At 71.1% G+C, this 54,742-nt stretch carries 57 protein-coding genes, 2 pseudogenes and 1 riboswitch (2 of these 60 running past the window's edge); of the genes and pseudogenes, 27 read left to right on the forward strand and 32 right to left on the reverse strand.

Translation table 11 applies throughout. The features are described 5' to 3' along the window. Positions 1–79 carry the 5' portion of an HAD domain-containing protein gene (locus tag ACZ3II_RS39480; RefSeq protein ID WP_465525216.1) on the reverse strand. 428 nt of this gene lie to the left of the window's left edge, so the window shows 79 of its 507 coding nt (coding positions 1–79); its start codon is at positions 77–79; its stop codon lies off the left edge, out of view. A gap of 78 nt (positions 80–157) precedes the next feature. Here ACZ3II_RS39480 and ACZ3II_RS39485 point away from each other — a divergent pair, with 78 nt between their 5' ends. Further along, positions 158–685, forward strand: a complete 528-nt coding sequence (locus ACZ3II_RS39485; protein WP_465525218.1) for a hypothetical protein — start codon at positions 158–160, stop codon at positions 683–685. A 34-nt stretch (positions 686–719) separates the two neighbouring features. Here the strand turns inward: ACZ3II_RS39485 and ACZ3II_RS39490 are convergent, their stop codons facing one another. Further along, the gene (locus tag ACZ3II_RS39490; RefSeq protein ID WP_465525219.1) at positions 720–1,799 is read right to left on the reverse strand and encodes an FAD-dependent monooxygenase; all 1,080 of its coding nucleotides are present in this window, start codon (positions 1,797–1,799) and stop codon (positions 720–722) included. 75 nt (positions 1,800–1,874) lie between these two features. Between ACZ3II_RS39490 and ACZ3II_RS39495 the strand changes: the two genes are divergently transcribed. Continuing rightward, on the forward strand, positions 1,875–2,513 hold the full coding sequence (locus tag ACZ3II_RS39495; RefSeq protein WP_465525221.1) for a TetR/AcrR family transcriptional regulator: 639 nt from the start codon (positions 1,875–1,877) through the stop codon (positions 2,511–2,513). Here ACZ3II_RS39495 and ACZ3II_RS39500 read toward each other — a convergent pair. Continuing rightward, the gene (locus ACZ3II_RS39500; protein ID WP_465525223.1) at positions 2,488–3,153 is read right to left on the reverse strand and encodes a DUF6882 domain-containing protein; all 666 of its coding nucleotides are present in this window, start codon (positions 3,151–3,153) and stop codon (positions 2,488–2,490) included. The genes ACZ3II_RS39495 and ACZ3II_RS39500 overlap by 26 nt on opposite strands. Before the next feature lie 452 nt (positions 3,154–3,605). Beyond that, a complete protein-coding gene (locus tag ACZ3II_RS39505; protein ID WP_465525225.1) occupies positions 3,606–3,923 on the reverse strand; it encodes a hypothetical protein in 318 nt (105 codons plus the stop codon). A 2-nt stretch (positions 3,924–3,925) separates the two neighbouring features. On the opposite strand from ACZ3II_RS39505, the gene ACZ3II_RS39510 reads away from it, so the two are divergent. Continuing rightward, positions 3,926–4,393: a hypothetical protein gene (locus ACZ3II_RS39510; protein WP_465525227.1), complete on the forward strand. Its 468-nt coding sequence runs from the start codon at positions 3,926–3,928 to the stop codon at positions 4,391–4,393. Between the two features lie 14 nt (positions 4,394–4,407). Here the strand turns inward: ACZ3II_RS39510 and ACZ3II_RS39515 are convergent, their stop codons facing one another. Then, on the reverse strand, positions 4,408–5,139 hold the full coding sequence (locus ACZ3II_RS39515; RefSeq protein ID WP_465525229.1) for a DUF4253 domain-containing protein: 732 nt from the start codon (positions 5,137–5,139) through the stop codon (positions 4,408–4,410). A gap of 160 nt (positions 5,140–5,299) precedes the next feature. Here ACZ3II_RS39515 and ACZ3II_RS39520 point away from each other — a divergent pair, with 160 nt between their 5' ends. Further along, complete coding sequence (locus ACZ3II_RS39520) at positions 5,300–7,147, forward strand: DUF6528 family protein (protein WP_465525231.1); 1,848 nt, start codon at positions 5,300–5,302, stop codon at positions 7,145–7,147. A gap of 208 nt (positions 7,148–7,355) precedes the next feature. Here ACZ3II_RS39520 and ACZ3II_RS39525 read toward each other — a convergent pair whose 3' ends face one another. Next, positions 7,356–8,210, reverse strand: coding sequence for a LysR family transcriptional regulator (locus ACZ3II_RS39525; protein WP_465525233.1), 855 nt, complete (start codon positions 8,208–8,210; stop codon positions 7,356–7,358). A gap of 70 nt (positions 8,211–8,280) precedes the next feature. Between ACZ3II_RS39525 and ACZ3II_RS39530 the strand changes: the two genes are divergently transcribed. The 3 genes from ACZ3II_RS39530 (at position 8,281) to ACZ3II_RS39540 (ending at position 10,391) form a co-directional block, all read left to right on the forward strand. Then, on the forward strand, positions 8,281–9,138 hold the full coding sequence (locus tag ACZ3II_RS39530) for an EamA family transporter (protein ID WP_465525235.1): 858 nt from the start codon (positions 8,281–8,283) through the stop codon (positions 9,136–9,138). 66 nt (positions 9,139–9,204) lie between these two features. Beyond that, positions 9,205–9,372, forward strand: a complete 168-nt coding sequence (locus ACZ3II_RS39535; protein ID WP_465525237.1) for a hypothetical protein — start codon at positions 9,205–9,207, stop codon at positions 9,370–9,372. A 71-nt stretch (positions 9,373–9,443) separates the two neighbouring features. Continuing rightward, the gene (locus tag ACZ3II_RS39540; RefSeq protein WP_465525239.1) at positions 9,444–10,391 is read left to right on the forward strand and encodes a DUF5995 family protein; all 948 of its coding nucleotides are present in this window, start codon (positions 9,444–9,446) and stop codon (positions 10,389–10,391) included. Between the two features lie 50 nt (positions 10,392–10,441). On the opposite strand, the gene ACZ3II_RS39545 is transcribed toward ACZ3II_RS39540, so the two are convergent. Continuing rightward, entirely contained in the window at positions 10,442–11,449 is a 1,008-nt protein-coding gene (locus ACZ3II_RS39545) for a DUF8094 domain-containing protein (RefSeq protein WP_465525241.1), read from the reverse strand. Positions 11,450–11,707: 258 nt separating this feature from the next. Between ACZ3II_RS39545 and ACZ3II_RS39550 the strand changes: the two genes are divergently transcribed. Continuing rightward, positions 11,708–12,541: a nitroreductase/quinone reductase family protein gene (locus tag ACZ3II_RS39550; protein ID WP_465525243.1), complete on the forward strand. Its 834-nt coding sequence runs from the start codon at positions 11,708–11,710 to the stop codon at positions 12,539–12,541. Positions 12,542–12,591: 50 nt separating this feature from the next. On the opposite strand, the gene ACZ3II_RS39555 is transcribed toward ACZ3II_RS39550, so the two are convergent. After that, positions 12,592–13,326, reverse strand: coding sequence for a hypothetical protein (locus ACZ3II_RS39555; RefSeq protein WP_465525245.1), 735 nt, complete (start codon positions 13,324–13,326; stop codon positions 12,592–12,594). Between the two features lie 133 nt (positions 13,327–13,459). Here ACZ3II_RS39555 and ACZ3II_RS39560 point away from each other — a divergent pair, with 133 nt between their 5' ends. Continuing rightward, positions 13,460–14,536 carry a sensor histidine kinase gene (locus ACZ3II_RS39560; RefSeq protein ID WP_465525247.1) on the forward strand — a complete coding sequence of 359 codons (1,077 nt, stop codon included), beginning with the start codon at positions 13,460–13,462 and terminating at the stop codon, positions 14,534–14,536. Next, positions 14,533–15,213, forward strand: a complete 681-nt coding sequence (locus tag ACZ3II_RS39565; RefSeq protein WP_465525249.1) for a response regulator — start codon at positions 14,533–14,535, stop codon at positions 15,211–15,213. The genes ACZ3II_RS39560 and ACZ3II_RS39565 overlap by 4 nt, the downstream gene beginning before the upstream one ends. Positions 15,214–16,152: 939 nt before the next feature. Here the strand turns inward: ACZ3II_RS39565 and ACZ3II_RS39570 are convergent. From ACZ3II_RS39570 to ACZ3II_RS39585, 4 genes are all read right to left on the reverse strand, one after another. Then, the gene (locus ACZ3II_RS39570) at positions 16,153–16,614 is read right to left on the reverse strand and encodes a GNAT family N-acetyltransferase (RefSeq protein WP_465525251.1); all 462 of its coding nucleotides are present in this window, start codon (positions 16,612–16,614) and stop codon (positions 16,153–16,155) included. Between the two features lie 349 nt (positions 16,615–16,963). Continuing rightward, positions 16,964–17,656, reverse strand: coding sequence for a histidine phosphatase family protein (locus ACZ3II_RS39575; RefSeq protein WP_465525253.1), 693 nt, complete (start codon positions 17,654–17,656; stop codon positions 16,964–16,966). Continuing rightward, positions 17,653–18,402 (reverse strand): CbtA family protein, encoded by a 750-nt coding sequence (locus ACZ3II_RS39580; protein WP_465525255.1) that lies wholly within the window; start codon positions 18,400–18,402, stop codon positions 17,653–17,655. Before ACZ3II_RS39580 ends, ACZ3II_RS39575 begins: the two co-directional genes overlap by 4 nt. Continuing rightward, on the reverse strand, positions 18,393–18,590 hold the full coding sequence (locus ACZ3II_RS39585) for a CbtB domain-containing protein (RefSeq protein ID WP_465525257.1): 198 nt from the start codon (positions 18,588–18,590) through the stop codon (positions 18,393–18,395). Before ACZ3II_RS39585 ends, ACZ3II_RS39580 begins: the two co-directional genes overlap by 10 nt. Positions 18,591–18,637: 47 nt before the next feature. After that, positions 18,638–18,735: riboswitch (adenosylcobalamin (AdoCbl) riboswitch) on the reverse strand. A 144-nt stretch (positions 18,736–18,879) separates the two neighbouring features. Here ACZ3II_RS39585 and mycP point away from each other — a divergent pair. Further along, complete coding sequence (mycP, locus tag ACZ3II_RS39590) at positions 18,880–20,019, forward strand: type VII secretion-associated serine protease mycosin (RefSeq protein WP_465525259.1); 1,140 nt, start codon at positions 18,880–18,882, stop codon at positions 20,017–20,019. After that, entirely contained in the window at positions 20,016–20,504 is a 489-nt protein-coding gene (locus ACZ3II_RS39595; RefSeq protein ID WP_465525261.1) for a suppressor of fused domain protein, read from the forward strand. The genes mycP and ACZ3II_RS39595 overlap by 4 nt, the downstream gene beginning before the upstream one ends. 272 nt (positions 20,505–20,776) lie before the next feature. On the opposite strand, the gene ACZ3II_RS39600 is transcribed toward ACZ3II_RS39595, so the two are convergent. Next, a complete protein-coding gene (locus ACZ3II_RS39600) occupies positions 20,777–21,697 on the reverse strand; it encodes a helix-turn-helix transcriptional regulator (protein WP_465525263.1) in 921 nt (306 codons plus the stop codon). 86 nt (positions 21,698–21,783) lie between these two features. On the opposite strand from ACZ3II_RS39600, the gene ACZ3II_RS39605 reads away from it, so the two are divergent. The 4 genes from ACZ3II_RS39605 (at position 21,784) to ACZ3II_RS39620 (ending at position 23,890) form a co-directional block, all read left to right on the forward strand. After that, the gene (locus ACZ3II_RS39605) at positions 21,784–22,188 is read left to right on the forward strand and encodes a RidA family protein (RefSeq protein WP_465525265.1); all 405 of its coding nucleotides are present in this window, start codon (positions 21,784–21,786) and stop codon (positions 22,186–22,188) included. A gap of 178 nt (positions 22,189–22,366) precedes the next feature. Then, on the forward strand, positions 22,367–22,762 hold the full coding sequence (locus ACZ3II_RS39610) for a hypothetical protein (RefSeq protein WP_465525267.1): 396 nt from the start codon (positions 22,367–22,369) through the stop codon (positions 22,760–22,762). A gap of 16 nt (positions 22,763–22,778) precedes the next feature. Beyond that, a complete protein-coding gene (locus tag ACZ3II_RS39615; RefSeq protein WP_465525269.1) occupies positions 22,779–23,264 on the forward strand; it encodes a hypothetical protein in 486 nt (161 codons plus the stop codon). Positions 23,265–23,401: 137 nt separating this feature from the next. Further along, positions 23,402–23,890: a GNAT family N-acetyltransferase gene (locus ACZ3II_RS39620; protein ID WP_465525271.1), complete on the forward strand. Its 489-nt coding sequence runs from the start codon at positions 23,402–23,404 to the stop codon at positions 23,888–23,890. A 203-nt stretch (positions 23,891–24,093) separates the two neighbouring features. Here ACZ3II_RS39620 and ACZ3II_RS39625 read toward each other — a convergent pair whose 3' ends face one another. From ACZ3II_RS39625 to ACZ3II_RS39640, 4 genes are all read right to left on the reverse strand, one after another. Continuing rightward, on the reverse strand, positions 24,094–24,645 hold the full coding sequence (locus ACZ3II_RS39625; protein ID WP_465525273.1) for an SUKH-4 family immunity protein: 552 nt from the start codon (positions 24,643–24,645) through the stop codon (positions 24,094–24,096). Between the two features lie 206 nt (positions 24,646–24,851). After that, complete coding sequence (locus ACZ3II_RS39630) at positions 24,852–25,970, reverse strand: NAD(P)/FAD-dependent oxidoreductase (protein WP_465525275.1); 1,119 nt, start codon at positions 25,968–25,970, stop codon at positions 24,852–24,854. Between the two features lie 76 nt (positions 25,971–26,046). Continuing rightward, on the reverse strand, positions 26,047–26,970 hold the full coding sequence (gene sigJ, locus ACZ3II_RS39635; RefSeq protein WP_465525277.1) for an RNA polymerase sigma factor SigJ: 924 nt from the start codon (positions 26,968–26,970) through the stop codon (positions 26,047–26,049). A 68-nt stretch (positions 26,971–27,038) separates the two neighbouring features. Further along, on the reverse strand, positions 27,039–27,974 hold the full coding sequence (locus ACZ3II_RS39640; protein ID WP_465525279.1) for a LysR family transcriptional regulator: 936 nt from the start codon (positions 27,972–27,974) through the stop codon (positions 27,039–27,041). A gap of 131 nt (positions 27,975–28,105) precedes the next feature. On the opposite strand from ACZ3II_RS39640, the gene ACZ3II_RS39645 reads away from it, so the two are divergent. Then, the gene (locus tag ACZ3II_RS39645) at positions 28,106–29,302 is read left to right on the forward strand and encodes an MFS transporter (protein WP_465525281.1); all 1,197 of its coding nucleotides are present in this window, start codon (positions 28,106–28,108) and stop codon (positions 29,300–29,302) included. Here ACZ3II_RS39645 and ACZ3II_RS39650 read toward each other — a convergent pair. From ACZ3II_RS39650 to ACZ3II_RS39675, 6 genes are all read right to left on the reverse strand, one after another. Continuing rightward, a complete protein-coding gene (locus ACZ3II_RS39650) occupies positions 29,299–29,562 on the reverse strand; it encodes a DUF1048 domain-containing protein (protein ID WP_465525283.1) in 264 nt (87 codons plus the stop codon). The two genes, ACZ3II_RS39645 and ACZ3II_RS39650, sit on opposite strands and share 4 nt — an antisense overlap. A gap of 2 nt (positions 29,563–29,564) precedes the next feature. Beyond that, on the reverse strand, positions 29,565–29,921 hold the full coding sequence (locus ACZ3II_RS39655; RefSeq protein WP_465525285.1) for a DUF1048 domain-containing protein: 357 nt from the start codon (positions 29,919–29,921) through the stop codon (positions 29,565–29,567). Next, positions 29,918–30,244, reverse strand: coding sequence for a PadR family transcriptional regulator (locus tag ACZ3II_RS39660; RefSeq protein ID WP_465525287.1), 327 nt, complete (start codon positions 30,242–30,244; stop codon positions 29,918–29,920). The genes ACZ3II_RS39655 and ACZ3II_RS39660 overlap by 4 nt, the downstream gene beginning before the upstream one ends. A 315-nt stretch (positions 30,245–30,559) precedes the next feature. Continuing rightward, complete coding sequence (locus tag ACZ3II_RS39665; RefSeq protein WP_465525289.1) at positions 30,560–31,255, reverse strand: SMI1/KNR4 family protein; 696 nt, start codon at positions 31,253–31,255, stop codon at positions 30,560–30,562. Positions 31,256–31,289: 34 nt separating this feature from the next. Continuing rightward, entirely contained in the window at positions 31,290–31,898 is a 609-nt protein-coding gene (locus ACZ3II_RS39670; RefSeq protein WP_465525291.1) for a hypothetical protein, read from the reverse strand. An 80-nt stretch (positions 31,899–31,978) separates the two neighbouring features. Next, positions 31,979–34,303, reverse strand: coding sequence for a hypothetical protein (locus ACZ3II_RS39675; protein WP_465525293.1), 2,325 nt, complete (start codon positions 34,301–34,303; stop codon positions 31,979–31,981). A gap of 388 nt (positions 34,304–34,691) precedes the next feature. Between ACZ3II_RS39675 and ACZ3II_RS39680 the strand changes: the two genes are divergently transcribed. The 3 genes and pseudogenes from ACZ3II_RS39680 to ACZ3II_RS39690 form a co-directional block, all read left to right on the forward strand. Further along, the gene (locus ACZ3II_RS39680; protein WP_465525295.1) at positions 34,692–34,880 is read left to right on the forward strand and encodes a hypothetical protein; all 189 of its coding nucleotides are present in this window, start codon (positions 34,692–34,694) and stop codon (positions 34,878–34,880) included. Between the two features lie 357 nt (positions 34,881–35,237). Further along, a complete protein-coding gene (locus tag ACZ3II_RS39685) occupies positions 35,238–36,356 on the forward strand; it encodes a site-specific integrase (protein ID WP_465525297.1) in 1,119 nt (372 codons plus the stop codon). A gap of 213 nt (positions 36,357–36,569) precedes the next feature. Further along, positions 36,570–37,737: pseudogene (locus ACZ3II_RS39690) on the forward strand (DUF4158 domain-containing protein); the annotation flags it as partial. A gap of 47 nt (positions 37,738–37,784) precedes the next feature. On the opposite strand, the gene ACZ3II_RS39695 reads toward ACZ3II_RS39690, so the two are convergent. The 6 genes from ACZ3II_RS39695 to ACZ3II_RS39720 form a co-directional block, all read right to left on the reverse strand. After that, entirely contained in the window at positions 37,785–38,468 is a 684-nt protein-coding gene (locus ACZ3II_RS39695) for a Rossmann-fold NAD(P)-binding domain-containing protein (RefSeq protein ID WP_465525299.1), read from the reverse strand. Between the two features lie 202 nt (positions 38,469–38,670). Continuing rightward, positions 38,671–39,861, reverse strand: a complete 1,191-nt coding sequence (locus ACZ3II_RS39700; protein ID WP_465525301.1) for an MBL fold metallo-hydrolase — start codon at positions 39,859–39,861, stop codon at positions 38,671–38,673. A 130-nt stretch (positions 39,862–39,991) separates the two neighbouring features. After that, a complete protein-coding gene (locus tag ACZ3II_RS39705) occupies positions 39,992–40,495 on the reverse strand; it encodes a cyclophilin-like fold protein (RefSeq protein WP_465525303.1) in 504 nt (167 codons plus the stop codon). Between the two features lie 29 nt (positions 40,496–40,524). Next, complete coding sequence (locus ACZ3II_RS39710; RefSeq protein ID WP_465525305.1) at positions 40,525–40,911, reverse strand: DUF2255 family protein; 387 nt, start codon at positions 40,909–40,911, stop codon at positions 40,525–40,527. After that, a complete protein-coding gene (locus ACZ3II_RS39715) occupies positions 40,908–41,801 on the reverse strand; it encodes a helix-turn-helix domain-containing protein (protein ID WP_465525307.1) in 894 nt (297 codons plus the stop codon). The genes ACZ3II_RS39710 and ACZ3II_RS39715 overlap by 4 nt, the downstream gene beginning before the upstream one ends. A gap of 73 nt (positions 41,802–41,874) precedes the next feature. Next, the gene (locus ACZ3II_RS39720) at positions 41,875–42,771 is read right to left on the reverse strand and encodes an alpha/beta hydrolase (RefSeq protein WP_465525309.1); all 897 of its coding nucleotides are present in this window, start codon (positions 42,769–42,771) and stop codon (positions 41,875–41,877) included. Between the two features lie 266 nt (positions 42,772–43,037). On the opposite strand from ACZ3II_RS39720, the gene ACZ3II_RS39725 reads away from it, so the two are divergent. The 6 genes and pseudogenes from ACZ3II_RS39725 (at position 43,038) to ACZ3II_RS39750 (ending at position 50,321) form a co-directional block, all read left to right on the forward strand. After that, positions 43,038–44,231 (forward strand): MFS transporter, encoded by a 1,194-nt coding sequence (locus ACZ3II_RS39725; protein ID WP_465525384.1) that lies wholly within the window; start codon positions 43,038–43,040, stop codon positions 44,229–44,231. A gap of 131 nt (positions 44,232–44,362) precedes the next feature. Beyond that, positions 44,363–44,635, forward strand: a pseudogene (locus ACZ3II_RS39730) (hypothetical protein); the annotation flags it as partial. Between the two features lie 1,240 nt (positions 44,636–45,875). Next, positions 45,876–46,445 carry a hypothetical protein gene (locus tag ACZ3II_RS39735; protein WP_465525388.1) on the forward strand — a complete coding sequence of 190 codons (570 nt, stop codon included), beginning with the start codon at positions 45,876–45,878 and terminating at the stop codon, positions 46,443–46,445. 56 nt (positions 46,446–46,501) lie between these two features. Beyond that, on the forward strand, positions 46,502–47,248 hold the full coding sequence (locus tag ACZ3II_RS39740; protein ID WP_465525311.1) for a TnsA-like heteromeric transposase endonuclease subunit: 747 nt from the start codon (positions 46,502–46,504) through the stop codon (positions 47,246–47,248). Then, positions 47,245–49,317, forward strand: a complete 2,073-nt coding sequence (locus ACZ3II_RS39745; RefSeq protein ID WP_465525313.1) for a Mu transposase C-terminal domain-containing protein — start codon at positions 47,245–47,247, stop codon at positions 49,315–49,317. Before ACZ3II_RS39740 ends, ACZ3II_RS39745 begins: the two co-directional genes overlap by 4 nt. Next, positions 49,314–50,321, forward strand: a complete 1,008-nt coding sequence (locus tag ACZ3II_RS39750) for a TniB family NTP-binding protein (RefSeq protein ID WP_465525315.1) — start codon at positions 49,314–49,316, stop codon at positions 50,319–50,321. The genes ACZ3II_RS39745 and ACZ3II_RS39750 overlap by 4 nt, the downstream gene beginning before the upstream one ends. Positions 50,322–50,706: 385 nt before the next feature. On the opposite strand, the gene ACZ3II_RS39755 is transcribed toward ACZ3II_RS39750, so the two are convergent. After that, positions 50,707–51,786 carry a hypothetical protein gene (locus ACZ3II_RS39755; RefSeq protein WP_465525317.1) on the reverse strand — a complete coding sequence of 360 codons (1,080 nt, stop codon included), beginning with the start codon at positions 51,784–51,786 and terminating at the stop codon, positions 50,707–50,709. A 180-nt stretch (positions 51,787–51,966) separates the two neighbouring features. Further along, a complete protein-coding gene (locus ACZ3II_RS39760; RefSeq protein WP_465525319.1) occupies positions 51,967–53,187 on the reverse strand; it encodes a hypothetical protein in 1,221 nt (406 codons plus the stop codon). Positions 53,188–53,623: 436 nt separating this feature from the next. Here ACZ3II_RS39760 and ACZ3II_RS39765 point away from each other — a divergent pair, with 436 nt between their 5' ends. Continuing rightward, positions 53,624–53,899 carry an endonuclease domain-containing protein gene (locus ACZ3II_RS39765; RefSeq protein ID WP_465525321.1) on the forward strand — a complete coding sequence of 92 codons (276 nt, stop codon included), beginning with the start codon at positions 53,624–53,626 and terminating at the stop codon, positions 53,897–53,899. Here the strand turns inward: ACZ3II_RS39765 and ACZ3II_RS39770 are convergent. Next, on the reverse strand, positions 53,896–54,742 hold the 3' portion of the coding sequence (locus tag ACZ3II_RS39770; protein WP_465525323.1) for a LacI family DNA-binding transcriptional regulator. The gene runs 143 nt beyond the window's last position; only the last 847 of its 990 coding nucleotides appear in the window; the start codon falls outside the window, past its right edge; its stop codon occupies positions 53,896–53,898. The two genes, ACZ3II_RS39765 and ACZ3II_RS39770, sit on opposite strands and share 4 nt — an antisense overlap.

Raw genomic sequence — 54,742 nt, forward strand, 5'->3', positions numbered from 1 at the left:
CGGGCGGCGCGTCCGCCCGCTCCCGGAACGGGATCAGCGGCCCGTCGACATCCAGGAAGATCAACGGCTCTCCGATCACATCCGGCACCTTATCCCGTCTTCGCGACGGGTCACCGTCGCGTCATTACCGGTATTAACATCCGTCCATGGAGTCGCGGTGAACAGCGTGGACGCCAGACCGTCCTGGCAGCTCGGGCACCGGATCCCGCAGCGGCCCGAGGGGGTGGCCGAGCCGGCGCAGACGGTCGAGCAGTGGTTCGCGTTGCATCCGGTGCCGGTGGACCGGCCGGCCCACGGCGAGATCACGGCCCCGGTCGTGTGCGGAACCTGTGGCGAGTCCGTCGCGTGCGTCGTGAGCAGTGTCGCCGCCCGTGATCTCGCCCGGGCTGCGGCCCGTCGGTCGCAGACATCGCTCCAGATCCTCCGGATGGTCGTGGTCGTGGGTGGCGTGGCTGCTTTCGTCACCGTGGTCGGGCAGGGCCGAACCCTCGGCGCCGGCTGGCTGGCGGCCCTGATCGCGATCGGTCTGGCCTGCGGCTGGGGCGCCTTCTCCGTCACCGACGCCATCGCCGCCGGCCGGCCCGCGACCGTCGGCGACGGTGTGCGCCTCGCCGGGCCCTCGCCGGTGCACGAGATCCGTCAGCCCGGCGGCGACCGTGACTACAGCGTCCAGGGCGGCGAATAGCCGCCTCGTGTCACCGGGTGCGGTGGATCGGGTCTCAGGCGGCGCGGCTCAGCGTGCGGGCGACCAGGTTGCGGGTGGTGAGACCGGCCGGGGAGGCGGGGACCAGCAGGGCGGCGGCCCGGCCGGCGCGGCGCTGTCTCGGCATGACGAGCCGGCGGTGGACGGTCTCGTAGTGCCGGAGGGCCGCGGGCAGGTCGTGTGGCCTCCCGGCGAGCGCGGTGGCGAGGGTGTGGGCGCCGGTCATCGCCAGGCTGGTGCCGCCGCCGAGGAGGGAGACGCAGGAGGCCGCGTCACCGAGCAGCGTGACCCGGCCGGAACTCCAGCGTGGCAGGTCGACGCGGCTGACCGTGTCGGCCCACAGGCCGGTGGTGGAACGAAGGCGGTCGAGCAGCCCGGGGACCCGCCAGCCGTCGGCCGCATAGGTGGCCAGGATCCGCTCGCGATAGCCGTCGCGGGCGATCTCGCCGTGCCGGAAGATGAACGCGACCTGCGCCGCGCCGCGCGACGGATGGACCGCCACGAGACGGCCGGGCGCGTTGAACAGCAGCACCTCGCCCGGAACGTCGGCGGGCGCCCCGAGGGGCATCGTGGCGACGTGCAGCCCGAGGTGACGCTGGAACCGCGACGACGGCCCGAACGCCAGCCGCCGGACCGCCGAGTGCAGCCCGTCGGCCCCGACGACCAGGTCGAACCGGCGTGGGGCGGCCCGCTCGAAGGTGACGTCCGCCCCCGCCGGGTCCTGCCGCACCGCCGTGATGGTGTCGTCGAACAGGAACTCGGCGTCGTCGCGGACGGCGCCGGTCAGGATCGCCGCCAGATCGCTGCGGGGAATCTCCACCGAGGCGGCGGGGCCGGGCGCGGGGAGGCGGGCGATCGGGCGGCCGCCCGGGTCGATCACGCGCAGGGCGGTGGCGTGGGTGGCCGCCGCGCGGATCTCGGGCAGGACGCCCATCCGCTCGGCGACGGGCAGGGCGGATCCGGCGACGTCGACCGGGTTGCCGCCGGAGCGTGGAGCGCCGGAGCGCTCGACGACGGTGACATCCCAGCCCTGGCGGATCAGGAAGAACGCGAGTGTCGGGCCGGCGATTCCGGCCCCGGAGACGAGTGCCTTCATGCCGGCGACCGTACTCGCACTCAATGCAGAATTGCAACGAGTGCAGATTTGCCATGCGTGCCATACACTTGCCGCGTGTCACTCCGAGACCGCAAACGAGCCCGCACCCGGCAGGCCCTCATCGAGGCCGCCGCCGAGCTGTTCGAGAGGCAGGGCTATGACGAGACGACGGTCGCGCAGATCGCCGCGACCGCGGAGATCGGCACCCGCACCTTCTTCAGCTACTTCGCCAGCAAGGAGGACGTGCTCTTCCCCGAGGCCGGGCTGCGGGTGCAATACGCGGTCGACGCCATTCACGGGCGGGCGGACTCCGAGGGGCCGGCCGAGGTGCTGCTGCGTGCGCTGCGCCGCGCCGGTGACGACAGCGACGATCTCAGCGGCCGGCTCGCGGCGCTACGGCTGCGGCTGATCCGCACGATCCCGGCCGTCCGGAGCCGCTCCTTCCAGATCCAGCTCGACGCGCAACGCGAGATCGCCCGCCACCTGGCCGAGGCCTTCCCGGAGCAGCTCGACGAGCTTCGCGCGGCCGCGCTGACCGGCGGTTTCATCGGAGCGGTCACCGGGGCCCTGCAGGTGCTGCTCAATGACACGGACGCGGAGGACCCGGCCGCCGTTCAGCGCGCCGTGGAGGTGGCCGTCGACGCCGTCCTCAAGCCCTGGGCCGAGATCGCCGGCTCCGGTCAGCCGATCAACGTGGCTGGACCTGACCGGTGAGGTCGCTGATGCGCCCCAGCTGGTCGAAGGTGACACGCACCTGCGAGCCGTCCGGGTGCCGCCCGAGCACATCGGCCGGCCCGTCCTCGACCCGCCAGCCCTGCTGCCGCAGGAACGACACGACCACGGTCCGATGATCGACGGTGAAGGCCTGCAGCACCTGGCCGAGCACGGTGAAGACCTTCTCCGGCGGGACCGCGCCCTGCACCCGCGACGGCAGATTCTCCAGGTGGAAGAAGATCGCACCCCCGTTGTAGGTGCCACGGTAATACGGTCGCCCGGTCAGCCCCGACGCGACCAGCGCCAGCCGGTGCCCGTCGACCCGGTCCAGCCGCAGCGACGGCTCGGAGAGTTCGCGCACGCCCTCGAGGCGGCCGTGTTCGCGCAGCCAGCCGGCCAGTTGCAGCAGCGACGGGTCGAGGTTGCTGCCGGTGTTCGCCCACGCCCACAGCCAGGTGCCGTCCCCGTGACTCTCCGTGCCCAGCAGCTGGATCGGGTAACGGAGGTCATTGCCGAACGTCACGATGCCCGCGTTCAGGTCGAGCTGCCAGCCACGATCGCCGAGCAGGTCGGCGAGCGCCAGCTGGCGGGCCATGCCGGTGGCGACATGGTGGGCGAACAGGTCATCGAACGAGGACACGGACCGGCCTTTCGATCAAGGGAGCCGGTGCAGTGTTACACGGCCCTCCGCCGGTCGGCACGGTCGGATCCCGGACAACCTGTTACAACACCCGGAGAAACCAGGTCACGGCTTCCTGCCGAACACAGCGTAACCATGGCGCCGGTCGACGCCTCGGTTCGGCTCGCATGAGCGTCTCGGCGCACGGTGATGTGCTGGCCTCGCTCGGCCCGGGCGGTGACGGCCGGGCGGCGTTCGCCACGCTGTCCGGCGGGTCGGGCACACTGCGGTCGGTGCTGCGATCACCGGACGGCCCGGCCCTGGTCCGGCGGCTGTTCCAGCTCGCGCACGCGCCCGGCAACGGCAACCGGGAACGGATCCTCCGGCTGATCGGGGAGGCCGCCGTGACCTGCTGGTACGAGTGGCCACCCGACCGGCTGCCCGTGGAGCGCGAGCTGCTGGCCGGGCTGCCGTCACTCACCGGCTTCGTGGCCGATCCGGATCCGCTGGTCCGGCGCGTGACGCCGTACCTCATGTGTTTGATCGCCGACCGCGACGCCGGACGAGCCACCGTGGTCCGCGCCCACGCCGTCGCCGTCACCACCCGGCGGCCGGATCCGGCGGATCACGGCCCGGATCGGTCCGGGCGAGGGAGCGCGGTGCCGGCCGAGCTGATCCGCGAGCAGGCCGGGCGGGAGACCGACGATCTCGCCCTGGCCGGGCAGATCCGGGCACTCGGCGCGGCGGACGGGGAGACGGCCTCCGCCTGGTTCGCCTCCTGGCTGGATCACCCGTGCCCGGAGGTGCGGATGGCGGCCGCCGGCGCCGTGGGCCACCGGTCACCCGCGGATGGCTGGCTCAGCGGATCGCGGGGCATCCGGAGGAGGGGGAGCGGCTGGCGCTGGAGGTTCTCGGCGGCGATGCGGCGTCGCGGTGGGTCGGGCTGTCGGTGGCGACCGAGGTGCTCGACCGGTGGCGGCTGCCCATGCCGCGCCTGTGGGCGGCGATCGCCGAAGCGCTGGGCGACGAGTCGCACGACGTCCGGTTCCGGGCCGCGGAGCTGTTCGTGCCGGCGGGGCGGCCGGCCGCTGATCACGCCGGGGCGCTGGCCGCCGCGACGGGGCGGGACGACGACACCACGGCCTTCTCGGCGGCGGCCGCGCTGGCGATGACCGGGGACGAACGGGCGTTGCCGGTTCTGGAACGGCGGATGAGCCTCCGGCGGTTCTGGGCGGGAATCGTTGTCAGCGGGCGCCGCTAGCATCCCGGGCCTGGTCAGTCCCACCACATGCGCCACACCGGGGCGTTCAGGAGGCCGCCGGCCAGGTCGGTGAGGGTCTCCGCGCGGTACAGGTCGTACTCGCCGTCGTTGTAGAGGCGGTACTCCCAGGCGAAGGCGATGGCGTCGGCCCGGGTGGCCGGTGGGCGGGCGACCGCGTACTCGACGGTTGTTCCGGTCCAGGCGACCGGTTCGGCGCCGTAGCGGTCGTTCCAGTGCCGGATGATCGCGGCGTGCGCGCCCGGCGCGGGGTACTTGTTCCAGCCGCCGTAGTGCAGGGTCACCGGCACCAGCCACGGCGCGGTGACCGGCACGAGAGCGACGGTCACCTCCTCCGGCCTGCCGTCCCAGCCGTAGGGCAGGCCGAAACCGGGCTGTTCCGGCTGGTCCGGCCATTCTCCGTGGCCGGCCAGTTCGGCGCGGAGCACCGCGGCGTACTCGGGGGAGCATGCGGCCAGGCTGCGCTCGCCCTCGCCGGCCAGGAGCGCCGCGCCGTCGAGGGCCCGGGCGTCGGCGAGGGATGCGGCGACGGTGGCGTGGGTGTAGGAGTCCGCCAGGTACTCGGGGGTGTCCGACTCCATCAGCAGGGGCCACAGGCCGGTCTCGGGGTAGGCCCGCCGGAGCCGCCGCCACCAGCGCAGAGCGTCGTCACCGACGGCCTGGAAGCCGGTGACCTCGGCCCCGGACGGCGTGACGAACCACGGTGATGTCGGCGGCATGTCGTACATCCGGCAATGTTGATCTGCTGGTGCCCCCCGGTCAAGATTCACAACGCGACCAGGCTTCAGCCTATCTTCCTAGGACGACGTAGGCGGGGTGACCGGTTCGGAGGGAGGGCCTGGTGGTCTGTCGAACATGGAGATGGAGAACGATCACTATGATCCCTCGATGACCATGCGGGGTTTCGGTGCCGGGATCGTGGCGCTGGTAAGTGGGTTGTCATGGGCGGTGGCGCCGTCGGCGGCGGTTGCGGCCACGGCGGACTACGCGGTTCTGGCGGGGGACCAGAACACCGACAAGATCTACCGGCTGAACGCGGCCACGTCGGCCTGGGACAGCTGGAGCTGGGCGCCGACCACGGCTCTCGGGTTCTCCGGCCCGGAGATCGCCGGGTTCAACGGCGGGAACGACTTCCGGGTCCGGAACACGCCGGCGGGGCAACGCCTCGTCGTGGCGGACGGCTCGGGGCTCGCGGCGGTGGCGACCTATCCGGGCGGGGAGCGGGTGTGGGCGAACAAGGCGGCCGCCGCCGACAACCGGCACTCGATCGATCTGCTGCCGGACGGCAACGTGGCGGTCGCGGCGTCGACCGGCGGGTATGTCCGGGTGTACGCGACGGCGACGAGCGCGTCGGCGTCGTTCGCACTGGAGCAGGCGCACGCGGCGCTCTGGGATCCGTCGATTCAGCGGTTGTGGGTGGCGGGGTCACCGGGCTACCGGACGGCCGGCGAATTCCAGGTGCTCAAGGCGCTCGAGGTGACCGGCCCGGCGTCGGCGCCCGGCTTGCGGGAGGACACGGCGCGGACCCAGGTGATCAGTACGGGCACCGACGCCGTGCACGACGTGGCGGCGGACCACACCGACCCGGACCGGTTGTGGATCACCACCAACAACCGGGTGTACGCCTACGACAAGAGCACCCGGCAGCTCACCGGCGCGGGCACCGGCGTGGACCGGAACGCGGTGAAGTCGATCAGTGTGCAGCCGTCCGGGCGGATCGTGCAGACGCGGGCGGACTACTACAAGTCGCCGGCGGGCGCGTGCGGCGCGGTCAACAGATGGTGTACGGCGACGCTCGACTTCTTCGGCCCGGGCGGCTCGGTGACCAGGCCGGGGGCGCAGTTCTATAAGGCGCGGGTGGCCGGCCCGCACTACGGCGTCGAGGACACCGCGCAGCGTGGCCGGGTGTTCGACTCGGTCGCCGGGACGGCCACCCGGATCGACGGGAACGCCTCGATCGGCCGGATCGCCGCGACCGCTGACCTCGGCGGGCGGCTGCACGTGCTGACGCTGATCCCGGGAAGCGGGGTGTGGTCGCGTACCCGGGACGCGGACGGTGTGTGGGAGAGCGCGGCGACCCGGCTCGACACGAACGCGAGGATCACCGATGTGGCGGTCACGGCGGATCCGTCCGGGAACCTGCACGCGTTCACGATGATCCCGGGTTCGGGCGTCTGGCACCGGGTCCGTCCGGCGGGCGGGGACTGGGCCGGCGCCTCGGCCCAGGTCGACGACAGTGCCGATCTCACCTCGATCGCGGCGGCCTACCACCCGGTCAGCAAGCGGCTGCACCTGGTGCTGTCCGGAACCGGTGGCGTCCGGGACCTGGTCGCGGGCGCTGCCACGCCGGTCGACACCAACACCGGTATCGCCGACGTGTCGATCGCCGCGCTGCCGAACGGGAGCCTGCACCTGTTCACGATCACCGGGTGGGGCACCGTCTATCACCGGACCGGGACCGACACGGCCTGGTCGGGGTCGGCGTCGGTGGTGCCCGGCGGCGGGGAGAGCCCGGCGACCGGGCAGGTGCGGGCGCTGTCGGCGGCGGGCTGGCCGGCGTCGCAGTTGAGCCTGGTCACGGTTCGCTCGGGACTGGGGCTGTGGAACCAGACGTGGAGCGGGAGCTCGTGGCCGGCGCCGGTGCGCGCGGACGCGGACGCGGGGGCGTTGCAGGCGTACGCGTCGCGGCTCGCCGGCGGCACGCTGCACATCGGCAAGATCAGCGAGATCTCCTGAGCGCCCGTCGCCGTCGCCGGCGCGGGTCCGGCGGCGGCGAGACGGAGCAGCCAGCGCGTTCGGGTGGCGGCGGGACAGCCCGGAACCCGAGAAAGCGGTACGGCACGAAACCGCGACCGAACGCCTCGGCCCGGCGGCCGCGCAACGGCAGTGAGCGGGCAGCCTCCTCGCGTGGAGTGCCACGGGACCTGGCGTGGCCCGTACGAGATCAGGGGTGGTAGGCCTTTTGACCGAGCCGCACCAGATCGTCCAACCGCACCGGGGGATCATCGCGCCACCAGGCGAGCCAGACGTCGATGCGGGGCGCCTCGCGCAGCGTGCGGTAGGCGACGCCGGGGCGGGGGTTCTGGTTGGCGGTGGCCTCGGAGGTGATGCCGACGGCCTGGTTCGCGGCGATCAGCGTCAGCCACTCATCGACGCCGTGGGTGGAGCGGATCGTCTCCGGCGGCGGGCCGGGCTGCCACAGGTCGAGGGTGGTGGTGCCGGTGCGGGCGTCGATGGCGACCGGGTAGCGGGTGAGATCGCGCAGGTGCAGGCTGCGGCGCCGGGCGAGCGGGTTGTCGGTGGCGACGGCGGCGCAGCGGGCCTCGGTGCCGATCAGCGCCGCGTCGAAGCGGGGGTCGTCGACGGCGCGGCGGATCACGGCGACGTCGGCGGTGCCGTCGCTCAGGCCGGCGCTGGGCGTGTTGATGTGCACGAAGACCAGGGGAGTGCCGGGATGATCGGCGGCCCACGCGCGTTGCAGGCGGCGGGTGTGCCTGCCGAGGGCGGCCCAGGCGTAGCCGACGCGCAGTTCGCTGCGCTGGCGTTCGGCGAGCCGTTGCAGGTGGGTGACCTCGTCGAGGATGCGGCGGGCGCCGGCCAGGACCTGGCGTCCGGTTGCGGTCAGCGCGACGTGACGGGTGGTGCGTTGCAGCAGGCGTACGCCGAGCGCGCTCTCCAGCGCCGCGACGGACCGCGACACCGCCGCCTGCGAGACGCCGAGTTCGGTGGCGGCGTCGGTGAACGTGCCGGCGTCGACCACGGCGGCCAGCGCGCGGAGGTGACGCAGCTGCGGATCCATGCGCTCAGCGTATAGATGGGGCGGGCGGCGTATTTCTCCGCGCGGCCCGTCGCGGACCAGACTGCTGCCCATGACAGTGGTGACGACCAGGACGGCGCCGGTCGGCGGGCTCGCGATCATGATGGGCGCCGCGGCCAGCAACCAGACGGGCGCGGCGGTCGGGGCGCACGCGTTCGACCTGATCGGGCCGTCCGGGGTGGTGGCGGTACGGCAACTCGTCGCGGCGGCGGTGCTGCTGCCGGTCGCCCGGCCGGATCCGCGCCGGTTCACGTGGGCGCAGTGGTGGCCGACGATCCTGCTCGGGATCGTGTTCGTGACCATGAACCTGGGCCTGTACACCGCGATCGACCGGATCGGGCTGGGCCTGGCGGTGACCCTCGAGTTCCTCGGCCCGCTCGCGGTGGCGCTCGCCGGTTCGCGCAGCCGTCGCGACCTGCTCTGCGCGGCCGGCGCGGGTGCGGGGGTGTACGTGCTGGTCCTGCCGTCGGGCAGCAGCGACTGGGTGGGTATCGGGTGCGGGGTGCTGGCGGCGTGCTGCTGGGCGTCGTACATCCTGCTCAACCGGTTGCTCGGGCAGCGCCTGCCGGGTCTGCAGGCCCCTGCGGCGGCGACCAGCGTCGCGGCGCTGCTGACGCTGCCGGTCGTGGTGCTGCTGATCGTGCAGGGGCGGATGACCGGGCCAGCGCTGCTGTACGCGGTGGCGGCGGGGATTCTCGCGTCGGTGATCCCGTACGCGGCCGATCTGGTGGCGCTGCGGCGGGTGCCGGCCCGGTACTTCGGCGTGGTGATGAGCGTGCACCCGGTCTTCGCGGCCCTCGCCGGGCTGATCCTTCTCGGACAGGTGCTCGCCCTGCACGAGTGGCTCGGGATCCTGGTCGTGGTGGCCGTGAACGTGGTCGCGGTCCGGCACCGTGCGGGACGTGGCTGAGCTACCGGCACATGCGACGGCCAACGAGATCACCGGCGGGGTGCGCTGCCGCCCGACGGCCGGCCGATGAATCTCGCCGCCTCCAGCATGGCGACCGGCGCGGCGAAGTACTTCTGGCCGGCTCCGCGCATGCTGGTCGCGGTGTCGTCGGGCCGTCGTGGCAGGGCTGCGATGTTCACCGGCCGCGCCCCGAACCTGGAGGTGGTCGCCGCCTCGGCCGAAATGAGTCGCTGATCCGACTGCCGGGTGGCATGATCCCCGACGGACCGAACTGGACTCACGTTCCAGGATGGGACCTTCGGCCTATGGGGGAGGGGACCATCGTGGTGGAGTTCGACCGGGGGCGGGCCACACAGAGCGCGCAGCAGATGCGTGACTGCCGGCGTCAGATCCAGCCGCCCGTCGAGGTGACGCGGGGGTGGGCGCCCGCGCAGCGGGAGATGGAAGCGGTGCTGGAGAACCCGCCGGAGGACATCGCCGGCGTCGTCGCGCGGCTCAGGCTGCTGCAGACGATCCTCGACTCGTTGCCACCGACGCCGGGCAACAACCGGGTCGCGGCGTTCAACGCGCTGTACCTGACGATCACCGAGCAGGTCGAGGCGCATCTGCGCAGCCCGTCGGTGACCGACCCGAAATGGCTGGAGGTCCTCGATGTCGAGTTCGCCCGGCTGTACTTCACCGCCCTGGCCGCCTGGGGTGGCGCCGACACGGACACCCCGGACGCGTGGGAGGTGCTGTTCCGCCGCGCCCACGACGGTGACGTCACCGCACTGGAAGCGTCGATCCTGGGCGTCAACGCGCACATCAACCACGACCTGTCGCTGGCGCTGATCGCGACGTGGAAACGCCTCGGGTATCCCGGTGACGGGCCGCAGCACCCCGACTACCTGGTTGTGAACAAGATCTTCTACAAGAAGATCCCGCCGCTGCGCCGCCGGTTCGCCACCGCCTGGCAGATGCAGATCGACCGGTGCGTCGGCGATCTCGACGACTGGAGCCAGAGCATCCTGGTCTACACCACCCGGGCGCTGGCCTGGGAGCGCGCCGAGCGGCTGTGGGAGCTGCAGGACGACGAGGAGGACTACGCGCGGGCGTGCACGGTGATGGACCGGGCCGCCGCGATCGCCGGGGAGACGGTGCTGACCGGCGGTGGCCTGCTGCGGGTGCTGTGGCTGACCGCCACGGGCTGGCTGAGCAGCTTGCGGCAGCGGTTCCGCCGGGAGGTCTCCCGCGGCGCGCCCGCCCGGGCTTAGCCTCGCCCGGTTTTAGCCCTCGCCCGGCCTCGGCTTCCTTTCGCCTGGCCTCAGCTGAACCGGGTGATGCCGGTGGTTCCGCCGAGGATCGCGACCGGGAAGTTGCTGCCCTTCGGCGGGACCTGCGCCCACCACTGGGCGATCACGTGGATGGTGTTCCTCCCCCGTACCGCGCCTTTGGTGATCTTGCGGTATTGCGGTTTCACGTAGGGCATCAGGCCCGGATAGGTGCCGACGATCTCGGTGACGGTGGTGTACGCGATCACCGCGCCGCCCTCGGCCGTGCGCAGCGACCGGACGGGGTACGGCGCGACCTCGGTGCGGTAGGTCAGGCGGGTCGCCGCGATCGGCTGCTTGGTGGACTGGAACAGGGTCGTGTACAGGTAGGAGATCGGGTTGAGCACCTGCTTGGTGGTGGTGTCGCCGCCGAACAGCGGGTCGGCGGGCGCCTCGAACGCGATCGTCTTCGCGTGGGCGGCGGCGACCTTCTCCGGAGCGGCCACCAGCGTGCCACCGCTGTCTGCCGCGTCGACGATCTCCACGTTGCCGGTCAGGTCCTTGCGCGTCTCCGGCAGCGCGGCGTTGACCTCGCCGTAGTGCGCCAGCTTCCACCGGGATCCGTCCCGCACCATGATCAACGGGAAGTTGGTGCTGCTCAGCGACGTCATGGTCTCCACCACGAACCAGTCGGCGCCACTGGTCTTGCCGGGGACCTGCGAGCCGACCCGCTGGTAGGTGAACGGCTTGGGGATGTCGCCGGCGGGCCGCGAGTTCAGCGCCGCCTCATCCATCTCGCGGGCCGCCTCGCTCTCGAACTCGCCGACCGCGCCCGCGTTCACCGCCAGGTTGGTCCGGTTGTTCCACGCGGTGAACTCACGAACCAGCGTGTCCACCTCGGCCTCGCTGATCAGCGGGCTGCCGGTGGCCGCTCCCGGCCCGGTGTCGGTGGCCGTCGCGGCCGGGGTGGGCGCCGGGTCCGCCTTCTGGCCGGGGATGCAGGCGCCGGTGGCGAGCACCATCAGCGCGCCGGCCAGGATCCGGCTGGTGTGTCGTGGCACGAGTGACCTCCGTAGTGATCTCACCCCGGCGGCAGACGATACCCACACCGGTTGACGGGCGGACACCCGGACGACGTGTGGGGTAGGGTGGCGCCCGTGACTGCCGGGTCGGCCTCGTGCCATTACCGAGTGGGGCACCCGGCTAGCGCGTGACCGCCGGGCGACCGCCCCGGTCGCCTGCTGCCCGTGGCCCACCTCTCGTTCGTGTGTCCTCATCCCCTTGTCCGGATGCTCTGCCCACACGACCGAAAGTGATCCATGTCTGCCGACTTCAACACGCCCGTCATCGAGGAGTTCCGTGCCAACCAGGGCCGCGTCTCCGGGATGTTCGACGGCGCCCGCCTGATCCTGCTCACCACCACCGGCGCCCGGTCCGGCCGGCCGCACACCGTGCCGCTCGGCTATCTGCGCGACCGCGACGACCGGGTGCTGGTCATCGCCTCCGCCGGCGGCGCGCCCCGCCACCCCGCCTGGTTCCACAACCTCCTCGCCCATCCGGTCGTCACCGTCGAGGACGGCGCCTTCTTCTACGAGGCGACGGCCACCGTGCTGACCGGCGCGGAACGCGACGACGCCTGGGCCCGCGCCAACGAGACCTCCGACGGCTGGGACGGTTACCAGCGCCGCTCCGGCCGGACCCTGCCGATCGTGGCGCTCACCCCGATCCCCGGGCCGCCCCGGTTCAACGGGACCTCGCCGGGCGACATGCTGCGGGTCGTCCACGATGCGTTCCGCCGGGAACTGGCGCTGATCCGGGCCGAGGTCGCCGCGTCCGGTCCGGCGCTCGGCGCCCAGTTGCGGATCAACTGCCTGAGCCTGTGCTCCGGCCTGCACGGTCACCACGTCCGCGAGGACCAAGGCATGTTCCCCGCCCTGGAACACGCCGACCCGGGCCTCGCCCCGGCCATCGCCCGTCTGCGCGCCGAGCACGAGACGGTCGCCGCGCTCCTGGAACGCCTGCGGGCCGCGCTCGCCGACCCCGGCCTGAGCCGCGAAGCCCTGATCCGTGAGGTCGACGCCCTCACCGGTGACCTGGCGAAGCATCTCGACTATGAGGAGCAGGTGCTGATCCCGGTCCTCGACGGCGCATGAGACCCCGGGACCGGCGGCCTGCCGGGCGGCCCGCCGGTCCCGCCGTCCTGTCATCCGAGCTGCCCGAGGACGACCGAGGCGGCGAGGAACACGACGACCAGCGCGACGGTGCGCCATGACGGCCGGGCGGCCTCGCGCAGGAACGTGACCCCGAGCGGGACGAACGCCACGGCCAGACCGGCGACCTGCACGGCCGAGGCCCAGGTGCTTCCCTTGAGGACGCCGATCATCAGGGCGGACATCAGCGCCAGGGCCAGCGCGGGCAGCAGGCGCAGGGTGCGCGACAGATAGCAGCCGGCGGCGAGGACGAGCCAGCCGAGCGTGACCGCGAGGCTGAGGCTGGCGGCGGCCCACTCGGGATGTCGGTAGTAGGCGCCGACGGCCTCGGTGGCGAGGTCGGGGCCGTGACTGCCGGACAGGGTGAGGGCGAACGTGTTGACGCCGTAGTGGAAGGCGCGGGCGAACAGGCCGAACACCACCAGGCTGCCGCCCCACACGGCCCAGCGCGGGTGGGTGGCGCCGACCCGTGCGGCGACCGCGACCACGCCCGGCCACAGGGCGAGGATGCCGGCGAGGAAGAGGGCGTATGCCGTACCGATGAGGGTGGGGTTCTGCTGATAGGCGGTGAGCTGGTCGGGGAAGAAGAACGGGACGCCCAGCCGCAGGATCGTGCCGGACAGCAACAGCAGTGGCCCGGCGACGAGCGACACCCCGGCCAGCCATGGGCCGGGGAAGGTGAAGGTCGGGGCGATGGTGGCCGGCGGGTTGTTCGTCGTCGTGGTCATGGCGGCAACTGTGCCGGTGCCGCGGCGCCTGCCGCATCGGACCACGGTCGGAGATTCGGCCCGCCCGCTGATACCACGGTATGTAAGACCTGGGTCCGATGGCGACGGCGGCACCGCTCGATAGCCTGGCCGCATGACCAGAACACGAGGGATGACCGTCGATGCGGCAGCGGCCGTCGCCGTGCTGGCGTTGTGCGGTTATGCGGCGCTGGAGGCCGGGCGGACGGGCTGGTGGCAGACGCTGCTGCTCGGTGCGGTTGCCGCGCCGGTCGCGGTTCGCCGCCGCTGGCCGCTGCCGTCCGCGGTGCTCACCCTCGCCGCGTCCGCGGTGGTGCTGGCCACCGGGGTCATCCCGCCGTTCGCCGCTCCCGGTCTGGTCGCCGCCGTGGCGCTGACCCAGTTCCCCGTGGCGGCCCAGCTTCCGGCGTCACGTGCCGTGCCGGAACTCGTCGCCGGGCTCGCCGGCGCCGCCGTGTTCGGGCCGGTGGCCCTCGCGGCCGTGGCGGTTCCGTGGCTGGGCGGGCGGCTCGTGCGGCATCGACGCGACCTCGCCGAGGAGGTCTTCCGGGAACGGACGGCCCGCGCCGTCACCGAGGAGCGGCTGCGGATCGCCCGCGACATGCACGACACCGTGGCACACAGCCTCAGCATGATCGCGATGAAGGCCAGCGTCGCCCGGCACGTCGCCGGGGTCCGCCCGGAGGAGAGCCAGAACGCCCTCGAGGTCATCGAGACGGCCAGCCGCGAAGCGCTCGTCGAGATGCGCCGCACGGTCGGCCTGCTCCGCGCCGACCAGGAGCCGGCCGTCCCGCCGGGCGGCGACGAGGACCTGCGGGCGCTGGCCGACCGCACCGAGCAGGCCGGCGTCCCGGTGGCCATGACGCTCACCGGTTCGGCGCAGCCACCACCCGGGGTCCGGCTCGTGGTGTTCCGGATCGTGCAGGAGGCGCTGACCAATGTGGTCCGGCACGCGCGGGCCGCCAGCTGCACCGTCAGCGTCGAGGCCGGGACGGAATCCGTGACGGTCCGGGTCGCCGACAACGGCGCCGGGCAGGTGGCCACGGATGTCGGGGGGCACGGGCTGCGCGGCATGGGGGAGCGGGTCTCCGCCTACGGTGGCACGCTGCTGGCCGGGCCACAGGCCGGTGGCGGGTTCGCGGTGACGGCGCACATTCCGTACCGTGCGGAGCCCCGGGGCGGACAGCCGTGACCGATCCGATCCGGGTGCTCATCGCCGACGATCAGACGCTGCTGCGGGACAGTTTCCGGGTCCTGCTCGACAGCACACCGGGGTTCACCGTGGTCGGGGAGGCCGGCACCGGCCGGGACGCCGTCCGGCTGGCGCTCGACCACCGGCCCGATGTGGTGCTGATGGACATCAGCATGCCCGACATGACCGGCATCGAAGCCACCGAGGAGATCTGCCGGACGGGCGGCGACATCCGGGTGCTGGTTCTCACCACGTTCGACCTGGACGAATACGTGTATGGGGCGTTGCGGGCGGGTGCCAGCGGATTCCTGCTCAAGGACACCACCGCGGCCGATCTCGTCACCGCCATCCGGGTGGTCGCCGCGGGGGAGGCCCTGCTCGCCCCGAGCGTCACCCGGCGGCTCATCGCCGCGTTCGGGACGCAGCCCCGTCCCGCCCAGACGTTCCACCGCCGGCTGGAAGGAGTCACCGACCGCGAACGCGAGATCCTCGTCCTGATCGCCCGGGGCCTGTCCAACACCGACATCGTCGAGCACCTGACGCTCAGCCTTCCCACCGTCAAGTCCCACATCGGCAGGCTGCTGGCCAAACTCAACGCTCGCGACCGTGCCCAGCTGGTCGTCATCGCCTACGAGACCGGCCTCGTCACCGCCTCGCCCGTCGATCCCATGAGGTGACTTCGTTCCCACTAGTGTCCTAGGACGCCCTAGAGGCAGTGCGGCACGCCGCGTCGGAAAGGACGGCTTCGCCGACAAGCAAAGCGGCAGACTGCGGTGCCAACGCGACCATCTATCGACTTCGTCCAGCCTGAAAGGGAACCGGGGTCGATGGGCAGTGGGTAGGTACGGCAGCCCGCCGGTGCCGAGACAACTCGACAACGAGCAGGTTCGGTCGTGAGTCGCCTGCTCGAATGCCTCTGGCCTGACTGTGGTTGCCAGCGCGAGAACAATGATCGATTCCGTGGAAACGTCGTTGGCGGCCGGACGAACGTGGGCCGACCGGCCACAGGCGATCCTCGGGCTGCCGGGTGCCCGTCCTCACCTCAGGGCGGCAGTAGGCGGGTGATCGGCAAACACGCGAATCCCGTCTCCTCCACCGGGTCGCAGCCGAGCACCCTCCGCTTGATCTGGGCCGTACGGACCGCCTTCAGACTAGAATCCTAGGACGCCTTAGGAGTAGTGCGGCACGCCGCACCTAAAAACACTAAGGACGGCTTCGCCGACCCAACGGACAGGAATTCGGGTCCGCCGGAATACTCGCTGCATGCGGGATGGGTCGATTCATGTTGGACGGCTGTGGACCAACGGTGAGCAGTTCCTGGCCATCGACAGTGCCGGGCTCGGTGACTGGCGGCACTCGACTGTCCGGACGACGGCGACCAGGAGGGTCCGGTGATCGCCGTCGAGAGTGGTGAGCTCGCGGTCTGCACGTCGGCGGCGGACGGGGACGGGGTCGACGCCGGTGGAGCACGGGTGGCCGACGCCGGATGCCGGTGCGGGGCTGTTGATCGGTACGGGTGGGGTGACGGCGTACCGATTGAAGGGTCCGCTGGTTCACGCGGTTCGATGACGTGGAGGGCTGCTTCGCGCGGTGGCTGCTCGTCCCGGTGCCGGAGGTCAGAGGGCTCGAGTGAAGTGGGTGCTGTGCGGGTCGGGCCGGTAGTCGGCGAACGGTGCGCAGACCTGGAAACCGAACCGCTCGTAGAGGGCACGGGCGGGCCGGAAGTAGTCGTGGGTGCCGGTTTCCAGGTAGAGGCGGGTGTAGCCGCGCCGGCGGGCCTCGGTGATCAGGTGGGTGAGCAGGGCTGAGGCGATGCCGCGGCCGCGGGCGGTGGTGGCGGTGCGCATGGATTTGATTTCGGCGGTGGTGGGGTCGAGTTCCTTGAGGGCGCCGCAGCCGACCAGGTGCCCGCTGTCGTAGACGGTCCAGAGTGTGATGCCGGGCCGGCGCAGGCCGTCGAGGTCGAGGGCGTGTTTGCTCTCGGGTGGGCTGATGGCGCGCATGTCGTCGACGTGTTCCTGGAGCAGGGCGGCGATCGCGGTTCCGGTGAGGTCGTCGATGTCGATCCGCAGGGTCATCGGCGCTCCGGTGGTGAGCTGGTGCTGATCATTGTGCCTGCCGTCGTTCAGCCTGGTTCGGCGGTGTCGGAGAGGTGTCTGGGCGACGGCTGGCGCGTCCGGCTTGCGCGGTGACGGTGGTCGGAGGACTTTTTGGTACGGGCCAGCGGCGTCCCGTGGCTTCCCGTGCTGCGGTAGGCGTTGCCTTCGGATCGTCGCCGGGTGCGGCTCATGCATGCCCTCACGGTCACCCCCGGCTGGTTGTGGTGGCTGTCTCCGGCCGCTCAAGACAGCCACCACAACCAGCCGGGGTTTTCAGGGCGACCAGCCCAGGTGCCGCGGGGATCGGGAGGGCAGCGGGCGCGGCTGGTCAGGTGGGGCGGAGGTGGAGGTGCCAGTGGGTGTGGTGGGTGAGGCGGATGGTGGCGAGGGGTGCTACGTCGAGGCGGCGGATGTGGGTGGCGGGCAGGTCCAGGGCGGCGGTGAGGAGGCTTCGGATGATCATGGGGTGGGCGATGGCGGTGAGGGTGCGGCCGGTCTGCTGGTGGAGCCAGGTGCTGGTGCGGGCGGCTACGTCGGCGAGGGATTCGCCGCCGTGGGGGTCGGCGGCGGGGTCGGTGAGCCAGGTGTGCAGGTCGGCGGGGTCGATCTGGTCGAGGGTGCGGCCGGTCCAGGTGCCGTAGTCGGGGTCGGCGAGCGCGGGTTCTTCGACGACGGCCGGGTCGCTGGCGGAGACGGCGGCCGGGTCGCTGGCGGAGACGGCGGCCGGGTGGCTGGCGGCGTGGCCGGCCGGATGCTCGGTGGCGACAGAGCCGGGGCCGGGAGGGGAACCGCCGGGGCCGGGGCCAGGAGAGAAAGCGGCGGGGCCGGCCGGGAGGGTGAAGAGGGCGGCGGCGGTCTGCCGGGCCGCGCGGCTGGGTGCGGTGACGCAGGTGCCGCGGAGGGGGTGACGCCGGGCGAGGGCGGCGGAGAGGCCGCCCTCGTCGAGGTCGGGGTCGCCGCCGAACACGGCTCGGCGTAGTGCGGGGGTGTGTCCGGCGGCGATGAGGTGGAGGCTGGTCACGGGGTGGTGACGGCGGGCTCCGGTTGGCCGGTTTTCGCTGCGAGCTGGTTGAGCAGGGCGGCGAAGGTGAGGCCGAGGGCGGTCCAGAGGACTGCTTGGGTGCCGAGTGACGAGATCCGGAAGTTCCACAGCAGGGTGGCGGGGAAGTCGTCGGGTACTTCGTGGAAGGTGGGCAGGAGGGTGTAGGCGATGGTGACGACGACGAGGAAGCCGGCGGTTCCGGCGGTGGCGCGTCGCCATTGGTGGGTTTGGGTGCGGGCGGCGAGGACGCCGGCCCAGACGGCGACGAGGCCGAGGACCAGGACTGCGAGGTAGGCGGCGGTGCGCTGGTCGATGGTGTCGGGGTTGCCGACGGCCGGCGGGTTGGGTGGGTATTTGAGGTAGGGCACCAGGACGATGCCGATCAGGGCTGCGGCGGCGAGGCCGAGGGCGGCGTTGGTGTCGCTGCCGGTGCGCAGGCGGCGCCGGAGGACGGTGTAGGCGGTGGCGAGGATGCCGCCGAGGGCGGCGCCGTAGAGGCTGGTGGCGAGCAGGAGTCCGATGGTGGACTGGATGTCGCGTTCGACCAGGGGGTCCTCGCCGGGGGTGGCGGGGGTGGCGGCTTCTTCGATGGCGATGGCCGCGTTGACGTGTGGTTCGCCGGCGAAGTAGGCGAAGGCGCCGGCGAGCACGCCGGCGATGAGGCCGGCGAGCAGGCCGCGGAGCAGGAGCTGGATGTAGCGGGGGGTGCCGTGGGTCAGTGGCACGGGACACCGAGCAGGTGGCGGCCGTCGTGCATGAGCTCGTGCAGGTACATGCCGCTCTGGCTGATGGCGCCCTGGTCGAAGGCGACGAGGTAGGCGAGGAGCAGCATGATGGCGGTGAAGCCGGCCGCGGTGGCGAGGAGTTTCGCCGAGATGGCGGGGGCGGCGAGAGTGGTGTGTGCCTTGGGCATGGGGGTGTCTAACCTCCTGCGGGATGACGCGTCCCGGTCGTTGGGGCCTGCGGCGCGTGAGCGTCCTGACTCACCACCCGTGGCCGGGTGGTTCACAGTGGCGCGACCGCACCGGAGTTGCACCGGTTTCCCTCGCGCGCCGCAGAGTTTGGCTGTGCTCAACCTATCGGCCGTGGTGGGCGGGGCACAACCGGGCACCGGGTACCATCCACGCCGGTCTTTGTGGTGCGGGGGTGGGTTCGTGCGGTGGGGTGCGGCGGTTCTGGCGGGTCTTCTGGCTGGTGTGGTGGTGCCTGTTCGGCAACCGGTGGTGGCGGCGCCGCGGTGTGCGGGTCCGCAGCCGGTGGTGGCGGCGCAGCCGGTGGAGTTGCGGGTGTACGGGCCGGCGCGGCTGGCGGGTCTGGCGACGGGCGCCGGGGTGCGGGTGGCGGTGGTCGACTCGGGGGTCGATGGCCGGAATCCGCAGTTGAGGGGCCGGGTGGAGCCGGGTGAGGATCCGTTGCGCAAGACGGCGAACGGGCGTACGGACTGTATCGGGCACGGTACGGCGGTGGCGGGGATCATTGCGGGGGCGCCGATGGCGGGTACGGAGGTGCAGGGTCTGGCGCCGGGGGTGACGATCCTGCCGGTGCGGGTGAGTGAGAACTCCGACATGGACGAGGTGTCGGAGCAGGATTCGCAGACGAGTGTGCGGGCGTTCGCGGATGGGATCCGGTGGGCGGTGCGGACCGGCAAGGCTGACGTGATCAACATCTCGCTGGTGATGGTGGGTGAGGATCCGCGGGTCAAGGCGGCGATCTCGGAGGCGGTGGAGGCCGGGGTGATCGTGGTGGCGGCGGCCGGTAACGACGGGCCGAAGGCGGGGGTGACGTATCCGGCGGACTTTCCCGGGGTGATCGGGGTGGCGGCGGTGGGCCCGGACGGCAAGCTGGCGAATTTCTCGCAGCCGGGGCGGCATGTGGACATCTCGGCGTACGGGGCGGGGGTGACGGTGCTGGCGCCGGGGGCGGGTCACACGGTGTTGCAGGGGACGAGTTTCGCGACGCCGTTCGTGTCGGCGACGGCGGCGTTGCTGAAGCAGCGGTTCCCGCGGGAGGGGGCGGCGCAGATCACCGAGCGGATGTTGCGGACGGCGGATCCGGCGCCGGGTGGTGCGAGGAGTGCGGGGTACGGGCGGGGCCTGCTGAACCCGTACCGGGCGCTGACGGAGGATTCGGGTCCGGTGGTGGCGGGTCTGGTGCCGGTGTCGTCGGGTCCGGTGGTGGCGGCGGCGCCGGCTCCGGAGTGGGAGCGGGCGGGGTGGTTCGCTGCCGGGGGTGGTGTGGTGGCGGTGTTGGCCGGTGTGGTGGCGGTGGTGATGGCGCGGGGCCGGCGTCGTGGGTGGCACCCGGCTGCCGACTCCCACGGGCATGATCGAATGCCGGGATGATGTGGGACGCTGTCACCGAGGCGCTGGGCCGGCTCTACCCGCAGTCGCAGCCCTGGCATGTGTCGTTTCCGGCGGAGAGCCCGGATCTGCGGGCGGGGTCGGTGTATCCGGCGGACGGGCATTGGCATTACGTGTCGTACGGTTTGGGCCCGCGCTGGGGTGTGGAGTTGACGTTCCGGTTGCGCCGGGGCGTGGAGGCGCAGCCGCCGCAGTGGCCGTTCGTGCTGTTGAACCGGGTTGCGAACTATGCCAACAGCCTGCCGGAGCGCCTCGAAGAGGGTCAGTGGATGGATCTGCGTGGCCCGATCACCGGGTTCCCGCATTCCGACGGCGGTGACACCGGCCTGACCGTGTTGATCCTGGCCGCCGACCCGCAGTTGGGCGACCGGTTCCTGCAGTTGGTGGGGGTGACGGCGGCGGAGGCGAACGGTGACGCGGATATCGACGACGATCCGCTGCTGGTGACGGATCCTTCGCGGGCGTGACGGGCCGGGGCGCGGCGGTGCGGCCGGGTGAGCGGTTGCACATCGCCGATGTCACCGGCCACACCCGTTCCGGGGATCTGTCGCCGCGGTTCCTGACCGATGCCGGGTTCACCGGGGTGGTGGCGCGGCCGGGCCGGTTGTCCCGGATCGGGACGTTCGTGCTGCTCAGCGGGGTGCGAGACCGTCGCTGGGGTACGGGCCGCGCGCCGGCGCCTTTTCCGGGGCTTCGGGCGGGCGTGGCCCGTACCCCTGATGTCGGAAGAAGGTGTCAGTTACCGGTAGCGGGCTGCCACCTTCGCTGCGCGTTCCCGCAGCCGGGCCCGTAACTCCGGTGGGGTGAGGGCTTCGGCGGCCAGGCCGAGCTGCCACAGCGCCCACTCGGCGTGCCACAGATCCTGAAAGGTCACCTCGATGTGGTCGCCGGTGTCGGTGCGTACGGCCACGGCCATGTCGAGCAGGTCGTCGCGGCGGTCCGGGGCGACCCGGACCAGGACGGTGAGGTGGCCGTCGGCGAGGAACCGGGCGCTGCGGTCGCGCCATGCCTGGTCCAGGTCGACGTCGCCGGGGCGTTGTGCGGGCTCGGGTAGTTGTTCGGCGGCGTGCACCCGCGACAGGCGGTAGGTGCGGTCGGCGCCGTCGCGCAGGGCCAGCAGGTAGGCGCGGCCGCGGACGGTGACCAGGCCGATCGGGTCGACGGTGCGCCACTGCGGGTCCCGGCCGGTGGGCGCGTAGCGCAGCCGCAGCCTGCGCCCGGCCAGTACCGCCTGCCGTACCTGCGCCATCACCGGCTCCGGCACCTCCTCGGCGGCGGCGCGCCGCGACAGCAGGTCGGTCTCCGGGTCCACGAGGACCCGCCGGGCGGTGGCGCGGTGGCTTTCCGGCAGCGCGTCGGCGACCTTGCGGCGTGCCGACGCGAGTGCCGCCCCGAGGCCCAGGCCGCCGCCGGTGGCCAGCAGGGCGAGGGCCTCGTCGTGGTTGAGGCCGGTCAGTTCGGTGCGGAACCCCGGCAGCAACGCGAATCCGCCGTGGCGGCCGCGTTCGGCCCACACCGGCACCCCGGCCGCGGACAGCGCCTCGATGTCACGTAGCACCGTCCGTGTCGACACCTCCAGCTCGGCGGCGAGGGCGTCGGCGGTCATCCGGCCCCGCTGGCGCAGCAGCAGCACCAGGGACACCAGCCGGTCGGCGCGCATACGGGCGACTTTAACCGGAAAACATGACAGGAGATGTCGTGTATTGCCGTGAGGCTGGCCGCATCACCTTTTCGAGAGGGAGCACCGTGGCAACAGCGCAACGAACGGCAGTCAACCCGTGGCCGTGGTCGGCCGTACTCGGCTTCAATCAGGGCGAGCTGGTCACCGGGCACACCCGCACCCTGTACGTGTCCGGGCAGACCGCGATGACCGCCGACGGCAAACCCGACCACGACGGGGACCTCGCCGCCCAGCTGGCCCTGGCCCTGGACAACGTCGAAGCGGTCCTCGCCGGCGCCGGCATGACCCTGGCCCACGTCGTGCGGCTCACCGTCTACACCACCGACGTGGACGCCCTGTTCGGTCACTACGGCATCCTCGCCGGGCGGCTCGCGGGGGCCGGGGTGGCGCCGGCCACCACCATGCTCGGCGTGACCCGCCTGGCCATTCCCGGTCAGCTGGTCGAATTGGAAGCCACCGCGGTGGCATAAAAACCTTGCGGGGTACGCCGAACGCCCGGCCCGAAATCCCGATGCGGAGTTTCGGTACGGGCGTTCGGCCCTTTTCCTCTCCACCGTGGTAATCCGGACGTGTGGCCGCTCTTCTGCCCGGCGGGAAACGACGCGGATAGTCGGTGCGGTCCAGCGAAACGAACCGGCAGGGGAGACCATGCGCATTCTGCACCGGGCCGTCGTCACCGCGATCACGGTCGTGTCCGTCACCACGTCGGGCACGCCCCCGTACGCCGCCGACCCGTTCACCACCCGCGTCTGCGGCGGCTGGACGTGCACCGTCCACTATTCACCGGCGGCCACCGCCGCCCTCGACGGCCATCTGCGCGGCGCCGGCGAATCCTCCTCGCAGAAGGCGTTCTGTCTACGGTTCGGCCGCATCGGCGCGATGGCGTGCAAAGCCCTGGAATTCGACGACGAGAAGGTGCGCGGCATCATTCACGACGCCGCCGCCACCGGTGGATGCCTCCGATTCCGGACACCGCGCGGCGCTTCCTATCTGCCCGGCCCGGCCCAGGCCGACCACAGCCCGATCTGCCGCGCCATGGGCTGACAACTATCATGCCGCGGTGATCGCAGTGCAAACCCTGGGGCTGGTGCTGATCGTCGCCAACGGCATCGCCGGCACGGCCGCCGCCCGGCACGGCAGAAGCCACGCCTACGGCGCCCTGCTGCTCATGACGCTGGGTGTCGGGCTGGTCTGGCTCGCCGGCTTCGGGCTGCTGCGGGCCTCGGCATACGGATGGCGGCAGGTGCCCGAGCTGTCGTTGCTGTGTACCGGCATGCAGGCGGTGTATCTGTCGGGCCGGTTGGCGTTTCCGCCGCCCCTGCCCCGTTACCGGGGCGCCGCGCCGTTCAGGGTCGCCGGGGTGGCGGCGGCGCTGGCGGTGATTCTGGGGCTGGCCGGCGAAGTGACCGTCGCCGTGGACGACGCCGCGGACGCGCTGCCGCCGGCACTGCTGCTGCTCGTGCTGCCCGGTGTGCTGGGGTTCGCGATCGTGTTGCGGCACCTGCCGGCCTCCTCGTCACGGAAACCGGTTGCGGGCCGCCCGTAGGATTTCGGCCATGAGTCACTTCGCCGCGTGGCGGACCCGCCGCTGAGGGTCGGCTCGCCGCCGCGCCCCGGTCGCGAGCTGACCGTCTGACACCCGCATCGCCGGATCTCAGAACTCAGCTCGAAAGGCACACCGTCATGCGTATCCGCCCGTTCACCACCCACGATCTTCCCGCGCTCACCGCCCTGACCATCGACACGTTCGGCTCGTTCTACGAGGAGTCGTTCCGTCCGCTCGTCGGCGACACCGTCTTCACCAACCAGCACGGCAGCTGGCGCGACGACTACGTCACCATGGTCGCCGGGCTGCACGCCCCCGGCCAGCACCGGCACGTCGCCGTCGCGGTCGACGGCCCCGGCGGCGACATCGCCGGATACGTCGCGTGGACGGTCGACACGGCCCGCCGTACCGCCGACGTGACGATCCTCGCCGTCCGCGCCGCCCACCGCCGCCACGGCGCCGGCGCCGCCCTGTGCGAGCACGCGTTCACCGCCATGCGCGCCGCCGGCGCCGACGTCGTCACCATCGGCACCGGCGGCGACGACTTCCACGCCCCCGCCCGTGGCCTGTACGAGGCGCTCGGCTGCACGGCCCTGCCCACCGCCACCTACTACCGCACCCTCTGACCGGTCACCGCAGGGGCGCGTCACCGCCGCCCCCGCGGTCCCGTTCCCCGGTGCCGGGCTGTGCGGTCACGGTCCCGTGGGCGTGAGCCGGATCCGGGGGATCTCACCATCGGCACGTACCTCGAACGCGACGATGCCGCCGGCGTCGAGATGCGGCGCGATCCGGAAGCGGCCCCGCCGTGCCTGAGCCGTGCGGCAGGCCGTCACGTCGTCAGACCGTGCCCGCCGAGGAACTCCCACCACCGATCATGATCGGATCCGGCGTCGGCGTACCCCGGCCCGAAAACGTAGTAGGCGAGGAAGTACTCCAGGTTCGGCATCGCCTCCTGGAATTCCTCACGGACGTAGTACGGGTCGGTGCTGGTCGCGGGGAACCACCAGACCGCGCCGGTGTCGCGCCGCAGCAGCAGCGGCTCCTGGTTCAGCGTGCCGAGATGGAACCACCGGCCGGGCTCGTCCGCCACCTCGGTGAAGGCGGGCATGCCGGCGAGCATGGCCTGCCGGTGGTCGACGTCCCCGGTGCCGGCTACCCAGAAGTCGCCCGCGTCGATGCCGTCGGCGACCAGCAGCAGGTCCCGGACCGGCTCCGGAATTACGGGCGGTATCTCCGCGGCCGCGGCACCGTCGGCGATCCGCGCCCACACCAGGCTGGCCGGCTGGTCCGCCTCCAGGTCGGCGCGCAGGTCCTCGATGAGCGCACGCAGGTCCGGGTCCAACCCGCCACCGGCCGGGCCGGTGTCGTCTGTTCGCGTCATGGCCGGACATCATGGCGCATCCACCGCCGCGACCGCAGGCCGGGCTCGCTTGCCGGCCTGCCCGCCGGCCGGCGCCGGTGGCACGAACGATCAGCCGGCCCCGGCCGCCGCGGTCGCACCGGACAGGCCGGCGACGGCGGCGACCAGGGCGGCCAGCACGGCGGCGGTGCTGCTGCGGCGGCGTACCCCGCAAGCGTCCTTGATCGTCATGCCCGGAATTCTGGCAGGGCCCCGCTCGTGCCGGCAGCGGCGACCTTGCGGCGGACCGCGGGCAGCAGCATCGTCGGGTGGCCGATGCTCCACGCCGCGCCCGCGCACACCATCTCCTTCATCCGGGCCGCGGTCCGGCCGGTCACCGCGGCCGGCAGGGCCTCGTCGCCGGCGGTGACGAACTGGATGATGCCGTCACGGCGGCCCAGGCTGACGCACTGCGTGAAGTAGCGGATCGTGTTCTTCGGCAGGGCGCCGCCGGTCAGCCGGGCGGTGATCGCGTCGGCGGCCTGCCACGCCATCGGGATGCCGGTCGCGCACGACATCCGCAGCGGCTTCCCGCCGGGGCCGTCGGCGATGGCCGCGTCCCCGACGGCGTACACGTCCGGATGCGACACCGACCGCATCGTCGCGTCCACCACGATCCGGCCTCCGCCGGCGACGGTCAGGGTGCTGGCGGCGGCGATCGGGTGGACCCCGAAACCGGTCGCCCACACCGTCACGTCGGCCGGCGCGGCGGTGTCCGGGGCGACGACGGTGATGCCGAGCCGGGCGGTGACCGCGTGCAGGTGGGCGCGGGCCCGGTCGCCGAGCCAGGCGCCGTACTCGCCGCGCACCGCGATCGACACGGCCAGGTCGGGGCGGGACTCGGCGATCTCGGTGGCCGCCTCGATTCCGGTCAGGCCACCGCCGACGATCCGTACCGTGCCGCCGGCCGGCAGGGCCCGCAGCCGGTCCCGCAGCCGCAGCGCGGCCGGCTCGGAAGCGACGTGATGGGCGTCGCCGGTCACCGTGGTGGTGCTGCCGAGCGCGTACACCAGCGTGTCGTACGGGATGTCGCCGCTGGTCAGGGTGACGGTGCGGCGGTCCGGGTCGACGGCGGTGACGTGCTCGGTGCGTACCGAGACCTGCGTGGCCGCGAAGACGTCGCGCAGCGCACGGCGACCCACCGCCTGCCCCGCGGCGACCTGATGCAACCGCACCCGCTGAACGAAATCGGGCTCGGCACTGACCACGGTGATGGCCGTGTCGGACGGGTGCAGCCGGCGGGCCAGGCGGCCGGCGGCGTGCGCGCCGGCATACCCGGCGCCGAGAACGACGATGCGGTGGGACATGGGTGGCTCCTCATCGGGGTGCGGAAGTGCGACACCTCCTGAACCGGGCAGCCACCCGAACCCTGACAGGCCACGGCTATGACGTGGGCCACTGCTGGTTGAGGCGTTCCAGCTTCTCCGGGTTCGCCTGCACGTGCAGCGCCGCGATCCGGCCGTCGCCGGCGACACTCAGGCACACCACCCCGGCGATCCGGTCGCCGGCGGTGACCACGATGGCGGGTCCGCCGTTGACGACCGCCGCCGCCATGCCCATCGTCGCGTTTGGCGGCAGGAACCGCTCGGCCACCCCCGGCTGCACCAGACTCCGCAGGAACCGGGCGATCATCAGCGCGCCGACCATCGGGGTGCGGCGGGCCGGGAAGTGACCGCCGCCGTCGGCGATGTTCACCGCGTCCGCCGCCAGCAGCCGCACCAGCGGCTCCACCTGCCCGCTCAGCGTCGCCGCCAGGAACTCCTCGGCCACCCGCCGGGCCGCCGCCGCATCCGGGAACTGCCGCGCCCGGCCGGCCGCCGACACGTGCTCGCGGGCCCGCCGGTAGATCTGCTGACAGTTGGCCTCCGACAGCTCCAGCATCGCGGCGATCTCGGCGTGCCGGTACCCGAACGCCTCCCGCAGCACGAACACCACCCGCTCGTTCGGCGACAGCCGCTCCATCACCGTCAGCACCGCCATCGACACGGCGTCGCGCTGCTCGGCGGTCTCGGCCGGGCCCAGCATCCGGTCCCCGGCCGGCACCGGCTCCGGCAGCCACTGTCCCACGTACGTCTCCCGGCGCGACCGCGCCGACGTCAGCTGGTTGCGGCACAGGTTGGTCAGCACCGTGGTCAGCCACGCCACCGGCGACGCGATCAGCTCCCGGTCGGCGGCCTGCCAGCGCAGGAACGTGTCCTGCACGGCGTCCTCGGCGTCCCCGGCGGAGCCCAGCAGCCGGTAGGCGATCGCTTCCAGCCGGCCCCGCGACTGCTCGAACACGTCCACATCGCCGGCACTGACCACCATGACCGCCCACGATAACCCCGGAAAAATCCTTGCGGGTGTACGGGGTCCGCCCGGCGCCGCCGCGCCCGTCAGGTCCGGGCCACCCAGCTCGGCGTCCAGGTTCCCGGGCGGTCGTGGCGGGGCGCCGTGGCAGCGAGGTGGTCGCGGAGGACGGCCAGCGCCGGGTGGGGATTGTCGCGATGCCACAGCAGCGAGTGCGGATAGACCGGGGTGGGATGCGTCACCGGGATGCGGCGCAGGCCGTGGCCGTCGGGCCAGACGAGCCGGGTGTGCGCACCGATGAACGTGGCCAGCGCCGGGGTGTCGGCGACGGTGTCCAGCAGCGCGTCCGCGCCGAGGTTGGGGCCGGTCGCCTCGATGGTGAGACCGAACGCGGCCACCAGGTCGTCGTAGTAGGCGGCCCATTCGGTGCCGGGGGCGATACCGGGCATCCAGATCCGGTGCCCCGCGAGCCGGCCGACGGTCACCGACCGGGCCGGCGCCAGCGCGTGGTCCGGGCCGGTGAGCAGGTGGAGCGGCTCGTCGAGCACCCGGGCGCTGTCGATGCCGTCGGGAAGCGGCCGGCCGGGCATGGCGACCGCCCGGAACGACGCGTCGATCGCCCCCGACTGCAGGGCGGTGACAGCCGTCTCGACGTCGAACAGCTTCATGACGTCCAGCTCGATCGCGGGGTGCGCCTGGTGGAAGGCGCGGATCAGGCCGGTCGTGGCCAGGCGTGAGGCGATCACGTCGACGCGCAGCGGACGGCTTCCGGGGCGGACCGCCGCGGCCGCGCGTTCGGCGGCGCGGAGCAGTTCGCGGGCATGCGGCAGAAGGGCCTGCCCGTCGATGGTGAGTTCGGCGCCGCGCGGGGTGCGGGTGAACAGCCGTACCCCGAGGTGGCGTTCCAGCGCGCCGATGCGTTTGGAGACGGCCTGCTGGGTGATCGCCAGTTCGGCGGCGGCCTCCTGGAACTGGCCGGCCCCGGCGACGGCGACGAAGGTGCGTACGGCGTCGAAGTCCATGCCGGCAGACCCTACCCCCACAACCGCTGGTTGTTCGGATACGGCGTGGCGGTTGTTTGCTTCGCAGGTGCTGCGCCTGATGGGATCTCAGCCGTCAACCGGTGGTTGTGCGATCGAGATGGTGAGGGCGGATGGGGCGGCGGTTCCGGTGGCTCTGGACGGCGTACACGGTGAGCACCTTCGGCACCTGGCTCGGGTTCGGCGCGTTTCCCCTGATCGCGATCCTGGTGCTGCACGCCGGCCCGATCGAGGTGTCCCTGCTGGCCGCTGCCGGACCGGCCATCGGCGCGGTCGTCGCGGTGCCGCTCGGCCCGTGGGTGGAGTTGCGCCGCAAACGCCAGGTGATGATGGCGATGGACCTGATCCGGTTCGCCGCCCTGACGAGCGTCCCCGCCGCGTACGTGCTCGGCCGGCTGACCTTCCCTCAGCTCGTCCTCGTGGCGATCGTCGCCGCGGCGTCCGACATCACCTTCAAGGCCGCCGGCGGCGCCTACCTGAAGGTCCTGATCCCGCGGGCGGATCTGCTCGCCGCGAACGGCAGGTTCGAAGCCACCGGCTGGACCGCCACCGTGGTGGGACCGCCGCTCGGCAACGCCGCCGTCGGGCTGTTCGGCCCGGTGGTGACCGTGGCGGTCGATGCGGTCAGCTACCTGCTGTCGGCGCTGAGCCTCCGGGCGATCAGAGGAAGGGAACCACGTCCTCACCGCACCGGCGGCCGGCGGCGGCGAGCCGGGGACCTGCTCGACGGATGGCGCTACATCCTGGCCCACCCGATGCTGCGCCCCCTGTTGCTCAACACGGTCCTGGTCAACGGCCTGATCATGGCGACCGCGCCGTTGCTCGCCGTCCTCATGCTCGGCCCGCTCGGGTTCGCGCCCTGGCAGTACGGCCTCGCCTTCGGCCTGCCGTGCATCGGCGGACTGATCGGCTCCCGGCTGGCCCTGCCGCTCGCCACCCGGTACGGGCAACCCAGGATCCTGCTCGTCTCCGGCGCTCTGCGCGCCTGCTGGCCGCTCGGGCTCACGTTCGCCGGTCCCGGCGCCACCGGGCTGACGCTCGTCATCGCCGTCCAGTTCGGGCTGGTCACCTGCATGGGAGTGTTCAACCCGGTGTTCGCCACGTACCGGCTCGACCAGACACCGGCGACCCGCGTCGTGCGTACGCTGTCCGCGTGGTCGGTCACCAGCAACGCCACCATCGCGGCCCTGACCGCACTGTGGGGTCTGCTGGCCACCGTCACCGGCCCCCGCACCGCGATCGCGGCCGCCGGCCTGCTGATCCTGACCACCCCGCTCCTGCTGCCCCGGCGCGGCCCCCACCGAGTTTAGGGTTCGAGCAGACCGTCGGCGAACGCGGCGACGTCCGTGCCGATCAGCTCGGTGACGGTCCTGCCGGACGCGGCGCCCTCGGTGAAGAAGTCAACCAGGCCCGGCAGCAGCTGGTCGCCGGCGAGGGTGACCGGGCCGACCTTGAACAGGTACTTCTGGATCTCGGTGTAGACGATCCGGTAGTCCGGCGGCAGCGCCTTCACCCGCGCCACGTGCGCGCGCCACTGCCTCTTGCCGTCGACGATGTCGCGGATGCTCACGGTCAGCCTCCCAGCCGGGCGAGTCTACGGGCGACGGTGCTGTTCAACTGGGCACGCCAGCGGTCCCGGTAGGTCCGGGCGCCCGCACCGCCGGCCAGCGCCGCGCAGAAGGCGGGAATGTCGTCGCCGAGGGCCTCCGCGGCACTCTGTCCCTCGGCGGCGGCCTCCTCCAGCAGGACCAGGGCGCTGTCGGCGATCGGGGTGAGGTTGCGGCCGGTGAAATCCCCGTACGCCAGAAGGTTGCCGCTGATCTGCTCCCACGCGGCCCGGTGGCCGTCCGGCAGGGCGTGCGCGCGGGTCTCTAACGCCTGCCACTGCCGGGTCAGATCGCTGCCGGTGACGGTCTCCCAGAAACTCATCGCGCGTCCTTCCTGAGCCTGTCGATACGGGCGGAGACGTACTCCCATTTCGCCCAGAACGTGGCCAGCTCGGCACGGCCGGCGTCGTTGAGGGCGTAGAACTTGCGGGGCGGGCCCACCCCGGACGGCCGTTTCTGCACGCCGACCAGGCCGTTGCGTTCCAGGCGCAGCAGGATCGTGTAGACGGTGCCGTCGATGACGTCGGTGAAACCCAGGTCGTTGAGGCGGCGGGTGATGGCGTACCCGTACGTCTGCTCGTCGCTGATGATCTGCAGGACGCAGCCTTCGAGGGTGCCTTTGAGCATCTCGGTCAGATCGTCCATGGTGTCCTCCCCACCCGCCGGTACCTGGTAGCACCGGATACCGCTATACGGTATCACCGAGTACCGGCGCTGTCAGCCGCGGAAAACCGGCGCGGGCAAACAGCGCGCCGGTGCGAAATCTCAGGAGAACGCTTCTGACAGAACCGGGCCGGGCGGGGTGGAGTGGCGGCGCGCCCCGGCTGGGCCAACACCGCACCCATCGAACCTGCCGGCCGCCCTCGCGGGGATCCGCAACGGCGACCACGGCCTCGACATCGGCGCCCACCGCCCAGTGGGCCCGCGCCCGCGAAGCCTGGCTGCGCGCCGAAGGATTCCTCAGTCCCCGAAACTGAACTCGAACACACCGCGTTCGATACGGTCGATCAGCTCGCTGACATTCTCGGCCTGCGGTATGCCGGTGTCCCACCCGGTGCTGGTGGTGTCGACCATCAGCACCGGGGCGGGATCCTCCCGCAGATCCAGCGCCAACTGCTCCCGCGAACCGTTACCGCCGATGATCGCGATCCCGGGATGAAGGCCGGTGGCCTCCTCCCAGGCCTCGTGCAACTCCAGCATCTCGCCGGGCGGATTCAGCCACACGTACGCCTCAGTGGTCATCCAGCCCCGCCGGAACCAGGAACCGCCCTGCAGGTAATCGCGCCAGGCACGCGGCAGCGGACGGCCCAGCGCCTTCTCCGCCTCGGCGAACTCGGCGTCGCCGACCGGTCCGCGGTAGTCGGCCTCCTCGATGATCGCGCCGACGATGTGGGGGTTGAGGTCCGCCACGGCGCAGGACTCGTCGAACCGGTCCAGGAAACGGCGGGCGACGTCGAACCGGACCAGGTAACCCACGCCCTCGGCGGGCACGATCCGTTCCCGGCAGATCCGCTCGGCGTGCCGGCGTTCCGGGACAGCGGGGGAGAACGTTCGGTCCGGCAGGTGCGGCCAGGCGCTCCACCGCGACGACGCCAGCAGGTCGAACTCGTGCTGTCCGACAGCGCGCCACAACGTGATCGTGTCCGGTTCAGTCATGCCGTCATTCTGATGCAGACCGATGTGTACGGGGTCAGCAGCCGGCGGACGGACCATCCGGCGGGGGTACGGCACGGGCGTCCCCGCTCCCCGGCCGGTAGCCGAACGTGGACTCCTGCGGCGTTTCCCCCACCGTGACGAACACGCTGCCCGCCCCGTCGCCGCCACCGGGCAGGGTCGCCCGCGCCCGCAGCGTCGCGAAACCGGTGGCCACCGCGGTGACCGTGCCGGTGACCCGTACGCTCCGGCCGGCGCCGAGCGTGACCGGACCGGCCGCCCGGTGCACGCAGCCCCCGCCGGCCGGGTCCGCTCCCGCAACGTCCGTCACGGTCAGGCCGGCCGGCGCGCCCACCCAGACGAAGCCGCCCGGCAGGTCGATCTCGAGCCGGGCGGCCGTGTCGACGGCGGCGGTCACCTCCACGCTCAGCGGGACCGTCTCACCCCGCGCCGGCGGCCGGGACAGGGCCACCGCGACACGGGCACACGCGGCCCACTCGCTGAGCGGCGCGTCCGCGTCGGCCGGCAGCGCACACGCCGACCCGGCCGGCGGGCCGGGCGGGCGCGTGTCCTGCCCGGCCGGCCCGCACGCGGCCAGCAACACCAGCATGACGATCGCCGCAGCCATCAGGTTTCGCATGGACATCCGACGCGCGGCATCCCACCCGGGTTCCGGAGGTCCGGCCGGACCGCGGCCCGGCCGGACCTCCGTCAGGGGCGAGGACCTCAACCCACCTGCACCGTGTACGTGCCCGCGCCCGCCCGGTTGACCACCACGATCGCGTGGAACCCGGAGACCGCCGGCGTGAACGTGACCTGCTCGGCCGCGCCCGCACCGGCGCCGGTGGCCGACGCCGCCGCGCCCGCCCGCTGCTGGATCCAGGTGTCCGAGGCGCCCGTGGACGCCAGGACGAACAACTCCGGGTCCTGGGTCGCGTTCGACGGCGTCACACTGACCGTGACCGGCGTACCCGCGGTCAGCTGGGCGTCACGAACCGCCACCACGTCGCCGGCCGGCATGGTGATCGAGTCGCTGGCGCCGATGAGCGTGCCCTGGGCGTACTGGATCGCATAGCCACCGGTCCCGCCGGCCAGCGTGACCCGCGGATAGTAGTCGCCGAGCGGCCGGTGCCCGGCATTGGAGTCGACGGCGACGAAATCGACGGCATCACCCGGGGCCGCGCTGGTCACCAGGTGCTGGGTCTGCGCGCTGTCGTCGTAGAGCGCCAGATCGTACTCGGCGCCCGCCGGGCGCACCGCGACCACCGACCAGAACACCCGGTCGGTGTCCACCCGGTAGTTGTGCGCGGTGAACGCCTGCGGCCGGTTCACGGCGGTCCCGTCGGCCAGCGGATCCCGGAACAGGTAGTCGATGGTGTTCTGGAACAGGCAGCCCAGCGCCCGCTGCGGCGCCGCGTCGAAACCGTCGGCGACCCGCTGGTCCCAGAACTGACGGAACGTGGTCGAACGGTGATCGAGGAACGTCTCCCACAACTTGCCGGGCGCGCCCTCGGTGTAACGGTCCCACGTCTCGTCGTTGCCCGGCGCCGCGTTGCCGGCATCAGCGATGTCACGCATCGCCCCGGCCACCCGGCCCTCCACACTGTCCCCGGTGGGCGCGCCGTCACCCCAGCGCTGGGTCTCCAGGTTCGCGCCCACGATCACGTCGGCGTTGTTGACCGTGACCCCGTACCAGTCGGCGAAACCCTCCACCCAGGCGCAGGTCTGCGACGTCGCCTGGAAGACGCCGTGCGGATTGCAGTTGGTGGGGACGGGGAACTGCTCCTCGTAGACGTCGTCCATCACCCCGTGGCCGATCTCGTGCACCACGACGACCGGGTCGTTCGGGTCGTCGGCCAGCAGCCGTACCGTGTTGTCGGCGTCGTCGCAGCCCCGCAGATCGTCGTTGTAGCAGTAGAACGTGCCCGTCTGCGAGTCCGGCGCCCACCGGATGTGCAGCAACCGGCATTCGGTGTCCCGGGCGTCCCAGCAGTCACCCGGCGTCCAGGTGCTCGCCTCGTTGGCCTCGTCGAACGCGTGCAGTCCCCGGTTCAGGTTGGCATCGCCCGGCTGCAGCGTGCCGAAGTCCGACGTCCTGCCGTTGCCCAGGTTGTTGACGGTGGTGCTGCGGAACACCCACGGCTCGTCCTCGTCACGTTCGACGTTCCACTGCCCGTTCTCGGCGACGAAACGGATGTAGACGTCCTGGCCGCCCCCGAACGCGCCGTCGTCGTTGTCGAAGCAGATCCGGTACCGGCCGTCCCCGTCGGTCAGCGTCGTCCCGAGCAGGTCGTCGCCGACATTGTCGGCGTCCCACGCCTGGACCTGCAGATTGCGCGACGGGCGCTGGGCGGCACCGTCCAGATACGTCCACCGGCCGGTCGCGCAGGAGAGCGCGGCAGCCGCCCGTGACCTGGTGTCGTCGCTGTGCGGCGCGGCGAGCTTGCTCTTGGCCAGCGGCCGGAACGGCAGCGAGCCCTTCGGCGGCGCGATCACGGTGCCGGCGGGAACGGGCACCGTCGCCTCCGCCGCCGGGTTGTGGTAGCCGAACGACGAGGCGGCAGCGCCGACCGTGACGTGCACCGTGTCAGCGCCCCGGTCCTGCCCGGACAGCCCGGCGCGAGCCCGGATGTCGGCGAACCCGGCCCGGTCCGCCACCACCGTGCCGGTCAGGGTACGGGTCTTGCCGGCAGCCAGATCGAGGCTGCCGCTCGCCCGCGACACCGGTTCCCGGGCCGTGCCGGCCGCGGCGACCGAGAGGCCCGCCAGCGACTGCGCCCAGCGCCATCCCGTGGGCAGGTCCACCTGAACGGGCACGTCGGCGCTGTCCCGTTCGCCGAGCACCGCGACCGTGAGCCGGGCCGTCTCGCCGACCCGGGGCGCCCGGTCGAGCGTGGCGGTCACCTGGACGCAACTGCTCCAGCCGCCGCTGGTCCGGGCCGTGCCGGACGGAGAGAGAGTGCAGGTGACCGGCGCGGCCGGCGGCGCCGCGGCCGCCGGCGGGGGAGCGAAGGTCACCGCCAGCAGGGTCGCCGCCGCGGCGGTCAGCACGGCGCCGGGTGATCGGTGTCTTCCTCGAATTCGTGCCATCGTCGATGTGCCCTTTCCGGATGGCGCGCGTCCGGCGCGCGCCATGTCTGCGGCCCGCTGGCGCGGGCCCTCGGCAGGGGTCGGGATATGCCCACCGGTGCCGTCCGGACAGGTATGTCCGGGCGGCTGGAGCATGGGGCAGGAACATCGTCACCGCCGGATCCGTATCCGGGCGGGATCAGAGAGAAGTGGACAAGAACCCCGTTGCGGCCCGATGAACCGCGGGATCGACCGTAATCGATGGCGTTGGGTGCGCGCAGCCCCGCCGTTTGTCGCTTTCGCCGCACCGTGCACTCGACAGCGCCGGCCGCTGCCGTCCCTCGGCAAGGTGCGACCCTCGAATCCGCCGTTGAGGGGGCATCCCGCGGGCGCGAAGGTGATCCGGGTCCGCACCGGCGACACCGTGGCGGTAGTCGACTTCCGGGACCTCGGACAGGCTTTCCTCACCCGCGGCGAGCGGGCGGATGACCAGATCGGTCAGACCCGCGAGGACGCCGGGACGCGGGAGGGGCCCAGAGCAACGGACATGGTGTTCTGACCTCCTTCCGGTTCGTCGGCGTGCGAGCCCACTATCGAGAATTCCCGGGACTCTGTGCGGCCGGCTCGCCGCCCTGATTATTGGATTGGCATTAACGATAATCCGATAATCCAGTGAAGCGGACAAAATGGGCATAACTGCGGTTGCATCATAATGTCCGCTATGGTGCAATCCTACTGTCGGGGTAGAGATTGAAGGATTGTCGTTGTTGTCCTGGCTCCGCCTATGTGGCGAAGGCTCCGTCGAACTGGCGAGCGGCTCGGTGAACGTGGCGAGGCTCCGCGTATCTGGCAAGTCGGCCCCGCAGCGGGTGTGGTGGGGCGGTCGTCCCGCTGATTCCCGATAACGTTGCTTACCGTGATAGAGAACCCGGACGATGAAGACGCGAACGCCCCGCACATTTCGGCGCTTGCGGAGGCCTCGCCCGCCACGGCGGTGGAGTTGTCGGCGCGTACCCGGGACCGGCTGCGCCGGGCGATGCCCGAGAACACCCGCCGTGCCTATACCGGCGACCTCCGGCGCTTCGTCACCTGGTGCGCCGAAAAGCAGTTGCTTCCCGCCGGGACGGGCACCGCTGACGACGATCGGCTCGCGGACGCGCTTCGGCTCCTGCTCGAGCGGCACGGCGACCTGCACATGATCGTCACCGAATACGTCAGCTCCCTAGCCGACGCCAGCCGCTCCCCGGCGACCATCGAGCGGGCCCTCGCCGCGGTCGCCGCCGCCCACCGGGCCAGCGGCGCCGGAATGTTGCGGACCGACGGGCCGCGGCGAGTGCTGCGCAGCTACCGCCGCGACCGGGCCACCGCCGGCACCGGCGTGCGGGTCCGCAAGGCCGCCCCGGTCACCATTGCCGCGCTGCGCGCCATGACCGACGTCCTCAACCGCAACTCCCTGGTCGGGATTCGCGACACCGCGCTGCTGGTACTCGGGTTCGCCCTCGGCGCCCGGCGCAGCGAGCTGGCCGGCCTCGACATCGCCGACCTGACCTTCACCGCCGAAGGCGTGCAGGTCGAGATCCGCACCTCCAAGACTGACCGGGATTCCCACGGGCGCACCGCCGCCCTGCCGTACGGCGCGCACTCGGTGACCTGCCCGGTCCGCACCGCCCAGGCGTGGCTGGCGGCGCTCGCCGACCACGGCCGGATGTCGGGTCCGATGTTCGTGCGCATCGACCGGCATGGTGGACTCGGCCGCGCCCCGACCGGTCGGGGCAGCGCCGACGGCCGGCTCACCGGGCAGGCCGTCGCGCTGATCGTGGCCCGTACCGCCACCGCCGCAGGCCTCGATCCGAAGGCCGCCTGGTCCGGGCATTCACTGCGGCGCGGGTTCGCCACCGAGACCTACCGCACCGGCGCCGACCCGCTGCGCATCGCCCGCGCCGGTGGCTGGAAGGACGGCTCCGCGACCCTGCTCGGCTACATCGACGACGTCGACCGGTGGCAGGCCAACCCCCTCGCCGGGGTCGGACTCTGAACCAGATCGTCGATAGGCAAGCAACCTGCCGAAGGCCGGCACGACGGGCTTCTGATGCGATATAGGGCCGCCGGTAGCTTCCAGTGAAAAGACAACGCGAGGGACCTGCGGATCGGAAGCGTGCAGAACCACGCTTCCGGGGCATTGAGCGCTGTGGTTTTCCCGCCGTAGGGTCGCGTCCGTTCGTGGTCGTCGATGCGGGGCGGTGGGTGCGTGGCGACTCGGGACGTCTCTTCCGAGGAAGAGCTGGTCCGGTTGCGAGGCTTCCCCGAGATCGGGCGCCGGGAGCTGATCCTCCACTTCACGCTCGCCGGCGCGGACGAGGCGTTCCTGCGCAAGTTTCGGAGCGGCCGCAACATGCTCGGCGCGGCGGTGCAGTTGTGCACGCTGCCCTGGTTGGGGTTCGTGCCGGACGACGTGACGTCGGCGCCGGCGGCCGCGGTGGGGCGGCTGTCGCAGCGGCTCGGCGTGCCGATGGGTGAGTTGCGCGGTTACGGCGAGCGGGAGCAGACCCGCACCGATCATCTGCGGGAGGTTGTCGCGTTCTGCGGCTGGCGGACGCTGGACGGGGCCGAGTGGAACCCAGTTGGACGAGTTCCTGTTCGCCCGGGCGATGGAGCATGACGGGCCGAAGCTGCTGTTCCGGCTGGCTTGTGAGTTTCTGCTGTCGTCTAGGGTGGTCCGGCCCGGGGTGGTGCACCTGCTGGAGCATGTGGCCGCGGCGAGGGCGCGGGCCCGCACCGAGACCTGGGCTCGGGTGCAACACCTTCTGACGCAGCGGCGCCGGCAGGATTTGGATCTGCTGTTGGTCTCGGATGCCTATCTCGGGCGGACGCCGCTGGCGTGGCTCGGCGCGGGGCCGACGTCGTCGAGCCCGGCTGCGGTGAAGGCGGAGCTGGAGAAGCTGGCTTATCTGCGCCGGCTGGACGCGCACACCCTGGACCTGTCGATGCTGCCCGCGGAGCGGCGCCGGTTCTTGGCCGGGGTCGGCCGGCGGCTGACCGCGCAGGCGCTGCAGCGGCGCGAGCCGCAACGGCGGTACCCGATCCTGCTCACGCTGGTGGCGCAGTCGGCCGTCGACGTGCTCGACGAGACGTTGCTGCTGTTCGACCAGGCGGTCACCGGCCGCGAGTCCGCGGCGAAGCAGAAGGTCAACGAGGCCCTCGCAGAGCGGGCGAAGGGCGGGGAAAACCAGCAGTCGCTGCTGGACGACATCCTGACGGTCGTGCTGGATCCGGCGATCGGCGACGAGCAGATCGGCGGCATGCTGGGCACGACGATCGGCATGGACCGGATGCGTGCTGCCTGGACCGACCGGCGTAAGCCGCTGCCGCGAGATCACGGGCACCTGGCGATGATGCACGCGATCTGGTCTCAGATCGGGTCGCGACCGCACCGGGCCTGTACGGTCCTGCGGATGACCTGTCCTTACGGCCGCTGGGTTGTTGCGGCGGCGACGATGTCGCGGTTCTCCAGCACGCGGGCGGTGTAGCCGTGCCGGGCGAGGTGCAGGGCGGCCTGGCCCATCTCCGCGGTGCTGGTCATCATCGCTGGCGCGAGGCGCAGCAGCCGCAGCAGGCCGGCGATCACGGGGATGGTCGGGGTCAAGAGCCGGTAGAGCGCGGTGCTGGTCTGTTGTTTGCCGTGCACCGGGCGGACGAAGCCGGGGCGCAGTGCGTAGCCGTTGGTGAATGTGGCGATGACGGCGTTCTCGGTGCGGCCTTTGACGCGGGCCCAGCGGCTGCGGCCTTGTTCGGTGCTGTCGGTGCCGGCGCCGGAGACGTACACGAAGGACAGGGCCGGGTTGACGGCGGCGAGGGCGCGGGCGGCGGCCATCGTGTAGTCGTAGGTGATGCGTTCGTAGTCCTGCGGGCTGATCCCGACGACGGAGACGCCGAGGGCCCAGAAGCAGGCGTCGGCGCCGGCGAGGTCGGCGCTGATCGGCGTGAAGTCACTGAAGTCGCTGTGCACGACGTGACGCAGTTTCGGGTGCGTCACGTCGAGCGGCGACCGGCCGACGCTGACGACCTCGGTGACGTCGGCGGCGGCCAGGCTCTCCTGGATGAAGCCGTCGCCGATGACACCACTACCACCGAAGATCACTACCTTCACGGCGCTTACTCCTTGCTCGTGGGGTGCGGCTGAGGGCCACATTTCGAGGGTCCCTGCTCGCGTATCGGCCAACAATGGGAAGGATCGTTCCTAGGCACGAGCCTCCTTGTGCTGGTAGAGGCGCTACTGGTTGCTCGTGATGCCTACCGGGCGGCAGGTGGGGCCTCGGGTTCCGCTGCTTGCGCGCCTCTCCGGGGTCGTCCTATCGGCCGTTGGTCACGCAGGGGGTGATGTCGGTGCGCTGGTCGGGGTCGCCGCCGGTGGTGGGGTTGACGGGTGCTTGGGCGGCGGTGCGCCACGGTAGTTTCGGCCACCACTGCTGCTGGGCGGCGACGGCCTGCTCGGTCGGTTCGGTCGGGACGCCGGGGGTGAGCACCAGGTAGCTCTGGTTGCGGCATTGTGCTTCGGCGCGGACGCGTTCGACAGGTTCGGTCCAGGTGTGCGGGGCGAGGTTGAACAGGGCCCAGTGCACCGGGATCATCAGTTTCCCGCCGACGAGGGTGTTGGCGTGGACGGCTAGTTCGGGTCCGAGGTGGTTGTCGGGCCAGGTGGTGTCGTACTGCCCGGACTCGATCAGGGTCACGTCGAACGGTCCGAGGCGCTGGCCGATCTGGGCGAGGTCGGGGAAGTAGCCGGAGTCGCCGGAGTACCAGGCCCGGTGCTGCGGGCCGCGGATCGCCCATCCGGACCAAAGGGTCTGGTTGCTGCGCAGCGGGTCGCGGCCGGAGTTGTGCCGGGCCGGGGTGGCCACCAGTTCCACGGAGCCGATGGTGGTGTTCTGCCACCAGTCGAGCTCGCGGATCCGCTCGGCGGGGATGCCCCAGCGTTGCAGGTGCGCCCCAATTCCGAGTGGGACGACGAACGTGGTGGTGGTCCAGCCGGCCATGGCGCTGATCGTCGGCTGGTCTAGGTGGTCCCAGTGGTCGTGGGAGATGAGCACGGCATCGATGCGGCCGAGCTCGGACAGCGCGGCCGGGGCCGGGTAGAACGGCTTGGTGCCGAACAGGTCGGACGGCCCGGACTGCTTGCCCCAGAAGGGGTCGATCAGCACGCGCAGACCGTCGATCTCCACCAGCGTCGAGGAGTGCCCGAACCAGGTGAGGCGTAGGCCCTGCCGCGGTGCGACATCGAACACCGCGGTGTCGGTCGCGGTGATGGTCAGTGGCGGGTTCGGGCTGCTGGTGTCGCTGGCGTTGAAGGTCGACTCGGTGACCGCATCCCACAGGGAGACCCACAGCGGGTGGGGTTCGGTGAACTCGCCGTCGCGCCACTGCGGTGACTGCTCGTTGCGGGCCAGCCGGTCGCCGGACGGTGACGCGCCGAACGGGGTGGTGCGCACGTAGACCAGACCGCCGGCCACCGCAAGCACCACCAGCACGGCCAGGACGGCCACCGCCCGACGGGACCGGCGCCATTGTCGTAATGCCACGGAGGGCGGTTCGCCGGCAGAGGCCCCGGCAGCTCTATCTGATGCAAGGGCGTCATCGTGGTTGTCTGATGGTGTCGTCATCCTGGTGGTCTTTCTACGCCGGCGTCGTCATGAGCGGAGCGGAAGAGCTGGCTTCCGGTGCGGCCGTGAAGGAAACCTCTCCTTCCAGGTCATCGAGCAGGTCCAGGCCGGCGGTGATCTCGCCCAGGACGATGAGGTTGTCTTCACCGGGGAAGTTCTCGTAGAAGATCGCGATGTCGCCGTAGGGGGCGTAGTAGGTGAAGTCGCCTGCTGAGGGGCCGGTCCCGGAGGGTGGTCCTGCGGTGAGTTTGCGGTCGGGGTAGCCGATCTTGGCCGAGCTGGAGTAGTCGGTCATGTCGATGGTCGTCGGCAGCATCGACAGGAAGTCCTGCGCGGTCGGCGAATCGTTCAGCGTGGCGAGGAGCTTCTTGGTGCCGGCACTGATCTGCACCGTTGTGCCCGCGGCGTCGCGGGCGGGACCGGTGACTGCCGGTACGGCGGGCTCTTGAGAGCCTCGGGGATCACGGGTCACGACGCCGACAGTGATCGCACCGGCCACCAGCACCGAGCCGGCCACCGCCCACACCGTGTTGGTTGATCTTCTACTCATCGCTGATCAGCGGGGGTGATGCGGATGGTGAGCGGGTGCATCGCGTCGTTGGTGATCGACTCGATCATGCGGCGGCCGGCGAGGCGGTATTTCTTGGCGTAGGCGGCGTCGACCTGCTCGTGGGGCGCGTCGGCGCCGTCATGGAAGGTGACCTGGCGGACCGTGCGCACGAGTCGTCCGGCGGTGATGGTGCCGACGCGGTTGGCCAGGGCACGCCGGTACCAGAGCCCGGAGGCGGTCATCGACCGCACGTAGATGTCGCCGTCGACGACGACGAACCCGACCGGCACGTCACGGCTCGGCGTTCCGTCGCCGCGCTGCGGGTTGACCCTGATCAGGTAAGACCAGCCGAAGCGTCTCAGGTCCCTGGCAGGCCAGGTCACGGGTCGGTCCTTTCGGCGGCCGCGGGCCGGGTGGCGGTGGCGGGGTCCGCGATCCAGGAGGCGAGGATCCGGAACTTCTCGTGCGTGGGTGAGCCGGGCTCGGCGGACCAGACGATCAGCTGCTGGGTGGGGTCGCCGGCCCAGCTGAAGCCGTCCCAGTCCAGGACCAGGTCGCCGAGCTCGGGGTGGCGGATGGTCTTGGACCCGAACTCCTGCCGGGCGACGTTGCGGGCCGCCCACCAGCGGCGAAACTGCGGGTGCGCGACCGACAGCTCACCGACCAGGGCGGCCAGCCGCGGGTCGGTGGGGTTGTCGACGGCCTGCATCCGCAGCAGGGCCACGCCGGTGCGGGCCATGCTCTCCCAGTCGGGGTAGAAGTCCTTCATCCGCGGGTCGGTGAACATCATCCGCACGTAGTTGCGCTCGTGCGGGGCCATCTTGTCGACATCGATCATCAGCGCTGCGGCGAGCGGGTTCCAGGCCAGGATGTCCAGGTACTTGCCGACCACGAACGCGGGTGTGTCCGTCAGCTGGTCGAGCAGCCGCTGGATCTGCGGCCGCACCGGGCTCGAGCGGCGCGGCGGCGATGTGCGTCGGTCGGCCTGCTGGGCGAGACCCTCGACGTAGGTGCGCTGGTCCGGGCTGAGGCGCAGGGCGTGGGCGATGGCTTCGAGGACCGGCTCGGACGGTGCGAGTCGGCCCTGCTCGATGCGGGTGTAGTAGTCGTGGCTGATCGCCACGGCCGCAGCGACCTCCTCGCGGCGCAGCCCGGAGACCCGCCGGGTTCCCGGATCGCTCGGGGGCAGCCCAATGTCGGTAGGGCTCAGTTCGCTGCGGCGTGCCTTCAGGAACTGTCCCAGCTCTTCCAGGTGCGGGTTCTTCGCGGTCACATCTCGCTGCTTTCACTGAGGGTGGGCCGCCGCGGCGCAGACGTCGGCCGTCGGCGCCGCGGCTCACGGGCGGTCAGGCGGCCAGGTGGGCGCGGAAGAACCGGGACACGTTCGCGACCGCGTTGTCCATCTGCTTCGGCGAGTCGTAGTAGTCGTAGTGGTTCCCGTCGGACCACACGAGCTCCTTCTCGCCCTGCACGGCTTCGTAGAGGGCCTTCGCGTTCTGCGGGAAGGTGCTCTCGTCGGAGTGCACGACCATCGTCGGGGTCGTGACCTTGGGGGCCTGGCTCAGCGGGTCCAGCGAGAGGAACCCGTCCCACGACTGCACGTCGGTGCCGTTGGTGTACTCGGGCACACCACCACGGGCGGGGTTGGTGTAGTAGTCGAAGGCTCCGGGCGTCGGGAAGTAGTTCACCGAGTTCGGCTCGGTCTCGCTGTACGACGGGATGACCGTCGTCTCGCCCGTCTCGGCGTAGACCTTCTTCGCCGCGGCGGCCTGCTCCCGGCGCTGGGCGATGCCGTCGGCACCGTAGAAGGTGGTGAAGACGTCCTCGGTGATGACGAACCCGGCGATCGTCGCGATGGCCTTCACCCGGTCATCGTGCGCGGCCAGGTAGGTGACGTTGCTGGCAGAGGTACACACGCCCACCGCGCCCACCGCGCTCACATACGGCAGGTCGAGCAGATAGGTCACCGCGGCCTGCAGGTCGGCCAGCTTCTCCGCCGGGTCCTCGAACTGCCGGGGCGTGCCCTCGGACTCGCCGTAGTGGGCGTAGTCGAACGACAGCGCGACGAAGCCCTGCGCAGCGAACCTCTCGGCGTAGGCGCCGGCCATCTGCTCCTTGACCGAGGTGAACGACCCCTGAACGAGCACCGCCTCGTAGCGGCCGTTCTCGTCGAAGTTCTCAGGAGTGAACAGGTTGCCCACCAGGGTGAGACCGTCACGCTGGAAACTGACCTTGCGCTTCATGTTTTCTCCCATGCTGACCCCTGCACTCACCGAGAACTTTTCCCGCTTGCAGGGCGGCTGACTGCCACAACACGAGACTCCCTCCTGGCGTACTTGCCAACAATGGGAAGGATTTGTCCTAGGCAGCACCGCCCCCAGTTCGGCGAAGACGCCAGCGCGAACCGGCGGTGTGTGCTAGCGAGCGACAGCAGAGAGCGGTACCCGTCTGCCGGCAAACGATCGTTTGCCGACAAGATCATTAAATAGGTCCGGAGATTGGCCTGATCCTGTTCGGCCTCGCCTCGTTCCTGGTCGGCGTCGCCCCGGCCGCCTGGTGGATGATCGCCGCCCGCGCCCTGCAGGGCATCGGCGCCGCCATCCTCGCACCATCGTCGCTGTCGCTGCTGACCGCCAGCTTCTCCGAAGGCCCTCAGCGCGCCAAGGCCGTCGCCGCCTACAGCGCCGTCGCCGGCATCGGCGCCAGCGCCGGCCTCGTCGTCGGCGGCGTCTTGGCCGACCTGGTGTCCTGGCGGGCCGGTTTCTTCCTCAACGTGCCGATCGCCGCCGCCATGATCGTCCTCGCGGTACGGGTCATCGGTGAGACCGAACGCCGCCGCGGCCCCTTCGACCTCATCAGGGCGCTCTGCGCCACCCTGGGCATGACCGCTCTGGTGTTCGGGATCGTCGACGCCGCCGAAGCCGGCTGGGCCGCCCCGACCACCATCGGCGCCTTCGTCCTGGGCGTGGTGCTGCTGGCCGCCCTCGTCGTTAACGAAGCCCGCGCCGAGCAGCCGATCATGCTGCTGCGCCTGTTCGCCGACCGGCAGCGCACCGGCTCCTACCTGGTCCGCATGCTGTACATGGGCGCGATGATCGGGTTCTTCTTCACCACCCAATACCTACAAGGCGTCCTGGGCTTCACCGCACTGCAGGCCGGCATCGCGTTCCTGCCCATGTCAGCGGTCAACTTCGTCGTCGCCCTGATCGTCACCCGCCTCGTGACCCGCTTCGGTGCCACCCCGACCCTGATCACCGGCGTCACCCTCACGCTGGCCGGAATGGCCTGGCTCAGCCGTGCCGGCCTCGACAGCAGCTACCTGCTCGCCGTCGCCCTGCCGATGGTCGTCATCGGGACCGGCCAAGGCCTGGCCTTCGCGCCCATGACCTCCGCCGGCCTCAACGGCGTCGACGGCAACGACGCGGGAGCCGCCTCCGGCCTGATCAACACCTTCCACCAGATCGGCAGCGCGCTCGGACTCGGCATCCTCACCACCGTCGCCGTCGCAGCCGTCCCTGTCGGCAGCAGCGAACGAACCGCCCTGGCCGACCGCGTCGGCGCCGCCCTCACCGGCAGCACCGCCATGCTGATCCTCGCCCTCGTGCTGGTCGTCGCCCTCATCGCCCGCACCTCTCGCACCCAGCGCGGACCGGGCAATGCCGAATCCGCTGCAGCCCCGCAGCAGGCTCTCGCCAACCGCTGACTGCACCACCCCAGTTCCCTTGGACGACTTCAACTTCGACTCCTATCGCTGAACGTGGGCGGTCCGCATATGAATCACCCGTTCGGGTGGCTCATCGGGACTTCCGCCAGCGCCATCGATAGCGTTGATGCATGGCCCGTCCAGCGTCGCGGCCCTTGGCAAGCATCGGCACCGTCGATGCGGGACCCGCCGCGAACGCGCAGGCCCATCAGGAGTCACTCACCCCGGCGAAGGCCGCGGAACTCGTGACCGGCTGGCTGACCGGCCGGGCCGCCAATACCCGCGACGCGTACCGCACCGACCTGGAAGTGTTCACGACCTGGTGCCTCACGCAGGGCCACGACCCGCTGACAGCCGGCCCGGGTGACATTGAAGCATTCACCAACATGCAGGTAGCGACCTTCGGGCCGGCCACCGTCGCGCGGCGGGTGGCTGCCCTCGCGAGCTGGTATCGCCACCTCGTCGATATCGGGCGCATACCGGCCAGCCCACTCGATCAGCTCGGTCGGCCCGGCCGGGCGTGGTACGGCCGGGAACGGCGGCAGCTGTTGGCCACGGAGCTGGACCGGCTTCGGGCCCAGGCCGACGCCGACATCGCCGCCGCCGAAGGGGTCCGTGAACACCTGTCGGCGTTGTGCCGGTCCGTGGTCCTGCGTGTTCTCATCGGGGCGGATTTCGGCCCGGGCCCTCTCGTCGGGCTGGACGTCGCCGACTTCGACGACGACGGCCGGCGGGCCGTGCTCTGGCTTCCCGGTGCCGGTAGCCGCGGCCGCTGCCGGCACCGGCTTCCCGACGAGGCGGCCACAGCGATCCACGTCTACCTGGTGGCCCGGGTGCACGCCGACGCCGGCGGTGTGCAGGAGTTGACCGGGCCGCTGTTGGTCACCGGCCACGGCGTCACCAGCAGGCGGCTCGGCACCGGCGCACCGGCGGCGATGATCCGTCGTCTTGCTGCCGCGGCGGGCCTCGACGACCCGGCCCACGTGTCGCCGTCACTGTTGCGCCACGCCCGCCGTCAGCCGCCCGGCCCGCCGCACCGGGAACCACTGCCGGAGGAGACCGGCGATGGCGTGCGCGCCCGATATCTGCGCCGCTGGGTGATCGACCCTCTCGAGAACGACCCCGCGATGCTGTTCGGAGTAAGGCCAGCCGAGCAGAACCGACCCGCCCGCGTGGCCCAGGCACGACCGCCCTTGCCGATCATGCGGTCGACACCCGCGCAGATACCCGCCGTCGGCGCGCCGCGATCGCGCCCATCGCGGAGTATCGGCGGCCGTGCGGGGCTGGCTGCCCGGCTACCGGCTCCGGTACTCCCGGCGGTCCGGCGTCTGCCCCGCGCCGTGGCACCCTTTCCTGACGAGACGCTGCGGTCCTACGAATCCCGTCTGGCCGCCGGGAACCACCTGTCCGTGGCCGAGCTGCGAGCAGCCGCCCGCAGCTCGGGTGTGCTCGACGTCGAGGCTCTCGGCGCCCTCACCGGCAGGGCGCCCCGCACCCTGCTGATGGCGCTGCCGGAGCTACGCGCGATCCCGCACGGCGTCGAGCTTCCGCCGGACGGCCGCTGGCCGCACCCGCCGACACCGCAGCATGCCCGCTCTGGCCGATCCATGCTGGTCAGAGCGGGCATGCCGCCGATGTGCCGCCATGCGCGGCGCCACCGGGCAGGTGTCGGTGTGGGCGCTCAGCGATGTTCAGGTCTGCCTGCGTCACCGACTCTGGATCGGCGGGCGGGACGCCGGTGGCCAGTGGGATCTGCGCGACGTCCCACAGTTGCTGGCCGCTCAGCGCCACCACACCAACCTTGTTCGCCGGCACGGCCGGCCCGCGGTACAGCCCGCCTACCACCAGGCCGTGGGGGTCACGGCCTGGTGGGCGCAGCACGGCTGCTGGAGCGACGGCGCGCTGCACCGCCGCCACCTTCTCACCGGCGTCGCGACCGGCACGCCGCACGATCAGGATCCGATCGTCGCGCTGATGTACTACCCGGAAGCCGTCGGCCTTGCCAGCCTGTTCGTGTCCCACCACTGGACCGGCATTCTCGGCGCCCAACCGATGCGCGGGCTGTCGGACAGCGCCGTGACACGACACTTCTACGCCGAGGCCCGCCGCCGCACCGGCTACGACGCCGCCGACGGGATAGCGGTCGAGCCGCTGCATCGCTGGTGTGAACAGCTCGCGGCCCGCGCCGCCGCACGAACGCCGGCCGCACCGTGACCACGGTCCGGCCCGCAGCAGACGGCCTCCTCACCACCGCAGGAGACGGGGCTGACATGGCAGCCACGAGCTCCACGTCTGACCAGGCACCGCAACACCGGCCTGCCAGCATCCACACCTGGGTCGTGCACTACCGCGATCCGGCCGGCGGTGACACCCACACGCCGCTGGCGGCCGCGATGACCCAGCGGTTCGAGCATGCCGAACCGGTCACGCCGCTGCGCTCCTACCGCGGGCAACGCAGCTCTGCGGGCCACTACTGGTCGGCGCGGCTCAGCGATCACGTCGGCTACCGGAACTGGCTCGAACGCGACACGGCCATGATGCTCGACCACGACGACACGGTGCAGGCGTTCGCCAGCCGCCCCTTCGAGCTGATCAAGACCGGCCCGCGGCCGGACACCCATCGCCCCGCCTACTTCGCCCGCCGCGCCGACGGCACCGGCATCGTCGTCGACTGCCACTCCCGGCGGCCCGCCCACCCGCAAGCGGTCACCGCGCTGCGCGACGGCTGCGCACACGCCGGCTGGGACTACCTGCTGATCACCGGCCACGATCCCGTCTGGATCGAGAACCTGCGGTGGCTGGCCGGATACCGCCATCCCCGCCACCACCACGACAGCGTCGCGGGCAGCTTGCTCGCCGCGTTCGGCGAGCCCAGCCCGCTGTTGTCGACAGCCGCCACCGTCGGTGACCCGCTCGCTGTGCTGCCGGTGCTGTATCACCTGCTCTGGAACCGGCGGCTGCACGCCGACCTCACGGTCCGCCTCGACAGCGTGTCGATCGTGAGCGTGCCCCGGTGAGGCAGGTGCTGCACCTCGGCGACCAGGTCCGTTACGCCGACCGCGAGTACCGGGTCGTCGCACTCACCGGCACCCACCTGCGCCTGGCCGCAGCCGACGACACCACGATCGCGGTGCTGCTGACCCACCTGCTCAGCTCCGACGGCTTCGCCCTGCTCGACGCCGCGCCCGCCCCGGCCGTGATCCACTCCCGGCTCGACGACCTGGACCCCACCACCGCCGACCTCGCCCGCCAGTGGGAACAACACATCGCCGAAGTGGAGACCGGCCTGCCGCTGGGTGCCGGACCCGACGACCGGCCCCGTCCCGAATACGACCCAGCCACCACCACCCTGACCCAACGTTGCCAGGCCAAAGCCCGAGAGCTGACCGCGCTGGGCTGGCAGGCCAGCCCTCGCACCATCGCCCGGATGCGCCGACGGCTGCGCACCACCGGCGACCCGCGCGCCCTGACCGACGGCCGGGCACGACGGCCGACCTCCAGGACCGGCCGCACCGACCCCCGCGTCGTCGAGGTGATCCGGCAGGCTTTGCAGGCCGAGATACCCGATTCCACCGGCACCAGAGACCGCTTCCGGTGGCGGGTGCAGCAGATCATCACCGACCGTTACCCCGACGACCCGCCCACGGTCCCCGCGAAAAGCACCTTCAACAAGCTGCTGCGCACGATGACCGCCGGCACCTACATCTTCGACACCGCGGTCACCCGCCGGAACATGAACAACCGCCCCGCCGGGGGCTTCACCACGTTGACCTTCGCCCGCCCCGGGCAGGTCGTGCAGATCGACACCACCAGAATCGACGTGCTCACCCACCTCGGTGACGGTGTCGCCGAGCGCGGCGAGCTGACCGCCGCGATCGACGTGGCGACCCGGACGCTGTGCGCGGGCGTGCTGCGGCCCCAGGGGACCAAGGCCGTCGACGCGGCCCTGCTGCTGCCCCGGATGCTGGTGCCCGATCCGATGCGCCCGGGCTGGGACGACGCGCTGCGGATGGCGCACTCGTGTCTGCCGTACGAGCGGCTGGTCACCATCGACGACCGGATGCGGCTGGCCGCCGCGAAACCGGCGATCTACCCCGAGACGATCGTCTACGACCAGGGCAAGGTGTACGTGTCGGCCACGTTCATGCATGCCTGCCAAAGGCTCGGCATCTCCCTGCAGCCCGCCCCGCCCGCAACGCCCACCTACAAAGGCGTCGTCGAACGCACCTTCGGATCGATCAACACCCTGTTCTGCCAGTACGTGATCGGCTACGTCGGCCGCGACACCACCCGCCGCGGCGCCCGGATCGCCGACAAGCCACTCTGGAGCCTCGCCCAACTGCAGGACCTGTTCGACGAATGGGTTATCGCCGGCTGGCAGTCACGCCCGCACGACGAGCTGGCCAGCCCGGACACCGGCCGCCGGCTGTCACCCAACGAGATGTACGCGATCCTGGTGGCTGCCGCCGGATACGTGCCGGTCATGCTGCGCGGCGACGACTACCTCGAACTGCTCCCCACCTTCTGGGCCACCATCAACGACTACGGCGTGCGCTGGAACGGCCGGATCTACAACACCCGCGGCCTGCCACGGCGCCAGCAGTCCGGGGTCACCGCCCGCAAGAACAAGTGGCAGGTCGCCTACGACGAATACGACATCACCCGGATCTGGGTCCGCAACCACCACGGCACCGGCTGGTTCGCCCTCGACTGGACCCACCGCGCCATGGTCAACGCCCCGCTGGCTGACTTCACCTGGCGCCACGCCCGCCGCAAAGCCATGGCCACGGACAGCACCGAACCCCTGGAAACCCGCATCGCCCGGGTCCTCAACGACCTACTGCGCCGCGCCGGCACCGGACCACCCGACCAGGCGCAACCACCCGGCGCGGCCCTCACCCCCGCCGAGCGGCGCATCATCGGCCGCACCCGGGCAGGGGCCGCCGCACACCGCCCCCACCTCGACGACCTGACTCCGGACGAAGCTGCTGACGATCAGCACGACGACACCAGCCCCGATGCCCAGCCCGACGCGCCGTTCGCCACGTTCGACGCCGCCGACCACGCTCGACGTTGGCTGCCATGACACAACCGGACCTGGCCGCCGAAAGGTCGATCCCGACCACCTGGGAAGGCTGGTTCCACTGGGCCCACCACCAACTCCTGAAACCCCGGCCACCCGCTCGCAACACCCCCGCCGCCAACGAGCGCTACGACACCGCACGCCTCGACTACCTCGGCAAACCGTTCGTGCTCGAAACCCCGACGATCCGCACCGTCATGACCGCTGTACGCCGGCTGCTGATCCTCAACCGGCACGCCACCTCAGCACGCCGCGGCCTGATTCTCGAAGGCCTCGGCGGCACCGGCAAGAGCACCTCGGTCACCGAACTCGGCCGCACCCACCACCTGAGCATCGACCTGCGCCACCCCGGCCACGACCGGATCCCCGTCGTCTACATCACCGTGCCCGCCCCCGCCACCGCCCGGATGGTCGCCGTCGAGTTCGCCCACTTCCTCGCCCTGCCCGTCCGGCCCCGCGCGAACATGCCCGACATCACCGAAGCGGTGTGCCGGACCCTCATCGACGCCCGCTGCGACCTCGTCATCGTCGACGAGATTCACAACTTCAACATCAACACCACCCACGGCGGCGAGGTCTCCGACCAGCTCAAATACTTCTCCGAACGCATCCCCGCCACCTTCGTCTACGCCGGCATCAACGTCCGCGACACCCTGTTCACCGGACCCCGCGGACAGCAACTGGCCAGCAGATTCGCCCTGATACCCACCCGAGCCTTCGCCTACGGCACTGCGGGGCAGCGCCAGGAGTGGGACACCATGGTCGCGTCCTTCGAGGCAGCACTCTGCCTCCGGCGACACCTGCCCGGCGCCCTGGCACGCCACAGCGAATACCTGTTCACCCGCACCAACGGACGCATCGGCAGCCTGTCGACCCTCATCCGCGGCGCAGCCATCGACGCGATCCTCAGCGAGAAGGAACGCATCACCCGCGATATCCTCGACGAGCAACTACTCGACCACGCCGCGGAGAACCCAGAGATCCCCGCGAGCAACAAATCCGCATGAAGGCGACGGTTCCCACGCTAGGCCGAGAGGCTCGTCGGTCAGGCCAACCCACCCGGCGCTACGACCGACACTGCGATCAACTGGACAACCACGACGCACACCTGCTCCCGTGCCGGTGCGGTGCTTCCCGGGCGCCGAGCGGTAGCACCGAATGATCCGCCGTGGAGATTGGTGGTCCCGCCGTTCAACTGCAGAAGTCTTGGAGAAAACTCTGCGTGGCTGACTGACGGGACCACACCACTCGTCGCCGAGGTATTCGAGCATCAGTAAGGCCGTCGGCCCGGGCGCCTGTGATCACGGATCACCGAGCCGGAGCAGGACCCGGCTGACCATCGACGACATCGTCCGCGACGGCGATCAGGTCCTGCTACGGCCGGCGCAGCTTCTACGGCTGTCCAGGCGCTGGCTTGGTGAGGTCGAGGAACTCCTGGAGGCCTCGGAACACCGAAACGAGCAGCATGATCGCGATGGTGGCGTTGCCGTGGGTGTAGTGCGCCGGCACAGCCTGGTGGACGGTGACGTGACGGCTCAAGTTTTCGGGCATTGGCTTGTTCCAGCTGGGCTTCCAGCCGACGTAGAACGAGCCGATGGGCGCCAGAGCCGCCCGGAACCGCAGTTCCACCAGCGCCAGCTTCATCGGGTTGTCGATCTTCACAGCCCTCTTCGCGTCGCCGTACTCGCCGATCAGACGGGTGACGGCGGTTTCCACCACCACGACGGCCAGCGCCTGCGCGGACTCGAAGTGGCCAGCCGCGTACGCATCCAGAGCGTTGAACGCAAGGGGCATTTGAGGATCGAGGTCCGGAATAGTGATCTGGGCGAGTGCCTCCCTGCAGTCCTCCGTGACTTCAGTGGAACGGCTGGTCAGCACTTTGATGCGCCCTTCGCGGTCCGCGGCGTCCAGCAGTTCGGCAACGATCTCGGCGCGAGGTACCCAGACCAGGGGGATGCCTTCCTCCTGGATGACCTTGAACACCAGGTCGTAGTCCGCTCGGTCGGGCCAGTTGGGCGGTGTCTTGTCCTTGATCTGCTGGAGCAGATCACCGAGACCCTTGCTGAAGTCCGGCATGACGATCTTCGGCATGAGCGCCGACATGTCGGCGAAGAGGGGCTTCGTGATCGCGCTGAAATCGATCAGCTGGATGCGGCTCGTCAGGCTGGGCTGCATCGCGGCTGCGATCTTCGTGAGGGACCGCTGGAATTCCCCGCTGATCTTCGCTGCCTGGGCCACTTGAGCCAGCTGAGACTGAACCGAGGGACCAAAGCTCGGTGTGAGGTTCTTGAGCTGGTCCCGAACCATCTGGCCGAAGTTGGGCATGGACGCCCGCATGGTCTCGGAAAGCTGTTCCGCCACCTCGCGCGGGATGGCCGACGTCCACGCCACGTCCGGTGCCTCTCCCAGGGTGGGCCCGCTGGTCGGCTGCTCCTCATCGCTGCGGGCCTCGTCCCGCGGCTCGTCGGTCATCGTATGTTCTCTCCGCTCCCCATGTAGCGCGGCACGTTCATGCCGGCGCACGAGGACGCTACCGGTAGGCCGGGATCCCGGCCTCCGCCTTTTTCAGGCCGGGTACCCCGTACGTGTCTCATAGGCCGGTCGGGCATACACCCGCAAGGTCGCGCTTCGCAGACTTCAGCCTGGGACAGCTCAGGCCGCTGCCGCCTCGATGGCGGGCAGCGCATCCTCCAACCGACGGAACAACCGGGCACCGCCCGGCACCTCGCCCTGCACCCTCAACAGGTAGCTGGTCATCTTCTTCTCACCGACGACGATGTCGGCATACGCACCTGCCGTGCACAAGAAAAGGATGTCGTTGAGATCGTTACGGTGCCACTTGTCGTCGGCGTTGGACACCCGCACGTGCACCAGTTCCCGGAATCGCCCGAGCATGGGAAGAGCAGAGAGATCGGTCTCGGCCTGAAGAGCCAACCACTGCTCGAACTCCTGCACGCTCAAGCCGGCAGCGAGAGCCGCCCGCGTAACGTCCTGGTCGAAGTCGCTCATCGCCCGAACCCTGGTGACATCGCGCAAGTACCGACGGGCCTGTGGGGTGTTCCGCACGTGGATCGCGAGCTCCTGGAAAGAAGCTGCCCACTGCTGCGCCATTTCCGCGCCGATGTCCGACACCGTCGGCTCCGGCTCGACGAAGATCTCCAGCAGAGCCTCGGCCCACGTGATCCGGTCGATCAAACCCTGCATCTCCGGGGGCAACGCACCATCCCGCCGGTCCGCGGACCGGCGGCGGGTCCTGTCGTCGGCCCACAGGGCATGGGGATCGAGGGTGAAGACCTGGGACCTGCCGAGACCAGCAGGCGCGGCACCGAACAGGTGCAGCAGCTCGTGGGCGCGCGCCCGCAACGGGCTGATCATCTGCCACCCCCGGGAATACTTCACCATCACCTCGGCGACCTCCCGACGCTGCCGGTCAGCCTTCTTGGCGATCTCGACCAGGTGGGCACCGGACACCGGCATGATGATCTTTCCCGCCTCCGCCAGCTCGGTGACCCGGCGGCAGACCCGAGCGCGATCCTCGGAAATCTGAGCAGACCCGATACAGAACCGGGCGAGGTCAATCCAGTGGTTCTGGTCGAGGTAGACCACCGGCCGGTCCACCGTGGTCAGCACCGTTCCGACCTCCATCGTGACGGTCGTCCCGCTGACCAGCTCAATCCTCAGCGATGACGAGCGAGGAACGAACACGGACTCACCAATGGAGTCATACCCCGCAGTCGGCCCGATGTTCTCCTGCACCGTTCGACCGTCGGCAAGGGTGATCTCGACCTGACCGGTACCCGGAACATGCTTGACGGCGGCGATAGAGAACAGAGGGTGCTGCGGGTCCAGCTCGAACGGTGGTTTCGCTGACACCCGATCATGAAATCACGCAGCTCCACCCCCACGACAACGCGTTTACGCCCCTCAGCGGCCATGACAACGTTCCGGCACCCACCCTGGATAGAGTGAGAGCGACATTCAGCATTTCTGCATATGACAGATAGACGAAGCCAACCCGCCCAGAGCCAGCTCGCTGTATCTGTCAACTCCCAGCTTGGAGCCTTGGTCATTTGCCCGATGAACGTAGCCAGGACAGTCGTACCCCGGGGCTACTGTCGCGGCATGCGGGAAGCGGAAGCGTCGTGGCGAGAGTGTCAGGGATGCCGGAAACAGCTGCCTGAGGAGCGGTACCAGCATCCGAGTGGACGGCTGACGAGCCGCTGTCAGGACTGTCTGGCCACAGCCCGACGCAATATGCGCGCCGCCCGCGAACGGATCGGGTCCGCCGGCGTCCGCGCGGCCCACCTGCGTGCCAAGTACGGCATCAGCATGGCGGAGTACGACGCGCTGCGCGCCGTACAGCAGTACCGGTGCGCGATCTGCGGGACGCACGAGGACGACATCGAGGCGCCGCGGACCGGGCGGCCCACGGCGGAGGCGGTCCCGGCTCGTGGTGGACCACTGTCACCGCAGCCGGCGAGTCCGGGGTCTGCTGTGCAACAACTGCAACCCGATGGTCGGCTTCGCGCGGGACCGCCCGGAGATCCTGCGTGCCGGTGCGGACTATCTGGAGGCGATGCCTTAGGTGGAGCCGCGCACGATCAGGGCGGTGGGCAGGACGGTGGGGGCGGGTGGTGTGCCGGCGTTCTGCAGCATGGTGACGAGGGCTTCGGCGGCTGCCGTGCCGAAACCGGCCCGGTCCTGGGCGACCGTGGTCAGTCCGGGTGGGACCAGGGCGGCCAGTTCGATGTCGTCGAAGCCGACGATCGCGATGTCGCCGGGGATGCGCAGTCCGGCTTCCCGGGCGGCGCGCATGGCGCCGATGGCCATCTCGTCGCCGGCGGCGAACACCGCTGTCGGGCGCGGGGAGGTGGCCAGCAGCCGCTGCATCGCGGTGTAACCGCCGTCGAGGTAGAAGTCGCTCTCCACCACGTGGCCGTCGGCCAGGGGCAGGCCGGCCTCGGTGAGTGCGGCGCGGAAGCCGGTGAGCCGTTCGGCGGCGGGCGCGGTGCGCAGCGGGCCGGTGATCGTGGCGATCCGGTGGTGGCCGCGGTCGGCCAGGTGCCGCACGGCGAGTGCGGCGCCGGCGGTGTTGTCGGAGGTGACGTAGGTGCAGGTGGGCCCGGTGCGGCGCAGGTCGAGGGCGACGCACGGGATCTCCGCGTCGGCCAGAGCCAGCACGGCGGGGTCCTGGGAGCCGTTGTCGATGATGACGACGCCGTCGAGGTTGTGCCGGCGGGCGGCCTGCAGGTACGGCTCGCGCTGGGACAGCATCAGCAGGTGCAGGCCGTGGGCGCTGAGGGCGGTCTTGAGGGTGACGAGGATTTCCTGCAGGAACGGGTGGCGCCAGCCGGCGCGGCGGTGGTCGGTGTCCCAGATGAGGCCGACCATGTTGGATTTCTTGGTGGCCAGGGTCCGGGCGGACTCG

The organism is Actinoplanes sp. NPDC019969, from assembly GCF_055562375.1.

Excerpts from the sequence above, each read along its gene's own strand:
- ACZ3II_RS39610 (WP_465525267.1), top strand. The coding sequence starts at position 22,367 with ATGCGCATTCTGCACCGGGCCGTCGTCACCGCGATCACGGTCGTGTCC.
- ACZ3II_RS39660 (WP_465525287.1), bottom strand. The coding sequence starts at position 30,244 with ATGGACGATCTGACCGAGATGCTCAAAGGCACCCTCGAAGGCTGCGTC.
- ACZ3II_RS39515 (WP_465525229.1), bottom strand. The coding sequence starts at position 5,139 with ATGTACGACATGCCGCCGACATCACCGTGGTTCGTCACGCCGTCCGGG.
- ACZ3II_RS39555 (WP_465525245.1), bottom strand. The coding sequence starts at position 13,326 with ATGACCACGACGACGAACAACCCGCCGGCCACCATCGCCCCGACCTTC.
- ACZ3II_RS39665 (WP_465525289.1), bottom strand. The coding sequence starts at position 31,255 with ATGACTGAACCGGACACGATCACGTTGTGGCGCGCTGTCGGACAGCAC.
- ACZ3II_RS39740 (WP_465525311.1), top strand. The coding sequence starts at position 46,502 with ATGGCAGCCACGAGCTCCACGTCTGACCAGGCACCGCAACACCGGCCT.
- ACZ3II_RS39520 (WP_465525231.1), top strand. The coding sequence starts at position 5,300 with ATGACCATGCGGGGTTTCGGTGCCGGGATCGTGGCGCTGGTAAGTGGG.
- ACZ3II_RS39625 (WP_465525273.1), bottom strand. The coding sequence starts at position 24,645 with ATGACGCGAACAGACGACACCGGCCCGGCCGGTGGCGGGTTGGACCCG.
- ACZ3II_RS39755 (WP_465525317.1), bottom strand. The coding sequence starts at position 51,786 with ATGACCGACGAGCCGCGGGACGAGGCCCGCAGCGATGAGGAGCAGCCG.
- ACZ3II_RS39535 (WP_465525237.1), top strand. The coding sequence starts at position 9,205 with ATGAATCTCGCCGCCTCCAGCATGGCGACCGGCGCGGCGAAGTACTTC.
- ACZ3II_RS39645 (WP_465525281.1), top strand. The coding sequence starts at position 28,106 with ATGGGGCGGCGGTTCCGGTGGCTCTGGACGGCGTACACGGTGAGCACC.
- ACZ3II_RS39540 (WP_465525239.1), top strand. The coding sequence starts at position 9,444 with ATGGGGGAGGGGACCATCGTGGTGGAGTTCGACCGGGGGCGGGCCACA.
- ACZ3II_RS39570 (WP_465525251.1), bottom strand. The coding sequence starts at position 16,614 with ATGACCCTGCGGATCGACATCGACGACCTCACCGGAACCGCGATCGCC.
- ACZ3II_RS39750 (WP_465525315.1), top strand. The coding sequence starts at position 49,314 with ATGACACAACCGGACCTGGCCGCCGAAAGGTCGATCCCGACCACCTGG.
- ACZ3II_RS39735 (WP_465525388.1), top strand. The coding sequence starts at position 45,876 with ATGCGCGGCGCCACCGGGCAGGTGTCGGTGTGGGCGCTCAGCGATGTT.
- sigJ (WP_465525277.1), bottom strand. The coding sequence starts at position 26,970 with ATGGTGGTCAGTGCCGGCGATGTGGACGTGTTCGAGCAGTCGCGGGGC.
- ACZ3II_RS39550 (WP_465525243.1), top strand. The coding sequence starts at position 11,708 with ATGTCTGCCGACTTCAACACGCCCGTCATCGAGGAGTTCCGTGCCAAC.
- ACZ3II_RS39655 (WP_465525285.1), bottom strand. The coding sequence starts at position 29,921 with ATGAGTTTCTGGGAGACCGTCACCGGCAGCGATCTGACCCGGCAGTGG.
- ACZ3II_RS39640 (WP_465525279.1), bottom strand. The coding sequence starts at position 27,974 with ATGGACTTCGACGCCGTACGCACCTTCGTCGCCGTCGCCGGGGCCGGC.
- ACZ3II_RS39560 (WP_465525247.1), top strand. The coding sequence starts at position 13,460 with ATGACCAGAACACGAGGGATGACCGTCGATGCGGCAGCGGCCGTCGCC.
- ACZ3II_RS39490 (WP_465525219.1), bottom strand. The coding sequence starts at position 1,799 with ATGAAGGCACTCGTCTCCGGGGCCGGAATCGCCGGCCCGACACTCGCG.
- ACZ3II_RS39630 (WP_465525275.1), bottom strand. The coding sequence starts at position 25,970 with ATGTCCCACCGCATCGTCGTTCTCGGCGCCGGGTATGCCGGCGCGCAC.
- ACZ3II_RS39595 (WP_465525261.1), top strand. The coding sequence starts at position 20,016 with ATGATGTGGGACGCTGTCACCGAGGCGCTGGGCCGGCTCTACCCGCAG.
- ACZ3II_RS39600 (WP_465525263.1), bottom strand. The coding sequence starts at position 21,697 with ATGCGCGCCGACCGGCTGGTGTCCCTGGTGCTGCTGCTGCGCCAGCGG.
- ACZ3II_RS39585 (WP_465525257.1), bottom strand. The coding sequence starts at position 18,590 with ATGCCCAAGGCACACACCACTCTCGCCGCCCCCGCCATCTCGGCGAAA.
- ACZ3II_RS39530 (WP_465525235.1), top strand. The coding sequence starts at position 8,281 with ATGACAGTGGTGACGACCAGGACGGCGCCGGTCGGCGGGCTCGCGATC.
- ACZ3II_RS39720 (WP_465525309.1), bottom strand. The coding sequence starts at position 42,771 with ATGAAGCGCAAGGTCAGTTTCCAGCGTGACGGTCTCACCCTGGTGGGC.
- ACZ3II_RS39620 (WP_465525271.1), top strand. The coding sequence starts at position 23,402 with ATGCGTATCCGCCCGTTCACCACCCACGATCTTCCCGCGCTCACCGCC.
- ACZ3II_RS39525 (WP_465525233.1), bottom strand. The coding sequence starts at position 8,210 with ATGGATCCGCAGCTGCGTCACCTCCGCGCGCTGGCCGCCGTGGTCGAC.
- ACZ3II_RS39670 (WP_465525291.1), bottom strand. The coding sequence starts at position 31,898 with ATGTCCATGCGAAACCTGATGGCTGCGGCGATCGTCATGCTGGTGTTG.